General features: G+C 19.2%; 53 protein-coding genes and 6 tRNA genes (2 of these 59 only partly in view). 38 read left to right on the forward strand and 21 right to left on the reverse strand.

Going from position 1 to position 57,671, the window contains the following annotated elements; all coding sequences use genetic code 11:
• From ftsH to greA, 3 genes are all read right to left on the reverse strand, one after another.
• Positions 1-440, reverse strand: the start of a protein-coding gene (ftsH, locus tag BUCICURV3402_RS01235) for an ATP-dependent zinc metalloprotease FtsH (RefSeq protein WP_269471968.1). Its footprint begins 1,396 nt before the window's first position; 440 of the gene's 1,836 nt are visible here — the first part of the coding sequence; it begins with the start codon at positions 438-440; its stop codon lies beyond the left edge, outside the window.
• Between the two features lie 43 nt (positions 441-483).
• Positions 484-1,113, reverse strand: a complete 630-nt coding sequence (locus tag BUCICURV3402_RS01240; protein WP_154029294.1) for an SAM-dependent methyltransferase — start codon at positions 1,111-1,113, stop codon at positions 484-486.
• Between the two features lie 172 nt (positions 1,114-1,285).
• The gene (greA, locus tag BUCICURV3402_RS01245; RefSeq protein WP_154029295.1) at positions 1,286-1,765 is read right to left on the reverse strand and encodes a transcription elongation factor GreA; all 480 of its coding nucleotides are present in this window, start codon (positions 1,763-1,765) and stop codon (positions 1,286-1,288) included.
• 337 nt (positions 1,766-2,102) lie between these two features.
• On the opposite strand from greA, the gene BUCICURV3402_RS01250 reads away from it, so the two are divergent.
• The 4 genes from BUCICURV3402_RS01250 to cgtA all read left to right on the forward strand — a co-directional run bounded on the left by BUCICURV3402_RS01250 (position 2,103) and on the right by cgtA (position 4,271).
• Complete coding sequence (locus tag BUCICURV3402_RS01250; RefSeq protein WP_154029296.1) at positions 2,103-2,351, forward strand: BolA/IbaG family iron-sulfur metabolism protein; 249 nt, start codon at positions 2,103-2,105, stop codon at positions 2,349-2,351.
• A 242-nt stretch (positions 2,352-2,593) separates the two neighbouring features.
• Positions 2,594-2,908: a 50S ribosomal protein L21 gene (rplU, locus tag BUCICURV3402_RS01255; RefSeq protein ID WP_154029297.1), complete on the forward strand. Its 315-nt coding sequence runs from the start codon at positions 2,594-2,596 to the stop codon at positions 2,906-2,908.
• A gap of 19 nt (positions 2,909-2,927) precedes the next feature.
• A complete protein-coding gene (rpmA, locus tag BUCICURV3402_RS01260; RefSeq protein WP_154029298.1) occupies positions 2,928-3,188 on the forward strand; it encodes a 50S ribosomal protein L27 in 261 nt (86 codons plus the stop codon).
• A 72-nt stretch (positions 3,189-3,260) separates the two neighbouring features.
• Positions 3,261-4,271: an Obg family GTPase CgtA gene (cgtA, locus tag BUCICURV3402_RS01265; RefSeq protein ID WP_154029299.1), complete on the forward strand. Its 1,011-nt coding sequence runs from the start codon at positions 3,261-3,263 to the stop codon at positions 4,269-4,271.
• A gap of 205 nt (positions 4,272-4,476) precedes the next feature.
• On the opposite strand, the gene rpsI is transcribed toward cgtA, so the two are convergent.
• Both rpsI and rplM read right to left on the reverse strand, forming a co-directional pair.
• The gene (gene rpsI / locus BUCICURV3402_RS01270) at positions 4,477-4,869 is read right to left on the reverse strand and encodes a 30S ribosomal protein S9 (RefSeq protein WP_154029300.1); all 393 of its coding nucleotides are present in this window, start codon (positions 4,867-4,869) and stop codon (positions 4,477-4,479) included.
• Positions 4,870-4,902: 33 nt separating this feature from the next.
• Positions 4,903-5,331, reverse strand: a complete 429-nt coding sequence (rplM, locus tag BUCICURV3402_RS01275) for a 50S ribosomal protein L13 (RefSeq protein ID WP_154029301.1) — start codon at positions 5,329-5,331, stop codon at positions 4,903-4,905.
• A 147-nt stretch (positions 5,332-5,478) separates the two neighbouring features.
• On the opposite strand from rplM, the gene BUCICURV3402_RS01280 reads away from it, so the two are divergent.
• From BUCICURV3402_RS01280 to rplS, 6 genes are all read left to right on the forward strand, one after another.
• Positions 5,479-6,621: a prephenate dehydratase domain-containing protein gene (locus BUCICURV3402_RS01280; protein ID WP_154029302.1), complete on the forward strand. Its 1,143-nt coding sequence runs from the start codon at positions 5,479-5,481 to the stop codon at positions 6,619-6,621.
• 90 nt (positions 6,622-6,711) lie between these two features.
• Positions 6,712-8,058 carry a signal recognition particle protein gene (ffh, locus tag BUCICURV3402_RS01285; protein WP_154029303.1) on the forward strand — a complete coding sequence of 449 codons (1,347 nt, stop codon included), beginning with the start codon at positions 6,712-6,714 and terminating at the stop codon, positions 8,056-8,058.
• A gap of 63 nt (positions 8,059-8,121) precedes the next feature.
• The gene (rpsP, locus tag BUCICURV3402_RS01290; protein WP_154029304.1) at positions 8,122-8,379 is read left to right on the forward strand and encodes a 30S ribosomal protein S16; all 258 of its coding nucleotides are present in this window, start codon (positions 8,122-8,124) and stop codon (positions 8,377-8,379) included.
• A gap of 30 nt (positions 8,380-8,409) precedes the next feature.
• The gene (gene rimM, locus BUCICURV3402_RS01295; RefSeq protein WP_154029305.1) at positions 8,410-8,913 is read left to right on the forward strand and encodes a ribosome maturation factor RimM; all 504 of its coding nucleotides are present in this window, start codon (positions 8,410-8,412) and stop codon (positions 8,911-8,913) included.
• A gap of 30 nt (positions 8,914-8,943) precedes the next feature.
• Positions 8,944-9,630 carry a tRNA (guanosine(37)-N1)-methyltransferase TrmD gene (gene trmD, locus BUCICURV3402_RS01300; protein ID WP_154029306.1) on the forward strand — a complete coding sequence of 229 codons (687 nt, stop codon included), beginning with the start codon at positions 8,944-8,946 and terminating at the stop codon, positions 9,628-9,630.
• A gap of 77 nt (positions 9,631-9,707) precedes the next feature.
• Positions 9,708-10,055: a 50S ribosomal protein L19 gene (gene rplS / locus BUCICURV3402_RS01305; protein ID WP_154029435.1), complete on the forward strand. Its 348-nt coding sequence runs from the start codon at positions 9,708-9,710 to the stop codon at positions 10,053-10,055.
• 131 nt (positions 10,056-10,186) lie between these two features.
• On the opposite strand, the gene tldD is transcribed toward rplS, so the two are convergent.
• The gene (gene tldD, locus BUCICURV3402_RS01310; protein WP_154029307.1) at positions 10,187-11,623 is read right to left on the reverse strand and encodes a metalloprotease TldD; all 1,437 of its coding nucleotides are present in this window, start codon (positions 11,621-11,623) and stop codon (positions 10,187-10,189) included.
• Positions 11,624-11,878: 255 nt separating this feature from the next.
• Between tldD and aroQ the strand changes: the two genes are divergently transcribed.
• Positions 11,879-12,346, forward strand: a complete 468-nt coding sequence (aroQ, locus tag BUCICURV3402_RS01315; protein ID WP_154029308.1) for a type II 3-dehydroquinate dehydratase — start codon at positions 11,879-11,881, stop codon at positions 12,344-12,346.
• Here the strand turns inward: aroQ and BUCICURV3402_RS01320 are convergent.
• The 3 genes from BUCICURV3402_RS01320 to BUCICURV3402_RS01330 all read right to left on the reverse strand — a co-directional run bounded on the left by BUCICURV3402_RS01320 (position 12,336) and on the right by BUCICURV3402_RS01330 (position 13,773).
• Positions 12,336-12,647 (reverse strand): helix-turn-helix domain-containing protein, encoded by a 312-nt coding sequence (locus BUCICURV3402_RS01320; RefSeq protein WP_154029309.1) that lies wholly within the window; start codon positions 12,645-12,647, stop codon positions 12,336-12,338. The genes aroQ and BUCICURV3402_RS01320 overlap by 11 nt on opposite strands.
• Before the next feature lie 161 nt (positions 12,648-12,808).
• Entirely contained in the window at positions 12,809-13,597 is a 789-nt protein-coding gene (locus BUCICURV3402_RS01325) for an RluA family pseudouridine synthase (RefSeq protein WP_154029310.1), read from the reverse strand.
• Entirely contained in the window at positions 13,564-13,773 is a 210-nt protein-coding gene (locus BUCICURV3402_RS01330; RefSeq protein ID WP_154029311.1) for a S4 domain-containing protein, read from the reverse strand. The genes BUCICURV3402_RS01325 and BUCICURV3402_RS01330 overlap by 34 nt, the downstream gene beginning before the upstream one ends.
• Before the next feature lie 281 nt (positions 13,774-14,054).
• Here BUCICURV3402_RS01330 and alaS point away from each other — a divergent pair, with 281 nt between their 5' ends.
• From alaS to BUCICURV3402_RS01355, 5 genes are all read left to right on the forward strand, one after another.
• The gene (gene alaS / locus BUCICURV3402_RS01335) at positions 14,055-16,703 is read left to right on the forward strand and encodes an alanine--tRNA ligase (protein WP_154029312.1); all 2,649 of its coding nucleotides are present in this window, start codon (positions 14,055-14,057) and stop codon (positions 16,701-16,703) included.
• Between the two features lie 127 nt (positions 16,704-16,830).
• Positions 16,831-17,016 (forward strand): carbon storage regulator CsrA, encoded by a 186-nt coding sequence (csrA, locus tag BUCICURV3402_RS01340; protein WP_154029313.1) that lies wholly within the window; start codon positions 16,831-16,833, stop codon positions 17,014-17,016.
• 219 nt (positions 17,017-17,235) lie between these two features.
• Positions 17,236-17,322: transfer RNA gene (locus BUCICURV3402_RS01345), tRNA-Ser, on the forward strand.
• A 19-nt stretch (positions 17,323-17,341) separates the two neighbouring features.
• Positions 17,342-17,415, forward strand: a tRNA-Arg gene (locus BUCICURV3402_RS01350).
• A gap of 92 nt (positions 17,416-17,507) precedes the next feature.
• Entirely contained in the window at positions 17,508-18,236 is a 729-nt protein-coding gene (locus BUCICURV3402_RS01355; RefSeq protein ID WP_172598547.1) for a 16S rRNA (uracil(1498)-N(3))-methyltransferase, read from the forward strand.
• Between the two features lie 50 nt (positions 18,237-18,286).
• On the opposite strand, the gene zapA is transcribed toward BUCICURV3402_RS01355, so the two are convergent.
• The 5 genes from zapA to BUCICURV3402_RS01380 all read right to left on the reverse strand — a co-directional run bounded on the left by zapA (position 18,287) and on the right by BUCICURV3402_RS01380 (position 19,745).
• Positions 18,287-18,580: a cell division protein ZapA gene (gene zapA / locus BUCICURV3402_RS01360; protein ID WP_154029315.1), complete on the reverse strand. Its 294-nt coding sequence runs from the start codon at positions 18,578-18,580 to the stop codon at positions 18,287-18,289.
• Between the two features lie 92 nt (positions 18,581-18,672).
• A complete protein-coding gene (gene rpiA / locus BUCICURV3402_RS01365) occupies positions 18,673-19,326 on the reverse strand; it encodes a ribose-5-phosphate isomerase RpiA (RefSeq protein WP_154029316.1) in 654 nt (217 codons plus the stop codon).
• A gap of 114 nt (positions 19,327-19,440) precedes the next feature.
• Positions 19,441-19,512, reverse strand: a tRNA-Gln gene (locus BUCICURV3402_RS01370).
• Between the two features lie 48 nt (positions 19,513-19,560).
• A tRNA-Leu gene (locus tag BUCICURV3402_RS01375) sits at positions 19,561-19,642 on the reverse strand.
• A gap of 29 nt (positions 19,643-19,671) precedes the next feature.
• Positions 19,672-19,745: transfer RNA gene (locus BUCICURV3402_RS01380), tRNA-Met, on the reverse strand.
• A gap of 256 nt (positions 19,746-20,001) precedes the next feature.
• Here BUCICURV3402_RS01380 and BUCICURV3402_RS01385 point away from each other — a divergent pair.
• The 4 genes from BUCICURV3402_RS01385 (at position 20,002) to BUCICURV3402_RS02105 (ending at position 26,088) form a co-directional block, all read left to right on the forward strand.
• Positions 20,002-21,630, forward strand: coding sequence for a glutamine--tRNA ligase/YqeY domain fusion protein (locus BUCICURV3402_RS01385; RefSeq protein WP_154029317.1), 1,629 nt, complete (start codon positions 20,002-20,004; stop codon positions 21,628-21,630).
• Positions 21,631-21,899: 269 nt separating this feature from the next.
• The gene (eno, locus tag BUCICURV3402_RS01390; RefSeq protein ID WP_154029318.1) at positions 21,900-23,207 is read left to right on the forward strand and encodes a phosphopyruvate hydratase; all 1,308 of its coding nucleotides are present in this window, start codon (positions 21,900-21,902) and stop codon (positions 23,205-23,207) included.
• 203 nt (positions 23,208-23,410) lie between these two features.
• Positions 23,411-24,358, forward strand: a complete 948-nt coding sequence (locus BUCICURV3402_RS02100; protein ID WP_232036848.1) for a 5'-3' exonuclease — start codon at positions 23,411-23,413, stop codon at positions 24,356-24,358.
• Between the two features lie 62 nt (positions 24,359-24,420).
• Entirely contained in the window at positions 24,421-26,088 is a 1,668-nt protein-coding gene (locus tag BUCICURV3402_RS02105) for a DNA polymerase (protein ID WP_232036849.1), read from the forward strand.
• Between the two features lie 6 nt (positions 26,089-26,094).
• Here BUCICURV3402_RS02105 and yihA read toward each other — a convergent pair whose 3' ends face one another.
• Complete coding sequence (yihA, locus tag BUCICURV3402_RS01400; RefSeq protein ID WP_154029319.1) at positions 26,095-26,706, reverse strand: ribosome biogenesis GTP-binding protein YihA/YsxC; 612 nt, start codon at positions 26,704-26,706, stop codon at positions 26,095-26,097.
• Positions 26,707-27,048: 342 nt separating this feature from the next.
• Here yihA and typA point away from each other — a divergent pair, with 342 nt between their 5' ends.
• Positions 27,049-28,860, forward strand: a complete 1,812-nt coding sequence (gene typA, locus BUCICURV3402_RS01405; protein WP_154029320.1) for a translational GTPase TypA — start codon at positions 27,049-27,051, stop codon at positions 28,858-28,860.
• A 178-nt stretch (positions 28,861-29,038) separates the two neighbouring features.
• Here the strand turns inward: typA and BUCICURV3402_RS01410 are convergent, their stop codons facing one another.
• The gene (locus BUCICURV3402_RS01410; protein WP_172598548.1) at positions 29,039-30,016 is read right to left on the reverse strand and encodes a hypothetical protein; all 978 of its coding nucleotides are present in this window, start codon (positions 30,014-30,016) and stop codon (positions 29,039-29,041) included.
• Positions 30,017-30,196: 180 nt separating this feature from the next.
• Between BUCICURV3402_RS01410 and prfB the strand changes: the two genes are divergently transcribed.
• The 8 genes from prfB to BUCICURV3402_RS01450 all read left to right on the forward strand — a co-directional run bounded on the left by prfB (position 30,197) and on the right by BUCICURV3402_RS01450 (position 40,328).
• Positions 30,197-31,295, forward strand: a protein-coding gene (prfB, locus tag BUCICURV3402_RS01415; RefSeq protein ID WP_172598549.1) for a peptide chain release factor 2 whose coding sequence is annotated in 2 segments (ribosomal slippage) — positions 30,197-30,271 and positions 30,273-31,295 — 1,098 coding nt in all. Because the reading frame shifts where the segments join, the coding sequence is not laid out codon by codon here.
• 9 nt (positions 31,296-31,304) lie between these two features.
• Positions 31,305-32,816: a lysine--tRNA ligase gene (lysS, locus tag BUCICURV3402_RS01420; RefSeq protein WP_154029323.1), complete on the forward strand. Its 1,512-nt coding sequence runs from the start codon at positions 31,305-31,307 to the stop codon at positions 32,814-32,816.
• 167 nt (positions 32,817-32,983) lie between these two features.
• Complete coding sequence (gene lysA, locus BUCICURV3402_RS01425) at positions 32,984-34,237, forward strand: diaminopimelate decarboxylase (protein ID WP_154029324.1); 1,254 nt, start codon at positions 32,984-32,986, stop codon at positions 34,235-34,237.
• 142 nt (positions 34,238-34,379) lie between these two features.
• Positions 34,380-35,726, forward strand: a complete 1,347-nt coding sequence (gene miaB, locus BUCICURV3402_RS01430; protein WP_154029325.1) for a tRNA (N6-isopentenyl adenosine(37)-C2)-methylthiotransferase MiaB — start codon at positions 34,380-34,382, stop codon at positions 35,724-35,726.
• Between the two features lie 72 nt (positions 35,727-35,798).
• Positions 35,799-36,257 carry an rRNA maturation RNase YbeY gene (ybeY, locus tag BUCICURV3402_RS01435; protein WP_154029326.1) on the forward strand — a complete coding sequence of 153 codons (459 nt, stop codon included), beginning with the start codon at positions 35,799-35,801 and terminating at the stop codon, positions 36,255-36,257.
• Positions 36,258-36,469: 212 nt separating this feature from the next.
• Complete coding sequence (gene leuS / locus BUCICURV3402_RS01440; RefSeq protein ID WP_154029327.1) at positions 36,470-39,040, forward strand: leucine--tRNA ligase; 2,571 nt, start codon at positions 36,470-36,472, stop codon at positions 39,038-39,040.
• A 30-nt stretch (positions 39,041-39,070) separates the two neighbouring features.
• Positions 39,071-40,054 carry a hypothetical protein gene (locus BUCICURV3402_RS01445; protein ID WP_154029328.1) on the forward strand — a complete coding sequence of 328 codons (984 nt, stop codon included), beginning with the start codon at positions 39,071-39,073 and terminating at the stop codon, positions 40,052-40,054.
• A gap of 40 nt (positions 40,055-40,094) precedes the next feature.
• Positions 40,095-40,328, forward strand: coding sequence for a sulfurtransferase TusA family protein (locus tag BUCICURV3402_RS01450; protein WP_232036850.1), 234 nt, complete (start codon positions 40,095-40,097; stop codon positions 40,326-40,328).
• A gap of 25 nt (positions 40,329-40,353) precedes the next feature.
• On the opposite strand, the gene asd is transcribed toward BUCICURV3402_RS01450, so the two are convergent.
• Positions 40,354-41,469, reverse strand: coding sequence for an aspartate-semialdehyde dehydrogenase (gene asd / locus BUCICURV3402_RS01455; protein ID WP_154029329.1), 1,116 nt, complete (start codon positions 41,467-41,469; stop codon positions 40,354-40,356).
• A 525-nt stretch (positions 41,470-41,994) separates the two neighbouring features.
• Here asd and BUCICURV3402_RS01460 point away from each other — a divergent pair.
• The 7 genes from BUCICURV3402_RS01460 to recD all read left to right on the forward strand — a co-directional run bounded on the left by BUCICURV3402_RS01460 (position 41,995) and on the right by recD (position 54,045).
• Positions 41,995-43,155: a phosphoglycerate kinase gene (locus tag BUCICURV3402_RS01460; protein ID WP_154029330.1), complete on the forward strand. Its 1,161-nt coding sequence runs from the start codon at positions 41,995-41,997 to the stop codon at positions 43,153-43,155.
• A 59-nt stretch (positions 43,156-43,214) separates the two neighbouring features.
• A complete protein-coding gene (gene fbaA / locus BUCICURV3402_RS01465; RefSeq protein WP_154029331.1) occupies positions 43,215-44,291 on the forward strand; it encodes a class II fructose-bisphosphate aldolase in 1,077 nt (358 codons plus the stop codon).
• A 249-nt stretch (positions 44,292-44,540) separates the two neighbouring features.
• Positions 44,541-45,416 (forward strand): small-conductance mechanosensitive channel MscS, encoded by an 876-nt coding sequence (gene mscS, locus BUCICURV3402_RS01470; RefSeq protein ID WP_172598552.1) that lies wholly within the window; start codon positions 44,541-44,543, stop codon positions 45,414-45,416.
• A gap of 96 nt (positions 45,417-45,512) precedes the next feature.
• A complete protein-coding gene (locus BUCICURV3402_RS01475; RefSeq protein WP_154029333.1) occupies positions 45,513-46,406 on the forward strand; it encodes an exodeoxyribonuclease V subunit gamma in 894 nt (297 codons plus the stop codon).
• Complete coding sequence (locus tag BUCICURV3402_RS01480; RefSeq protein ID WP_154029334.1) at positions 46,304-48,637, forward strand: exodeoxyribonuclease V subunit gamma; 2,334 nt, start codon at positions 46,304-46,306, stop codon at positions 48,635-48,637. Before BUCICURV3402_RS01475 ends, BUCICURV3402_RS01480 begins: the two co-directional genes overlap by 103 nt.
• A 43-nt stretch (positions 48,638-48,680) precedes the next feature.
• Entirely contained in the window at positions 48,681-52,241 is a 3,561-nt protein-coding gene (gene recB, locus BUCICURV3402_RS01485) for an exodeoxyribonuclease V subunit beta (RefSeq protein ID WP_154029335.1), read from the forward strand.
• Complete coding sequence (gene recD, locus BUCICURV3402_RS01490; RefSeq protein ID WP_154029336.1) at positions 52,231-54,045, forward strand: exodeoxyribonuclease V subunit alpha; 1,815 nt, start codon at positions 52,231-52,233, stop codon at positions 54,043-54,045. Before recB ends, recD begins: the two co-directional genes overlap by 11 nt.
• A gap of 5 nt (positions 54,046-54,050) precedes the next feature.
• On the opposite strand, the gene BUCICURV3402_RS01495 is transcribed toward recD, so the two are convergent.
• Positions 54,051-54,127: transfer RNA gene (locus tag BUCICURV3402_RS01495), tRNA-Met, on the reverse strand.
• Positions 54,128-54,341: 214 nt separating this feature from the next.
• Between BUCICURV3402_RS01495 and nusB the strand changes: the two genes are divergently transcribed.
• Together nusB and BUCICURV3402_RS01505 are read left to right on the forward strand one after the other, a co-directional pair.
• Complete coding sequence (gene nusB / locus BUCICURV3402_RS01500; RefSeq protein WP_154029337.1) at positions 54,342-54,767, forward strand: transcription antitermination factor NusB; 426 nt, start codon at positions 54,342-54,344, stop codon at positions 54,765-54,767.
• A 100-nt stretch (positions 54,768-54,867) separates the two neighbouring features.
• Positions 54,868-55,134, forward strand: coding sequence for a TusE/DsrC/DsvC family sulfur relay protein (locus BUCICURV3402_RS01505; protein WP_154029338.1), 267 nt, complete (start codon positions 54,868-54,870; stop codon positions 55,132-55,134).
• Here BUCICURV3402_RS01505 and cyoE read toward each other — a convergent pair.
• From cyoE to cyoB, 3 genes are all read right to left on the reverse strand, one after another.
• On the reverse strand, positions 55,108-56,070 hold the full coding sequence (gene cyoE / locus BUCICURV3402_RS01510; RefSeq protein WP_154029339.1) for a heme o synthase: 963 nt from the start codon (positions 56,068-56,070) through the stop codon (positions 55,108-55,110). The genes BUCICURV3402_RS01505 and cyoE overlap by 27 nt on opposite strands.
• Positions 56,071-56,403: 333 nt before the next feature.
• Positions 56,404-56,988 (reverse strand): cytochrome c oxidase subunit 3, encoded by a 585-nt coding sequence (locus tag BUCICURV3402_RS01515; RefSeq protein ID WP_154029340.1) that lies wholly within the window; start codon positions 56,986-56,988, stop codon positions 56,404-56,406.
• A 26-nt stretch (positions 56,989-57,014) separates the two neighbouring features.
• A protein-coding gene (gene cyoB, locus BUCICURV3402_RS01520) for a cytochrome o ubiquinol oxidase subunit I (protein WP_154029341.1) crosses the window boundary here: on the reverse strand, positions 57,015-57,671 show its 3' portion. Its footprint extends 1,341 nt past the window's final position; the window shows 657 of its 1,998 coding nt (coding positions 1,342-1,998); the start codon falls outside the window, past its right edge; the stop codon is at positions 57,015-57,017.

Below are 57,671 nucleotides of genomic sequence, written 5' to 3' on the forward strand. Positions count from 1 at the left end.
AATAACATTTTAGCTTTACTTTTTCCAAACAAAAATATTCCTTTACTTCCATTAACCTGTATATAATTTATAAAAAAAATCAATATACCTACTAAAAAAAAAGAAGGAAACCAGGAAATAAAAATAGATAAAAAAATACTTCGACCTTTGTTAGGATAATCTCCTATAATATTAATCTTATGTCTTAATAATACATCTAGTAGTCTAAAATCATGAATAGGAATATACGTAATATACTGTGACATATCTTTTCTAATAACTGAAATTTTATTTCCATTAATTCGAACTTCACGAATTTTATTTCTATTAACTTCTACTAAAAAAGTAGAATAATTAACTTCATAATTATTTAAATAATAATTATTTATTTTTTGAAATAAAGACATTCCTATAATTAAAATTAAAGACCATATAATGAAATTTTTAACTGTATTAGTCAAAAGATAACCCCACTTTATGTTCATATTAAAATAAAATAAAAAATTATATTTTAAGTCCACGAGCTATAATAAAAACTTCACGAGAATTAAAACGTGAAGAACGTGGTTTATAAACTTTTACTATTATAAATTTACTAAAAATTTTTTGTATATATTTATTAAAACCATAACCTTGAAATAACTTTATTATTAGATATCCTGTATTTGATAATACATGTACAGCAATTCTTACTGCAATATTACTTAATTTAAATGTATTAACATTATCAACAATAGAACAACCACTAATATTAGGAGACATATCAGACATGACAACATTCCAGGAATGCTTTTTCAAAAAAAACAACATTTTTTTTTGTACATCTGTATTTGAGACATCTACATTAAAAAAAGTAACATTTTTTAAAGGACGCATTGGTAAAATATCATATGCAAAAATAACTCCTGAACAACCAATTTCCTGACTAGCGTATTCTGACCAACCTCCTGGATTTGATCCTAAATCTATGATATTCATGCCTTTTTTAAAAATTTTTTCAGATTCATTAATTTCTTTTAATTTAAACCATGATCTAGACCTTAAACTTCTTCTATTTCTTTCTTTAACATAAGGATCACTACAATGTTTCTTAAACCAATTTTTAGAACTTCTTGAATTTTTTCTAAAAATCATAATATATTAATACCAATAAAATATAAAAGACACGGAAATTTAATAAAAATATATTATACATAGAAATATTTATTTTTTTTAAACTACTTAGATTTTTATGTATAAAACAATTAATACATTCTAAAAAACTATTTAATTAAAAATTAATATATATAATTAATATATTTTTATTTTAAATATATTCAATTTTTTTAATTAAATATTCTACTGATCCAGAAGGGGTTTTTACTAAAATAATATCATTTTTTTTTCTTCCAATTAAAGCTCTAGACATAGGTGAATAAATAGAAATTGAATATTCTTTATAATTCGCTTCATCATCACCTACAATAGTATATACAAAGATATTATTTGTATATATTTGTAATACTGTTACAGTACATCCAAAAATAACAATACCTTTATAAGGTATTTTAGTTATGTCAATAATTTGAGCACAAAGCAATTTGTTTTCAATTTCGCATATTCTATTTTCACAAAAACTTTGCTCTTCCCTTGCCGAATGATATTCTGCATTTTCCTTTAAATCACCTAACTGCCGAGCATCTGCAATTGACTTTACAATACAAGGTCTTGTGGTATATTTTAATTTTTTTAATTCAGATTTTAATTTATTAAAACCCCGTAATGTCATTGGAACTTTATTAAACAAGCTCTTAACTCCTTTACGTTAAAATATAAAAAATAAAATTTGATTTATTAAAATTATTAATTTTATATCTCTATAAAAAAAATAATATTATATAAATAATATTGAATATTTTAATATTATGTTAAAATATATTATAAGTATATAATAATATATACATATATTAAAAATATATAATTAATAAAATTATCAAAAATATTAGAATTACTAAAAATAATATAAAATTATTAAATATATATATTTATATATAAAAATATTTTTTATATATCATATAAAATAAAAATATTTATATTAATCAATTTTAATAATTAATTAATATACCAGATTTAGAGAAATTAATATGAAATCTAGTAAAATTAGTATTTTAATTAAGGAAAAATTAAAATTAAAAAAAGTAATAATAAATAAACAATACAATAATATTATTATCACAGCTATAGGAGATTTTTTTATAGGTATGAATTCTTTAGAAAAACAAAAAAATATATATAAAATATTAATGCCTTATTTTTTAAAAAAAAAAATTCATGCAGTTACTATAAATACATATACTATATCTGAATGGAATAAAAAAAATTTTATTGAATAATAAAAATAAATAATTATATAAAATATATTTTTAAAAATATTTAAAAACTAATTATATAAATATATCATAATTATAAAAAAAACATATGATATACTATTTAATATAATAATTTTATTTTTTTTCAAAATATTTTATTTTTAAGTAAAATCAAAAATTTAATTTATAAAAAAATATTATTAAAAAAAATGAGTATTATATTAAAAATTTTTATCTTTAACTGATTAATATATAGAGAAAAAATTATGTATGTTATATTTTTAGATCGTAATAAACAATATAAAGCAAAATGCGGACAAATTATTAGATTAGACAAATTAAATATAAAAATAGGAGAAAAAATACTTTTTAAAAAAATAATACTATTATCCGATCAAGAAAAAGTATTAATTGGAAAGCCAGTATTAAAAAATATTTATATAGAAGGTTCTATATATAAACACGGAAGAGATAAAAAAATAAAAATTATAAAATTTAAACGTAGAAAACATTATAAAAAAAATCAAGGACATAGACAATATTATACAGATATTAAAATAAAAAAAATAATATATTTATAAAAGAAATTAAGGAAAAAAAATGGCACAAAAAAAAGCAGGCGGTTCTTCTCGTAATGGAAGAGATTCACACTCAAAAAGATTAGGTGTTAAAAAATATGGAGGGGAATATGTTTATTCCGGAAATATTTTAGTTCGACAAAGAGGAACAAAATTTCATCCGGGTAATAATGTTAAATGTGGTAAAGATCATACTTTATTTTCTATTGCTAAAGGAAAAGTAAAATTTGAAAAAAGAGGCTTGTTAAAAAAAACATATGTCAGTGTTATTTGTATGCCATAAAAATATTAAATTATATAAATAAATAAAAAATATTTAATTTTATAAAAATATTTTCAATAAGAGAGATACAACATGAAATTTGTTGATTCAGTTATAATTCATGTATCTGCTGGAAATGGAGGGAATGGATGTATTAGTTTTAGAAGAGAAAAATTTATACCAAAAGGAGGGCCTGATGGTGGTGATGGGGGTGATGGTGGTAATATTTGGATAATTTCTGATTTAAATATGAATTCATTAACTGACTATAGAATTAAAAAAATATTTTATGCTGAAAACGGAAAAAATGGGTTTAGTTCCAATAGATCAGGAAAAAAAGGAAAAGATATATTTATTCGTGTACCACTAGGAACAAGAGTACTAAATACTGAAAATAAATCAATAATATCTGATATAATATACAAAAATCAAAAAATACTTATAGCTAAAGGTGGTTGGCACGGATTAGGAAATTCTAGATTTAAATCATCTACAAATAGAACACCTAGAAAAAAAACAAACGGTACTCTAGGTGAGAGTAAAATTATAAAATTAGAATTGATATTAATTGCTGACGTTGGAACATTAGGTTTACCAAATTCAGGAAAGTCTACTTTAACTCAAGCTCTTTCTAATGCCAAAACAAAAATAAATAATTATCCTTTTACTACATTAAATCCTATATTAGGAACAGTAAAAATAAAAAAAAAAACTTTTATTATTGCTGATATACCTGGTATTATAAAGGGAGCATCATCTGGAGTAGGTTTAGGAATACAATTTCTAAAACATTTATCCCGTTGTCGATTATTATTACATATTATCGATATAACAACAATTAAAAAAAAAAATATTAATAAAATTAGATTAATTATTTTAAAAGAATTAAAAAATTTTAATGAATCAGTATTTAATATACCTAGATGGTTAGTTTTTAATAAAATTGATAGTTTAAAAAAAAAAAAAATCATTAAATTAATAATTTATATAAATAAAAGAATAAAAAAAAATCAAAAATATTACTTAATTTCAGCTAAAAAAAAAATTGGAATAAAAAAATTATCTAAAGATATAATTGAATATTTATATAAACCAAATATTTAAAAAGTATTTTTAATAAAAAAATAAAATACTATATTTCAATTAATAAAATATAAAAAACAGAAAATATTTTATATCTTATTAAATTCAAAAAATAATTTTATTTATTTGTGTAAAATAAAAACATACTTCTATTATTATTTTAAAAATAAAATTTTTTTATTAAAAACCCGGATTAAAATATACCGGGTTTTTTATAAAAAAAAAATTATCTTTTTGAAAACTGAGGTTTTTTTCTAGATTTACGAAAACCACATTTTTTACGTTCTACTTGTCTTGAATCACGAGTAACAAATCCTTCTTTTCTTAAAACACCTCTTAATGTACTATCATATTTTATCAATGCACGAGTAATTCCCTGACGGATTGCTCCCGCTTGACCTGAAACCCCCCCACCTTTAACAGTAATATAAAAATTAAATTTATTTAACATATTAACTATATCTAAGGGTTGTTGAACAACCATACATGAAGTTTCTCTTCCAAAATATTTTTTTAAAGAACGTTTATTTATAACAATTTTACCTTCTCCCTTATATAAAAAAACACGAGCTGAAGAACTTTTACGACGACCTGTACCATAATTTATATATTTTGACATAAATTACACCTCCTTTTCCTATTACTTAAATAATTAGATATCCAAAAAAATGGGTTTTTGAGCAATTAAATTATGTTCATTAAATGAAAATACTTTTAACTTTTTAAAAACAGTTCTACCTAAAGAACCCTTAGGTAACATTCCTTTTATCGCTTTTTCAATTACACGTTTAGGATGATGTAATAACATATATTGTAAAGTATATTTTTTTATACCTCCAACGTATCCTGTATGATGATAATAAATTTTATTAATTTCTTTTTTTCCTGTAACAATTATTTTTGATGCATTTATAACTATGATATAATCACCAGTATCTATGTGAGGAGTATATTCTGGTTTATGTTTTCCTCGTAAATATATAGATATTTTACTTGCAAGACGACCTAATATTTTATTAGTTCCATCAACATAATACCAAGATTGTATAATTTTATTTGAATTAGCTGAAAAACTTTTCATAATACATTACCTATATAGTTACTAAAATTAAAAATATATTTATTTATTTTTTTTAAAAAAAATAATTTTATTTATAGATATAAAATATATTTATAAAAATTTATATATAATAAAAAATATAAAAATAATTAAATTGGAAAATAAAAAATGAACAAAAAAACAAAATTATATTTATTAAGAAATAAAATAAATTTTATTGATAATAAAATAATAAAACTATTAAAATGTAGAGAATCTGTATCAGTAGATATTTTAAAAAATAAAATATATAATAAATTTAATATTTATGATAAAAATAGAGAAATAGAATTATTTAAAAACTTAAATAAATTAAGCAAAAAAAATGAAATTAATCCTACATTCATAAAAAAAATGTTTAAAATGATTGTAGAAAATTCTATTTTAATTCAAAGAAAATGGAAAAATAAAATATTAAATTCCAAAAAAGAATTTCGTTGTGCATATTTAGGACCTATAGGTTCATATTCATCTGCTGTTTTTAATATTATAGCTAAAAAAAATAAAAATATTTTACTAGAAGATGAACACATTGATTTTCAATCTATGATAGAATCTTTTAACAAAAAAAGATGTCAATTAGCATTATTTCCTATTGAAAACAGAATATCAGGAATTATTCCTGAAGTATATGATATATTAAGAAAACAAGAAAAAGTAAATATAGTTAAAGAAATAAATATATCTGTTCATCATCATTTATTTACTTTAAAAAATTGTTTTTTCTATAACATAAAACGTGTATATAGTCATATACAACCTTTTATACAATGTAGTCTTTTTTTAAAAAGATTTCCAGAGTGGAAAAAATACTATTTTAATAGTACATCTGCAGCTATGAATCAAATTTCTATAGAAAATAAAAAAACATCTGCCGTATTAGGAAATTCAATAGGAGGCTCTTATTATAATTTACAAAAAATAGCAACAAATATATCTAATATAAAAAATAATATAACTCGATTTATACTAATTTCAAAAAAATCAAAAAAAATATCTAATATAACTCCATCTAAAATAACTATGTTAATAACATTAAATGATAGTAAAATCAATAAGAACAAAATATTACAAATATTAAAAGAAAAAAATATATTAATTATAAAAATAATTTTAGCAAGTAAAAAAGAAAAAACATATCTTCTAGAAATAGAAGCTAATCTAAACTTAGATATTAAAAAAGATATATTATATCATATACAGAAATATACTAAATATATAAAAATATTAGGTTGTTATCCTATCTCAAACAAAATAATAAAAATATATTAATTAATTTAAAAATTTTATTCAATATAAATAAAATTATTATTATATAAATAATAATTTATATTACTAATATAAGGATATTTATTTAACGTTATGTTTAATAACTTAACAAAAAAAATAACAGATATTTTTGATAAAATTTCATATAAAAGCCAATTAAAAGAAAAAAAAATAAAAAAAACACTTAAAAAAATAAAAATAGCATTAATAGATGCTGATGTATCATTAGAAGTTATAAAAATATTTTTAAAAAATATAAAAAAAAAAATATCAGAAATTTATATAAATAAAAATTTTAGTCCTAGTCAAAATTTAATACAAATTGTATTAAAAGAATTAATCAAAATAATGGGGAATAATTGTTATCTATTTAATTTTTTATTAAATGGATTAACTACTTGTACTATTATAGGTCAGCCAGGTTCTGGTAAAACCACAAGTGTAGCCAAACTAGCTTATTTACTATCTAAACAATACAAAAAAAAAGTACTTGTAGTATCTATTGATATATATAGACCAGCTGCAATTTTACAATTAAAAAGACTAATAAAACAAACAAAAGCTAATTTTTTTCTATCTAACCTTGACCAAAAAATAAGTGAAATTATAAAATCAGCAATAAAAGAAGCAAAAAAAGAACAGTATGATGTACTATTAATCGATACAGCGGGAAGAATGCATACTGATCAAAAAAAAATAAATGAACTAAAAAAAATACAAAATTATATTCAACCTCATGAAACATTATTTGTTGTTGATTCAATGACCGGTCAAGATTCTATTTATTCAATTAATAAATTTAATAAAAATTTTAAATTATCTGGAATTATTTTAACAAAATTAGATAGTGATACAAGAGGAGGAATTGCATTATCTATTCGAACATTAACAAAAAAACCAATAAAATATATTGGTATAGGAGAAAAAATTTATGATCTACAAATTTTTCATCCTGAAAGAATTGCCAAAAGAATTTTAGGAATGGGTGATATATTATCTTTAATAGATGAAATTCAAAATAAAATAAAACATAAAGAATTAAAATTACTTAAAAAAACTACTAAAAAAGGAGATACATTTAATTTAAATGATTTCTTAATACAAATTAAACAAATAAATAAAATAGGAGGAATTAGTTCATTAATAAATAAATTACCAATTAATATATTTTCTTCAAATTCAATATTAGAAAAAATTGATGAAAAATCTCTTATAAAAATTAAAGCAATGATTAATTCAATGACACAAAAAGAAAGAAAATTTCCATCTATTATAAAATCTTCAAGAAAAAAAAGAATATCAAAAGGATCAGGAAATACAATACAAGAAATAAATATGTATTTAAAAAAATTTGATAATATTAAACGTATTATGAAAAAAATTAAAAATAGTAAAAAAAATAAAATATTTGAAAAAATTAAAAATTATCTGATAAAATAATATAAATAATAAATATTTTATATAAAAAAATAAAATAAATAAAAAAAATAAAAAGGATTTCAAATGATTAAAATAAGACTTGCTCGATATGGAGTAAAAAAAAAACCGTTTTATAAAATAGTAGTTGCAGATATCAGATCTGCTCGTAATGGGAAATTTATTGAACGCATTGGATATTTTAATCCTTTCGCTGGAAAAAATGAAGAAAAAGTATTTTTTTATATTAAAAAAGTTCAATATTGGTTACAAAAAGGAGCAAAAAAATCAAATAGAATTAAAAAATTATTAAATCAATATAATAAAAAAAACCATTCTCATTAATATTATTAATATTATTATTCTTAATTAATTATGATTATTATCGGTAAAATAGGAAAACCATATGGCATTTTAGGATGGGTGCATTTAATTTCATTTACAGAAATAAAAAAAAATATTTTTTATTATCTTCCTTGGAGATTAAATAAAAATGATTTAATTATTAATAAAAATGATATAATTATATACAAAAAATATATAAATAATTTTATTATAAAATTAAAAAAAATTAACAACAGAAATCAGGCTTTTGACATATCGCAACAAAAAATTTTAATTAAAAATAAACAATTACCTAAATTAAAAAATAAAGAATATTATTGGAATGATATTTTATCTTGTAATATTTTTAATACAAAAGGAGAAAAAATAGGACTAGTAATTAATATACTAGATAATAAAGTATATAATATGTTATTAGTTTTATGTAAAAAAAAAAATAAAACTATATATATTCCATTTATACAACCAAAAATTATTAAAAAAATAAATATTAAAAAAAAAGTTATTATTGTTGAATGGTTCAATTATAAATAAATATATTTTTTATACAAAAAGATAAATAAGATGATACAGTTTAGTATTATAACAATTTTTCCAAATATGTTTAATAATATCTTTAAATATGGAGTAATAAAAAAAGCAATTCAAAAAAAAAAGATTAATATAAACATATTAAATTTACGAGATTTCAGTATAGATAAAAGAAAAAAAATAGATGATAAAATATATGGAGGGGGTTCAGGTATGTTAATTATGTTTTTACCCCTATTTAAAGCTGTTATAGAAGCAAAAAAAAAACAAAAAAAAAAAAGTATAGTGATATATTTATCACCGCAAGGAAAAATATTAAATCATAATAATATAAAATATTTTATTAAAAAAAAAAACTTAATATTTATTTGCGGACGTTACAAAGGAATTGATGAAAGATTTATAAAAACACAAGTAGACGAAGAATGGTCAATTGGTGACTATATATTAACTGGAGGAGAATTACCAGCTATGATATTTATAGATGCTATTACACGATCTATACCTGGAGTGCTAAACAATAAAAATTCTTTAAAAGAAGAGTCCTTTAATAACAATTTATTAGATTGTCCAAATTATACTAGACCAAAAAATATAAATAATAATACAGTGCCTTCTATTTTATTATCTGGAAATCATAAAAAAATAAAAAAATGGAGATTAAAATACGCATTAAAAAATACTTTATTGAAAAGACCTGATTTATTAAAAAAAAAATAATTATTAAAATAAAAAAAAAATAAAAATCATAAAATAATAATATATATTTTAGAATTAATTATATGAGAAATAAAAATATGAATAATTGTATACAAATCATTGAAAATGAATATAAAAAAAAAAATATTCCTAAATTTAAAACAGGAGATTCTCTTATAGTAAAGATATGGATATTAGAAGGAAATAAAAAACGTATTCAATCTTTTGAAGGAATAGTAATTTCTAAAAGAAATAGAAATCTTAATTCATCATTCACTGTACGTAAAATATCAAATGGAGAAGGAGTAGAAAGAACTTTTTTAACTCATTCACCAAATATAAACGAAATAGAAATTATAAAAAATGGATTAGTTAGAAAAGCTAAATTATATTATTTACGTAAACGTAAAGGAAAATCTGCACGTATAAAAGAAAATTCAAAATAAATAATACAAAAATATATATACTTGTATTATATAAATCATAAAAAATTTAAATAATTAATAATCTAATTTATTTGTATAAATTATGCAGTCATAATACTATTAAATTGACTGCACAAAATATATTAATATTTTTAAGAAACTCCACCTATTGTTAATTTATTTATTTTAATAGTAGGTTGACCAACACTAACTGATATATCTTGTCCGTTTTTACTACAAATACCTAATCCGCTATCTATACTTAAATCATTTCCTACCATAGTTATTGATTGCATTACTTGAAGACCAGATCCAATTAAAGTAGCTTCTTTTATAGGATAAAGAATTTTACCATTTTTAATAATATACGCTTCTGAAGTAGAAAAAACAAAATTTCCTGAAGTAATATCTACTTCTCCTCCACTAAAATTTACTGCATATATACCATATTCTACACTTTCAATAATATCTATATGTTTATCTGTACCAGCTAATAAATATGTATTAGTCATACGAGGTAAGGGAAGGTATGCATATGATTCCCTTCTTCCATTACCGGTACTTTTACTATCCATAATATGTGCATTTAATTTATCTTGTAAAAAAGATTTTAAAATTCCTTTCTGAACTAATATGTTATATTGACCGGGTACTCCTTCATCATCAATATTTACTGAACCATTACAGCCTATTAAAGTAGAATCATCAACAATAGTACATAAAGAAGAAGCAACTTGTTTTCCTATTTTTTTAGAAAAAATAGATGTTTTCTTGCGAATAAAATCCCCTTCTAATCCATGACCAACTGCTTCATGAAATAAAATACCAGGCCATCCCGGACCTAAAACAACAGGAAAATATCCAGAAGGAGAAGATTTTGCGGATAAAGTAATAAGAGCGATACGGACAGCTTCTTTTGTCCAAAATTCTATTAATGTTTCATTATTATTTTTTTTTTCTAAAAAATCACTAAATCTTAATCTACCTCCTCCTCCACTATAACCTTTCTCACGATTATTATTCTGTTCAACGGTAACTTGAATAGAAATATTAATTAAAGGACGAATATCATGAGATATAACATTATTATCTGTTGAACCAATAACAATTTCTTCATATTCACATGTTAATGTTGAATAAACATCAACAACACGAAAATCTTGTTTTCTTGCTAAGAAATCAATAGATTTTAATAAATAAATCTTTTTTTTAATAGAAAAACTTTTTATTGAATTACATTGAGTATACAAACAATTCATATTTAAATATGATTTTTTTTTAAAAATATTTCTATCTACTGTAGGTAGAAACGAACAAACTGTATTAGTAGCATTAACTAAGTTATCTAATGTAACTGAATTAGTATAAGAAAAACTAGAAGAAATATTTTTTACTACCCTAATTCCTACTCCTTCATCAAAAAGATAAGTACCTTTTTTAATAATTTTTTTTTCTAAAACCCATACTTCTTTTTCCCTTAATTGAAAATAAATATCGCCAAAATCAACTTTTTTATCTAACATATCATTTAATAATGAATAAATATTATTTTTAGTAATGCTATATTTTTTTAAAAAAATATCTATCATAACTCAATATCTCTCAAAATAACCATAAATTTAAATATATTATTTAATATAAAAAATATTTATTTTATAATAAAAAAAATTACAAATAAAATTTTTTAAAAAATGTCTTTAAACATGGTATGTATTTACTATAAAATTAATTTTAATTAAATAATTATTATAAAAACTATATAATTATTTTATAAAATGTTAATATATAAAATGTATAATAAATGTTATTTTTAATTAATTTATATATAAAAATAGGAAATATTTATGAAAAATAAATTTAAAATAATGATAATTAATGGACCTAATTTAAATTTGTTAGGTACTAGAGAAACAAAAATATATGGAAAAAAAACATTATCCGATATAATTAATAAAACAAAAAAAATAGCAAATAAATTAAATGTCAAATTATATAATTTTCAATCTAATGCAGAACATAAAATAGTAGAAAAAATACATGAATGTAAAAGTATAAAAATAAAATTTATTTTAATTAATCCAGGTGCATTTGCTCATACTAGTATCTCAATAAGAGATGCTCTTTTAGCTATACAAATTCCATTTTTCGAAATTCATATCTCTAATATATTTTCTAGAGAAAATTTTCGTTCACACTCTTGGATATCTGATATATCAAATGGTATTATATCTGGATTTGGTTCTGATGGATATATTTGGGCTCTTCATACAGCTGTAAATATTTTATTAGAAAAAAAAAATACTACTTATTAAATCGTTTATTATTTTGATAATAAATGTTTAATTTTTTTCTTAATGTTCCTCTATTAATACCTAAAATTAAAGCTGCTTTTGTTTGATTACCTCTAGTATATTGCATTACTATGTCAAATAGAGGTTTTTCAATTTCAGATAAAAACATTGGATATAAATTATTTTCTTTTTTTTCAATTACTATTAAAAAGTAATTTTTTAAAGCAATTTTAATATAATGAATCAAAGGAGTATAAAAAACTTTTTTATTAACAGTATTAGATACTATAAACTTACTAGAATTTTTTCTATTATTTAACATATATTTACTTAATTGATTTTATATTATAAATTCTTAATATAAAAATATATAGAATTTTAATATTTTTAATAAAAAAATTAATTTAATGATTATTAATTATATCGTATATAAAAAATATATTTTATGCAATAAAATTGCATAAAAATAATATTTTATAAAAACTATTTCATATCTTCTAAATATAAAAAATTAATTAATTGTATCATATCTATTGGAGGAGTAACTAGCCAAATTTTTTTTTTATTAATAATAGGATGAACAAAACCTAACATTCTAGAATGCAATGCAGGTCTAGAAAATTTCAAAAAAAATTTATACATTTTTTTAGAAATACCAAAAAAATTTAACTTTACACCTTTATTATATATTTTATCACCAAATATGGGATGTAAAATAGAAGATAAATGTACTCTAATTTGATGCATTCTACCTGTTTTTAATTGTATACGAATATATGTATAATTTCTAAAAATTGTCATAACTTTATAATAAGTTAAAGCTGATTTTCCGCCAATACCTACTGTCATTATAGTTCTACGATAAATATTTCTTTTAATAGGATAGTTAATAAAACCATCTTGTTCAATTCTACCAATAACAATAGCATCATATTCTTTTATCACTTCTCTTTTTTTAAATAAAGAAATTAGATAATTATATGAAAATATTGTTTTTGCTACAACTAATAAACCAGAAGTATTTCGATCTAATCGATGTACAATACCAGCCCTGGGTAAAGTTAAATTATTTTTATAATGATAAATTAAAGCATTAAATAATGTGCCTGAAGTATTTCCATAACCTAAATGTATAACAAAATTAAATGGTTTATTAATAATTAATAATTCAGAATCTTCAAAAATAATATTTAAAAATATATTTTCTTTTTTTATTTTAATAAAATTAAATTCTTTTTTTATATTAATAGAAATTTTGTCTTTAAAAAAAATTTTTTTTTTGGAATAGTAGTAATATTATTATTTACTGTAACATATCCTGATAAAATCCATTTTTTTATACAAGAACGAGAAACTGAAGAAGTTAATTTTACTAATATTTTATCTAATCTATAGGACTGTAATTTTAGATTAGGAACTATAAAATTGAATTTTGCTTTATTATTCATAAATACTCATTAAAATTATATTTTTTTAAAAAAATTCACATATATAATATAAATTATATATTAAATAATTTTATCTATATTTTAAATATTTTAACAGATATAAAAAATTTTACATATAAAAAATATCATTTTAATTAATCAAAATAAAAAAAACAATATATTTATATATAAAATTTTTATATATAAAATAAAAAAAATATTTTTTTTTAAATATATATTTTATATATTTATATAATAATTTTTTTTATCTTATTCCAATAATATTAATGGATATTACTTTTATGAAAACAGAAAAAATTCGTTCTTTATTTTTACAATTTTTTAAAGAAAAAAAACATACTATTGTTCAAAGCAGTTCGTTGATTCCTAAAAATGATGATAGTTTATTATTTACAAATGCTGGAATGAATCAATTTAAGGATATTTACCTAGGATATAAAAAAATAAATTCATCATCTTTTGCTAGTTCTCAATATTGTATTCGAACAGGAGGAAAACATGATGATTTTAAAAAAGTTGGTTATAAACCTTATCATCACACACTATTTGAAATGTTAGGAAACTTTAGTTTTGGAGAATATTTTAAAGAAAAAGCTATTATATATGCTTGGGAATTTTTAACACATAAAAAATGGTTACAACTATCAAAAAAAAAAATATGGATTACATATTATTATCAAGACTACGAAACAAAAGATATTTGGCTGAATATTATTAAATTACCATCTGATCATTTAATTGCAATAAATGATAAAAATAACATAAAATATAATTCTGATAATTTCTGGAAAATGGGAGATTCAGGTCCGTGTGGACCATGTACTGAAATTTTTTATGATCAAAGAAAAAAAAATACTAATATTGAAAATATAAAAAACAGTAATGATCTAAAAAAAAATTGCTTAGAAATTTGGAACTTAGTATTTATGCAATTTAATCAGATTAAACCAAACAAAATGATTAAATTGCCAATTCCATCAGTAGATACAGGAATGGGTTTAGAGCGAATTTCTTCAATTTTACAAAATGTATCTTCAAGTTATAAAACAGATAATTTTACTAAACTAATTCAGTCTATAAAAAAAAAAATAAAAAATAAGAAAAAAAATAATGTTTCTTTAAGAATTATTGCAGATCATATCCGAACATCCACTTGTTTAATCTCTGAAAATATTATTCCAGGTAATGAAGGAAGAAATTATGTGTTAAGAAGAATTATTAGACGTGCGTTAAGTCATGGATATTTTATAGGTTTAAAAAAACCATTTTTTTATAAATTATCTAAATTCATTATACATAGCTTTAAAAATATTAATTCTGATTTTAATATTTATAATAAAATTAATATAATAAGAAATATTTTATTTACCGAAGAAAAACAATTTCATTTTATACTAAAGAATGGAATGAATAAGTTAAAAAAAGAAATTAAAAAACAAAAAAATAATATACTATGTGAAAAAAAAATATTTTATTTATATGATACTTTTGGACTACCTATTGAAATAACACAAGATATTTGTAAAGAAAAAAAAATAATAATTAATATAGATAAACTAAATAAAATTATTTATTTAAACAAAAGAAAACAAAAGAAAAATAAAAATAAAAAAATAAAAAAAAATTCATATTTAATGTTAATTACAAAAAAATCTATTTTTGATGGTTATAATGAACGTATAAAGACAACTAAAGTAACACAAATTATTTATAATAATAATATTACATCCTGTTTAAAAAATAAATGTATAGGAATTTTAGTATTAGAAGTAACACCATTTTATGGTGAATCTAGTGGACAAATAGGAGATTCTGGTGAAATTATTAGCAAAAATGGAATATTTATAGTAGAAAATACGAAAAAAAATGGTAATTTTATAGCCCATATAGGATTCATGAAAAACGGATTTATAAATATAAATGATATTGTATATGCTAAAATTAATATTAAAAAAAGAAAAATAATACAATCCAATCATTCCGCTACACATTTATTACATTCTGCATTAAATAAAATATTTAAATTAAAAGTAAATCAAAAAGGATCTCTTATTAATAATAAATATCTAAGATTTGATTTTCAATATAACGAAGATATTACAGAAAAAAATATTAATCAATTAGAAATTATAGTAAATAAAAAAATTCAAAAAAATATACCAATAAATGCTATTATTACTTCATTTAAAAAAGCAAAAAAAAATAAAGTTATATATTTACAGTCAAAAAAATATAAAAAAATAGTACGTATAATTGATATTGAAAACTTTTCTAGTGAATTATGTAGTGGAACACATCATCAAAATACAGGTCAGATTGGATTTTTTAAAATTATTTCATGTAAAAAAATAGGAAACCAAATAAAACGTATCAAAGCAATAACAGGAATAAAAGTAATTAAATATTTTCATAAAAAAATAAAAAAAGAAAAAAAAATAAAAAATCTATTTATAAATAACAAAAATAACATTTACCAATCAATAAAAAAAATTATTAATAATATCAATGATATAAAAAAAGAAAATCAAAAACTAATAAACCAAAACATTTTACAGATTTCTAAAAACTTAATATCAAAAGCATATTTTATTAATAAAATATTTTTTATTATAAAAATTATATCTTATAAAGAACATAGAATTATTAGAAAAATATCTGATATTATTAAGGAAAAATTAAAAAAAGCAATTATTATATTAATTAATGAAAATAATTTTATAACAACATTTTTAATTAATATAACACAAAATATAATAAAAAATATCAATGCTTTAAAAATAAAAAATATTTTATTTTCTATAATACCAGGTCAAGGAGGAGGAAAAAAAAATATTGTAGAGGGAAAGTTGATAAATAAAAAAATAAATTCTAAAAAAATAAAAAAAATAAAAATAAAAGTTATAGAATATATAAAAAAAATAATGAATTAAAAAATAAAATTTATTAATAATTTCAAATAAAATTTATAAATAATTTATATAAATATATAATTTAAATAATATAAATTTTTTAAAAAATCATAAATGTAAATCTTATTTTTTTAAAAGGAAAAAAGGAATGCTTATTTTAACTCGTCGAATTGGCGAAACATTAATAATCGGCGATGAAATAATGATAACAATTTTAGGAATAAAAGGAAATCAAATTCGCGTTGGTATTAATGCCCCTAAAGAAATACCAGTACATAGAGAAGAAATATATAAAAGAATTCAGCTAGAAAAAAAAATATTACATAAAATATAGAAAATAATACTATACTGTATTTTGTTAACATTCAAAATACAGTAAAATAAATTCATTAAAAATATTTACTAAAAAAAACATATTTTTTAAAAATTATTAAAAATTAAATTAATAATATATTATCTAATATTTATTTAAAATTAAATATAAAAATAAAATTTCATTTGACTTATTTTATAAAAAAAAGTAATATAATCATTATTATTTGTTATAAATATTGGTGAGATGGCCGAGTGGTTTAAGGCGCTCCCCTGCTAAAGGAGTATGCATTAAAATGCATCGAGGGTTCAAATCCCTCTCTCACCAAAATAATAATATTATTTATGCATCCGTAGCTTAGTTGGATAGAGCACTCGGCTACGAACCGAGAGGTTGGAGGTTCAAATCCTCCCGGATGCAAAAATAATATTATTTTTATAATATAAATATTTTATAAATCATATATTTTATATATAAATAAAATTTTTTTAAATAAAATAGGATGTAATATTTTGTATATTCCTAGAATCTATTTTAATCAAACTATAAATCTTAATTCCATAATAGAGTTAAAAAAAAATACTACACATTATTGTTTAAATGTAATAAGACTAAAAATAAAAAATATTATTCACATATTTAATAATACAAATTATATTTTTATCTCTAAAATAATAAACATAAAAAAAAATAAAATTTTTGTTGAAGTAATAAAAAAAAAAAAAGATGATAGAGAGTCACCAATAAATATTCATTTAGGTCAAATTCTTTCTAAAAAAATGAATATTACTATTGAAAAATCAGTAGAATTAGGTGTAAAAACAATTACTCCTATTATACCTAAACAAAAAAATTATAATAAAAAAATAAAAAATATTATTTCAAAAAAAAACTATCATTGGAATAAAGTAATAATTTCTGCATGCTCTCAATCAAAAAGAAATATAATACCTATTTTAAAAAAACCACATTCAATATCTGATTGGTGTAATTTAATACCTTGTAGATCTACTAAAATTATTTTTTCTTTAAATTCTGTTAATAAAATTAATGATATTCCATATAAATACAAAGATATTTATATATTAATAGGATCAGAAAAAGGATTTAGTGAACAAGAAAGAAAATATGCGCAAAAAAAAAATTTTTTAAATATTTCTTTAGGACCTAGAATTTTAAGAACAGAAACAGCAAGTATTGTTGCAATAACTGCATTACAAATATATTTTGGGGACATATAATAAAAAAATTAATTTATTTTAAAAATTCAGAAAAAATAATATTAAAAATATTATTCTTTCATTAAAGCTGTATCCATCATTTTATTTAATGCCAACATTCTAGACTTTAAATGTTTTACACAGTGAACCGATTTTTCTTTCTCTAATTCTAATTCATAACAAATATTTAAAGCAGTAATAAAAATCAGTTGTTCTATATTTGAAACACCTGTTTTTTCTCTTAAATCTTCTAATCGTTTACTTAAAATATCTGCTATATAATATAGATCAGAAGAATTACCATTAGGGCAATTAACTCGTATAAATCGTCCGCAAACTTCTATATCAATAGATTTTAATGACATAAATGGTTTCTCTATAAAAATAAATTAAAAAAAATATTAATAATTATATTATATTATAAAATTTTTAAAAATATATTTTTATATTTTTATTATCAATATATTTCTTTTATTTTATCTGCATAACTAACTAATAATAAATCAGCTTTTCTCATACAAAATAAACCTACTGAAACTACACCTGATATATTATTAATAGTTTTTTCCAAATTAATAGAATTTTTTATATATAAATTATGTATATCAATAATACAATTTCCATTATCTGTAATAAAATTTTCTCTATATTTAGGCATCCCTCCTAATTTAATAATTTCTTCAGAAACTTTTCTTAAAGCCATAGGAATAACTTCAACAGGAATAACACAACAATCAAAGTGTTTTATATATTTTGATTTGTCTATTATACATATAAATTTTTTTGCAACAGAAGATATAATTTTTTCACGAGTTAATGCTCCTCCACGACCCTTTATCATCTCCATAGATGTATTTACTTTATCAGCGCTATCAATATAAATATCTAAATTTTCTAAAGAATTTAAATCTATTATAGGTATATTACATTTTCTTATCTTTTTTTCTGAAACTAATGAGCCGGGCACTACACCGCGAATAGAAGATGAAATATTTGATAATTCTTTAATAAAGTAATTTATTGTTGAACCAGATCCAATTCCAATAATAGAATTTTTAGGAACATACTTTAAAACAAACTTTGCTACAGATTTTTTTAACGTATTAAACATATATTCTCCAAAATACATTAAAAACAATATTGTTAATAATATAAAATAAAATTATTTCTACAAATAAAGAAATAATAAAAAAATAATTAAAATAAACATATAAAAAAATATTATCTGGGGTACCTGGATTCGAACCAGGGATGCCGGTATCAAAAACCGGTGCCGTAACCTCTTGGCTATACCCCAAAAAATAATATTTTCATAAAAATATTATTTAAAAATATAAAATCATTATACGGAAGGCGAGATTTGAACTCGCAAACTTTTCAGTGCCAGAACCTAAATCTGGTGCGTCTACCATTTTCGCCACTCCCGCCTACTTAAACTTAAAATTATATAATTTAATGGCTATAACGAGAATCGAACTCGTGACCTCAGCGTTATGAGTGCTGCGCTCTAACCATCTGAGCTACATAGCCGTATTTTTATTAAAAATAATATTTAAATGATAATTTTACACAAATAAAATCATTTTTACAATCAAAATTTTCAAATAAAATATTTTTTTTATTTTAATAAAAATAATTTAAAATTTTTATATTAAAATATAATTTAGTAAGAAAAATTTTTATTATTTCTATATACTTTATAAAAGTAATAAAATTTCCTTATTTAGTAAATATAATTATATCTTATAGTATAAACTATATCAAAAAAATTTAAAATGGTTATAATATGAATAATAATTTCATTAATAAAATAATAAAAAAATCAATATTAAAAAATCCTCATGATAAAATAAAAACACGCTTTCCACCAGAACCTAACGGTTACCTACATATTGGACATGCGAAATCTATCTGTTTAAATTTTAATATTGCAAACCAATATAATGGTATCTGTAATCTTAGATTTGATGATACTAATCCAAAAAAAGAAAAAATTAAATATATTGATTCAATAAAAAAAGATATACAATGGTTAGGTTTTAAATGGTATAAAAAACCTAAATTTACTTCAAATTATTTTAATAAATTATATAAATATGCAGTTCAATTAATTGAAAATAATTTAGCATATGTAGAAGAACTAAATAAAGATGAAATAAAAAAATATAGAGGTACATTAAAAAAAATAGGAAAAGATAGTCCATTCAGAAATCGAACAATTAAAGAAAATTTAATTTTATTTGAAAATATGAAGCTCGGTATGTTTCCTGAAGGTTCTATGTGCTTAAGAGCAAAAATTAATATGAAATCTCCATATATTATTTTACGTGATCCTGTTTTATATAGGATAATATTCTCCGAACACCATCAAACAAAAAATAAATGGTGTATATATCCCATGTATGATTTTGCTCATTGTATTGCTGATGCTTTAGAAGGAATTACACACTCTTTATGTACACTTGAATTTCAAGATAACCGACAATTATATAAATGGATATTAAAAAAATTGCATTTTATAAAAAAACCTCCTAAACAATACGAATTCTCTAAATTAAATTTAGAACATACGATTTTGTCTAAAAGAAAATTAAAAAAATTAATAAATTCTAAACTTGTCAATGGGTGGGAAGATCCAAGATTACATACAATCTCTGGATTAAGAAATAAAGGATATACAAAAAACTCTATTCAAATGTTTTGTCAAAAAATAGGAATTACAAAACAACAAAATATAGTAGAATTATCTTTACTAGAAGCGTGTATAAGAAAAGATCTCAATATGTCTTCTCCTAGAAGAATGGCTGTAATTAATCCTATTAAAATTATAATTACTAATCTACCTGAAAGTCATATAGAATATTTTAATGTTTTTAATCATCCACAAGTAAAAGAAATGGGTACTAGAAAGATTTTATTCACTAAAGAGATATACATTGAACAAGAAGATTTTTCTGAAAAAGAGAAAGAAAATTATAGAGGGCTAGTATTAGGAAAAAAAGTTCGATTAAAATACGCCTATATAATAAAAGCAAAGAAAATTTTAAGAGATACAAATTATGAAATAAATTGTATTTTATGTAAATATTATCCTAAAAAAACAAAAAAAAATATAGGAATAATTCACTGGATATCTATAAAAAATTCTATTCCAGCACAATTTCAATTATTTGATATTTTATTTATTTCTAAAAATCCTGAAAAGCAAGATGATTTTATGCAATCATATAATCCTAACTCATATATTCTTAAAAAGGGATATATAGAATATATTGTCTATCATGAAAAAGTTAATCAAGCTTACCAATTTGAAAGAATTGGGTATTTTTTAAAAACAACAAAGAAAAATAAAAAAAAAATTATATCATTTAATAGAATCGTATCATTAAAAAATAGACATAGAAGTTTTATTTAATAAAATTATTTATCTTTAAAAAAATAATATTTTTTTCAAAATACAAATATATTTTACTATTTAAATAGTATAGTGATTACTATATATTCATAATACATAAAAAAGTTAAATTTATATAAATAAAAGTAATAAATTTTATTATTAATATTTATTAAAAATAGTTATTATATTTTTATATAAAAAATACTTTATTAAAATATTTAATTCAATAAAAATAAAAAACTATTTTAATATATAAAATATTGTTAAATAAAAAGGATAAGTTAAAAATGTCAAAAATAAAAAAAATATTTGCTAGAGAAATATTAGATTCACGTGGATTTCCTACTATTGAAACAGAAGTTCATTTAGAAAGTGGTCATTTCGGTTGTTCAGCAGCTCCTTCTGGAGCATCAACGGGGTCTAAAGAAGCTTTAGAATTAAGAGATTTTGATAAAAATCGATTTCTGGGAAAAGGAGTGCAAAAAGCAATAAACTATGTTAATACAGATATAAATAAAGAATTAATAAATAAACAATCAGAAAATCAAAAAGAAATCGATTATTTAATGATTGAGTTAGACGGTACAAATAATAAATCAAAATTTGGCGCTAATGCAATTTTATCTGTATCACTATCTTTAGCAAAAGCAACTGCATCTGAAAAAAAAATACCATTTTATTCTTATATATCTCAAATTAATAATACAAATAATAAATTCTCCATTCCTCTTCCAATGATTAATATTATCAATGGAGGAATGCACGCTAATAATAATATTGACATTCAAGAATTTATGATCCAACCTATAGGAGCAAGAAATATAAGACAAGCCATTCAAATGGGTTCAGAAATTTTTCATACATTAGGTATGATTCTTAAAGAAAAAGGATATTCAACCTGTGTTGGAGATGAAGGAGGATATGCACCTAATTTAAAATCTAATGAAGAAGCATTATCCATAATTAGTTTAGCTGTAGAAAAAACTAATTATAGATTAGGAGAAGATATTACTTTTGCAATAGATTGCGCTGCATCAGAACTATTTGATAAAAATACTAAAAAATATAGACTAAAAAATGAAAATAAAGAATTTACTTCACAGGAATTTACACATTACTTAGAAAAACTAACAAATAAATATCCAATTATATCTATAGAAGACGGACAAAATGAAGATGATTGGGAAGGTTTTATATACCAAACAAAAATTTTAGGAAATAAAATTCAATTAGTTGGAGATGATTTATTTGTTACAAATAAAAAAATATTGAGAAAAGGAATAAAAAACAAAGTTGCTAATGCTATTTTAATTAAATTTAATCAAATAGGAACTCTAACAGAAACATTAGAAACAATTTATTTAGCTAAAAAAAATAATTATTCTGTTATAATATCACATAGATCTGGAGAAACAGAAGATACAAGTATAGCAGATCTTTCTGTCGGGACATCCGCAGGACAAATAAAAACTGGTTCAATGTGTAGATCAGATAGAACAGCTAAATATAATAGATTAATTAAAATAGAAGAATCACTAAAAAAACAAAAAAAAACATTTAAAAAAAAATTAAATATATTTAAATTTAAAAAATAAAACTACATATACTCAAATTACATAAATAACTAAATCATATAAAAAAAAAGAAACCCCCTATATACTAGGGGTAATAGAATTATTAAGAGAATATCTATATAAATAATATATATTTAAACATATAAAATTATAAATAATAAAAATATTTATTTTATTAAAAAGTGTAATAAATTTAATAATTAAATTACTAAACGGGAATTATTATGAAAAAAAAAACTATTGTATTAATAGATGGAAATTATTGTTTATATCAAACATATTTTTCTTTTTTAAAACTTAAAAATCATTATGGACATTTTACAGGTGTTTTATATGGATATATAAAAATATTTAATAAAATAGTAAAAAAATTCTGTCCTAATAATATAATAGTTATTTTTGATACTCCAACAAAAACTCTTAGACATCAATTATATTCAAAATATAAAAAAAATAGATCTTCTATGCCTGAAAGTTTAAAAAAACAAATTAATCCTTTAAAAGAAATTATCCAAAGCTTGGGTATACCTATAATTAGTATGAATAATATAGAAGCTGATGATATTATAGGTACTTTATCTAAAAAATTTATAAAAAAAAAATATTATATTTTCATATATAGTGCTGATAAAGATATGTTACAATTAATAAATAAAAGAATTAAAGTTATTCCGGGAAAAAATATAGAAAATATTTTAAATAAAAAAGAAGTATATAAAAAATATGGAATAAAACCATATTCTATAGCAGATTTCTTAGGATTAGTAGGTGATTCTTCAGATAATATACCCGGAATACCTAGGATAGGGGAAAAAACTGCTTCAATTCTTTTAAAAAACTTTTCATCTATAGATAATATCTATAAAAATATAGAAAATATTTCCTTATTACCTATAAAAAATATTAAAAAAATAACAGATAGCTTAAAAAAAAACAAAGAATTAGCTTTTTTATCGTTGAATTTAACTAAAATTAATAAAAATATATTACTAAATTGTAGTATAAATGATCTTTTGAAAAAAAATAAACCAAATATACCTTTTTTATTAAAAAAATTTCAATATTATCAATTTAATGAATATACTAAACAAATGTATAATAATATATTTCCAATAATTGATATATATCACAAAAAAAAAGATATTAAAAAAAAAAATATATTGAAATTATAAATAATATTTTATTAATAAAACTTATAAGAAAAATAAATAAAAAAAAAATATTTTCTATAGCGGTGAATCTTTACAATAAAAAAAAAAAAAATATTTTTTCTATTTCTATTACCATAGAAAAAAATATAACATGGTGGTTTGATTCTAATCAAAATAATAAAAAAAATACAAAAATTACTGTAGAATTTATATTAAAAAATATAAAACCAATATTAGAAGATAAAAAATATAAAAAAATAGGAAAAAACTTAAAAAATATTTTTCATATTTTTAAAAAATATAATATAACATTAAATGGAATGTATTTTGATACATCAATTATATATTATTGCTGTAAACTAAGTAATTATAATAATAATTATTATAAATATCTTATTAAAAAATATTCAACAAAAAAAAATAATGTAACAAAAGAAAAAAAAATAAATAAAATTATTCAAGAATCACTAATATCTTTAAAAATATATTATAAAACTAAAATATATTTTAAAAAAAATTCTATAAAAAAAATATTCCGATCAATTGATATGCCTTTATTAAATGTTCTCTCTATTATAGAAAATAATGGTGTATTAGTAAAAAAAAGAATATTAAAAAAACAAAAAATACAAATTACTAATACAATAAGAAAATTAAAAAAAAAAATATATCATTTAACAGAAAAAAAATTTAATATTAATTCCCCAAAACAATTAATAAATATTTTATTTAAAAAATATAATTTTTCATATATAAAAAAAACAAAAAAAGGAAATATTTCAGTTAATGAAAAAGTTCTTTGTGAACTATCTAAAAATCATAAATTACCAAAAATTATTTTACAATATAGATTTCTTAAAAAAATAAAAAATACATACTTAAATAATTTAATTAATTCAATAAATAGAAAAACAAATAGAATTCATACAACATATCATCAGACATCCACATTAACAGGAAGATTATCTTCTAGTAATCCAAATTTACAAAATATTCCAATTAAAACTAAATTAGGAAGAAAAATAAGAATTGCGTTTATAGCAAAAAAAAAATGGATTTTACTAGCAGCTGATTACTCACATATTGAATTAAGAATTATAGCTCATTATTCACAGGATAAAAAATTAATACAAGATTTGTCATATAAAAATGATATATATATTAAAATAGCCGCTCGTATTTTTATGATAAACGATAAAAAAGTTAAATCTTATCAAAGAAATATTGCAAAAACTGTTATTTTTTCTATATTATATGGAATTAGTCCTTTTAGTTTATCTCAAAAATTAAATATTTCTATAAAAAAAGCTAGTGAATATATAAATATTTATTTTACAAGATATAAAAAAATAAAAAAATATATAAAAAAAATATATCATATTGCAAAAATAAATGAATATATAAAAACACTATTCAAGAGAAAATTATATATCTCTAATATAAATTCAAATAATAATATTTTGAAAAAAAAAGCAAAACGTTCCTGTATCAATACAATTATACAAAATACCGCTTCAGATATAATAAAAAAATCTATGATTAAGTTAAATTCTATATTTCAAAAAAAATTTAAAAATGAAGCAAAAATAATTATGCAAATTCATGATGAATTAATATTTGAAATTAAAGAAAATAAAAAAAATGTACTAACTAATATAATAAAAAGTTATATGGAAAATAATGTATTATTAAAAATACCATTATATGTTTCTATAAAAACTGGTAAAAATTGGAAAGAAATGAATAAGTAAATAAAATTATTTATTTTTATATAAAAAATACCATGTAGATAATTGATTTTTTATGAAAAAAATATCTGATTTATTAAATTTAGAAAAACTACATACAGTAATATTCATATTTAAACTAGATATTTCCTTTCTTAAATGTAACAATTTTTTTATTTTATTATATTTAGATACTTTATCGCTTTTTGTTAAAATAATTAAAATCGGTAATAAACTATGTTTTAAAATACTTAAAATAATTTTGTCTAATGATTTTATAGAAAATCGAATATCAGATAAAATAACAATAGCTTTTAAACATTTTCTATTTTGTAAATAAAAAAAAATATTTTTTTCAAGTAATTTTTGAGTAAAATTATCTATTTTTGAATATCCATATCCCGGAAAATCTACTAATCTAAAATCTAATAATACATTAAAAAAATTTATAGTACTAGTACACCCAGGTGATCTACTAACTCTAGCAAGTTTTTTATTATTAGATAAACAATTAATTATCGTAGATTTACCAGAATTAGAATAACCTAAAAAAGCTATCTCTATTCCTGAAAAATATTTTAATTCACAACAATTTATAATACTTTTTAAAAAAAATGTTTTATTAAAATTTATATATTTCAATAAATATTTTCCTTTTTAATTAATCAAATTAATTTTTTATAACAAATATAATTAATTTTTAAAATATTCATCTTTATAAAAAAATATTGTAAAATAAAAATATAATTATACACTAAATATATTAAATTATAACTAATAAAATAGAATTTATTTGAAAAATCAAACTTTAATAATAATAAGTTAATTAAGATTAATACAAATTTATTTATGTATAGAAGAAAAATGTAAAATATGTATAAATTTTTATATAAAAATAAAAAATTTAAATAAAAAAAGTATTTTATATAAAAATTAACTTATAAAATTATATACTATCTCACTCTTAAAAAAATTGGCATTTAAATGAATACAAAAATCAGAAATATTGCTATAATTGCACATGTTGATCATGGAAAAACAACTCTACTCGATCAATTATTAAGACAATCCGGTACATTTGAGAAACATGAAGAAAAAATTGATAGAATTATGGACTCAAATGAATTAGAAAAAGAAAGAGGAATTACTATTTTATCTAAACATACATCTATAAAATGGAATAAATATCACATAAATATTATTGATACACCTGGACATGCAGATTTTGGTGGAGAAGTAGAGAGAATATTATCTATGGTAGATTCTGTTTTATTAGTGGTAGATGCTTTTGAAGGGCCTATGCCTCAAACAAGATATGTAACAAAAAAATCATTTTTATATAATATTAAACCAATCATTGTAATTAACAAAATGGATAGATCCACCATTAGACCTGATTGGGTTATTAATCAAATATTTGATTTATTTGTAAATCTATCAGCAAATGATGAACAATTAGATTTTCCAATAATATATACGTCAGCTTTATTAGGAAAATCAGGAAATAGTCCTAATAAAATGAAAAATAATATGATTCCATTATTAAATGCTATTGTAGAATACACACCAAAACCAAAAATAACAAAAAAAAATTTTCTTCAAATGCAAATTTCACAACTAGATTTTAATAATTATTTTGGAATGATTGGAATTGGAAAAATAAAACAAGGAGAATTAAAGATTAATCAAATAGTTTCAGTTTTAAGAAATAAAAAAAAAATTTATACAGGAAAAATCAATAACATATTAAAATTTTATGGTTTAAAACAAAAAAAAATAAAAAAAGCAGTTGCTGGAGATATAATTTCAATTACTGGTTTAAATAATCTTGAAATATCAGATACTATTTGCAATCCAGAATCTTTAAATCCATTACCTAATTTAAAAATAGATAATCCTACAGTAAATATGTTATTTTGTGTAAATCAATCACCGTTTTGTGGTCAGGAAGGTAAATATATAACGTCTAGACAAATTCTTGAGCGCTTAAAAAAGGAAACAGTTCGTAATATATCTTTAAAAGTTAATGAAACACAAGATTCAAATGTTTTTTCTGTTTCTGGAAGAGGGGAATTACATTTATCAATCTTATTAGAACAATTACGTAGAGAAAATTTTGAATTAGAGGTTTCAAGACCTAAGGTAATTTTAAAAAAGAAAAATAATATTTTAACCGAACCTTACGAACTTGTATTATTAGATATTAATAAAAAAAATCAAGGACAATTAATAAAAAAATTAGGTGAATTAAGAGGGGATATACAAAATCTTACAAACAGCGAGCAAGATAGAATACAAATTGAATGTTTACTATCTAGTAGATCATTAATTGGATTTAGATCTGAATTTATGAATCTAACCTCCGGAGAAGGCACTTTCTTTTCTTCTATTAGTCATTATGGACCTATACAAAAATATCAATTTGGGCAAAGAAAAAATGGGGTTCTTATTTCTAAGAATACAGGAACAGCTGTTTCATTTTCAATTTCTAATCTTCAAAATAGAGGAAAAATGTTTATTAAACACGGAGAAAAAGTGTATGAAGGACAAATTGTGGGGATACATAATAGATCGAATGATCTAACAGTTAATTGTTTAACAGGAAAAAAATTAACAAATATGAGAGCATCAGGAACAGATGAAGCTATAAATTTAATTACTCCCATAAAAATTACATTAGAGTATGCTCTTAACTTTGTAAATGATGATGAATTAGTAGAAATCACTCCAAAATCAATAAGATTTAGAAAAATACATTTAAAAGAAAGTGATAGAAAAAAAGCTAAAAAAAAATAATATCTTTACAAAAATATTTATTTTTATTTATATAAAAATAATATTTTTTGTAATTAATAAAGAGAATCTTTCTTTTATTAAAAGATTCTTTTTATAATATAGAAAGTATAAATATTAAAAATTTTTATTAAAAAAAATAATATTTATTTTTATCAATAAAATATTTTTTTAAAAAAAATTACATATTATATATTTTAAAATCAATATCTTGATGAGATAATAAAAAAAAATTATTTTCTCTTTTAAAAAAATTTATTTTCATGCGAACTTGTAATAATATTTTTTTTTTATGAATATGTACCCATGATAGTACCATACCTGCATTATATCTATTTCCAAAAACATCTTTGTACTCAACAGGTTCAAATATATATGTAATATTATTTTTATTACTTTTACCTATTATAGAACAAATAATAAATTTATTTATTTTTTTATTTTCATATTTACATAATATTTCTTGTCCATAATAACAACCCTTATTAAAATTAATAGCACCCCATTTTTTTAAATCTAATGATTGTAATATAAAACGACCCATTATTTCTTTATTCATAATAGGAAAACAAGATTCAATATCTAATTCTAACCACTGCATTTCATTACTATATTTCGCTTTACAATTTATAAATTTTAAAAAATCAACTAAATATTTTTTATATGCAATAATTAAAAATCTTTCAATTGGTTTATTAATTTTTAAAATAATTATGTTGTGAATAACCAAAATAGATTTTTTTTTACTTAATTTTATAGAAAAAAAATTTTCTAATAATTTAGATGAATTTAAACCGCATAATCCAAATAAACAAAATTTTTTTTCTTCAAAAATATTAACTTTAGAAAATAAAGAATATTTTTTTAATTCATGTATATGTTTTTTACATACTGATGATCTAACAATATATATATAAAAATGTTTATATTGAAATATTAAAAAAGAAGTCCATACTTTTCCATTAATATTGCAATGAGCTCCAAATTTATAGTTATCATAATTAATCATATTTATATCAATAGTAAATTGATTATTTAAATATTTTTTTTTATCTAAACCAGTTACACATATTATAGACCATCCGTTTAAATTCATATACGTTGTAGGTAAATCTTTACTTAAATAAATAGTTTTATTGCTAAAAATATAATTTTTCATAAAAAACCTTTTTTCTGATATTTTAAAAAATATAAATATAACATTATTATATAATATAACAAAAATCATTGATGTTTATAAAAAAAATAACTATATTATATAGAAACTTATATAACTTATTATTTATAATATAATTTTTTAAAAAGTATATTTAAAAAATATTTTCAAAAAGAGAAAAAAATGTTTGATCAAACTACTTTATTAAAAAAGATAAAAAAAATAAAAAATAAAATTAATTTATTAAAGAGGAATCTTTGACTATTTTTATATAAATAAAAAAATAAAAAATATTAATAAAAAAATAAAAAAATTAATATTAAATAAAAATTATGAAATAATATCAAAATTATATAAAAAAAAAAATATTTTATCTAAAAAAATATATAAAATTAAAAAATTAATTAAAATATTAAAAGAAATAGAATATTGGGTAAAAATATTTAATAAAGAAAAAGATTTATATATTATAGAAGAAATAAATATACAATATTTAAAATTAAAAAAAAAAATAAATAAATTAGAAATATATACTATGTTTAAAAACAAAAATGATAAAAATAATTGTTATATGGATATACAATCAGGATCAGGAGGAGTGGAATCACAAGACTGGACAAAAATGTTGTTAAAAATGTATTTAAAATACTCATTTAGTAAAAATTTTAAAACAAAAATTATCACAGAATCAATAGGAGAAAATAAAGGAATAAAATCTGTTACATTAAAAATTAAGGGTAATTTCGCATTTGGGTGGTTTCGTACAGAAACTGGTATTCATAGATTAGTCCGAAAAAGTCCTTTTGATTCAGGAAATAAAAGACATACTTCCTTTAGTTCAATATTTGTATACCCTGAAGTAAAAAAAAATATTAAAATAAATATTAAAACAGAAAATTTAAGAATCGACGTATATAGAGCATCAGGAGCTGGTGGACAGCATGTAAATCGAACTGAATCAGCTGTAAGAATTACTCATATTCCTACAGGAATTGTTACACAATGCCAAAATGATCGATCACAACATAAAAATAAAAATACTGCAATAAAACAATTAAAAGCAAAATTATATAATCTAGAAATTAAAAAAAAAAATATAGAAAAAGAAAATATTAATAAAAATAAACTAGATATAAGATGGGGAAACCAAATTCGTTCATATATATTAGATGATTCTAGAATAAAAGATCTTCGAACAAATATTGAAAGAAATGATATATATAATGTTTTAAATGGTGATTTAAATCAATTTATTGAAACAAATTTAAAAATGGGATTTTAAAAATAAAAAATGTTTAAAAAAATTAAATCAAAAGAAGAAAAAATTTTATCAAATAAAGAAATTTTTATAAGAAAAAATAAATTAATTCAATTACGTCAAAAAGGTTTTAATTTTCCTAATACATTTAAATACACAAAAACAATCAAAGCAATATATTTTTCATATAAAAATTATACTAAAAGTGACTTAAAAAAAATAAATTACCAAATTAGTATCGCTGGACGTATAATTAAAAAAAGAATTTTAGGCAAAGCTTCTTTTTTTGTTATACAACATGATAATTATAAAATTCAAATATATATAAAAAGTAATTTATTTCCAAATAATTACTATAAAAATTATATTATTGAATTAGACTTAGGAGATATAATTGGAGTTAAAGGAATATTATTTAAAACAAATACATTAGAATTATCAATTCATTGTAAGAAAATATATTTATTAACTAAATCATTAAGACCTTTACCGGATAAATATTCTGGATTACAAAATAAAGAAATAAAATATAGAAAAAGATACTTGGATTTATTATCTAATCCTAATGTAACAAAAATATTTAAAAAAAGATCATATATTATTTCTAATATTCGTTCTTTTATGAAAAAAAAAGATTTTCTAGAAGTTGAAACACCAATGATGCATCCCATTCCAGGAGGAGCTAATGCAAAACCTTTTATTACTTATCATAATGCATTAAATGAAAAAATGTACTTACGAGTTGCACCAGAATTATATTTAAAGAGATTAATTATTGGTGGTTTTGATAAAATTTTTGAAATAAATAGAAATTTTAGAAATGAAGGACTATCAACTCGACATAACCCTGAATTTACTATGATGGAAATTTATATGTCCTACAGTCATTATACTGATATGATGACTCTTTTAGAAAAGCTATGTAAATTTTTAGTAAAAAAGATATTTAATTCTTTAATTATTAAATATGATAAAAATGAATTAAATTTTGAAAAACCTATTAGAAAAATGACAATGATTGAATCAATATTAAAATTTAACAAAAATATCTGTATATCTGATTTAAAAAATATACAAAAAACAAAAAAAATAGCAAAAAAACTTAATTTAAATACAGAATTATGTAACTCCCTTGGAGAATTAATTCATTTAATTTTTGAAAAAACTACAGAAAAAAAAATTATTTCTCCTACATTTATTACTGAATATCCAATAGAAATTTCTCCATTAGCTAAAAAAAATGATAACTTTGCGGAAAGATTTGAGTTTTTTATATCAGGATATGAAATTGCTAACGGTTTTTCCGAATTAAATGACCCAGAAGAACAAAAAAAAAGATTTAAACTACAAGAACTGCAAAAAGAAAATATAAATATATCAAAGAATTTTTATTATGATAAAGAATATATAACAGCATTAGAACACGGATTACCACCTACTTCTGGTTTAGGTATAGGAATTGATAGATTAATTATGATTCTGACTAATCAGAAAAATATTAGAGATGTTATACTTTTTCCTATTTTAAAAAAAAATATTATATAAATGATAAACATAATTTATTTTTTATAAAAAAATATAAAAAAGAATTAAATATAAAAAAATCATAAAATAAATATATAATTAAATTATCTATATTAAACATAATATTTTTATTTAAAAAATAAAATATATTCAAACAATTCATTAAAAAAAATAATATGAAAAAAAATATGTGTTTTACAACTAAAATAAAAAAAAAAACATTACAAAGAAGCAAAATACTCTATTTAATAAAAAAATATAAAACTCCAATGTGGATATATGATGCAGATATTATTGTAAAACAAATAAAAAAACTAAAAAAATTTGATATTATTCGTTTTGCACAAAAATCTTGTTCAAATATACATATTTTAAAATTAATGAAAAGTTATAATATAAAAGTTGATGCAGTTTCATTAGGAGAAATACAAAGAGCTTTTATTGCTGGGTTTAAATCAAAAAATCATGATATTGTTTTTACATCTGATATTATAGAAAATAAAGTTTTAAAAGTAGTTATAAAAAATAATATCCCTGTTAATGCAGGATCAATTGATATGTTAAAAAAAATTGGAAAAAAATCTCCAAAACATCCAGTTTGGATTAGAATTAATCCTAAATTTGGAGATGGACATCATATTAAAACAAATACAGGGGGGGAAAACAGTAAACATGGAATTTGGAATACTGATGAAGCATTATCAGTTATTAAAAAATATGATCTAAATCTAATTGGTCTACATATCCATATTGGATCAGGAATAAATGAAAAAAATTTATATCATATTTGTAATTCTATGAAAAAATATGCAATTAAAATAAATAAAAAAATAAAATTTATATCTGCTGGAGGAGGTCTGAATATACCTTATAGATCTAAAGATAAAGAAATCAATATTAATAATTATTTTAAAAAATGGAATGAAACTAAAAAAATAATTTCTTCTGCATTAAACTGTTCAGTTAAATTAGAAATTGAACCAGGTCGTTTTCTTGTTGGACAATCTGGTATTTTAGTTACTAAAGTATATTCAGTAAAAAAAATGGGAAAAAATATTTTTGTAATCTTAAATTCAGGATTTAATGATTTAATGCGACCTATTTTATATGGTAGTTACCATAAAATTTCAGTATTACATAGAAATAAAAAAAATACAAAAAACCATACTATAATTAAAAGTATTATTGCAGGACCCTTATGTGAATCAGGGGATGTATTTACTTTAAAAAAAACAGGATTAATTTTTCATAGAAAAATTCCTAAAGTCTATCCTGGAGATTATATCATAATACATGATACTGGAGCATATGGTGCATCTATGTCATCTAATTATAATAGTAGACCATTAATTCCTGAAATATTATATAGAAAAAATAAGTTTAAATTAATTAGAAGACGACAAAAAATAGAAGAAATGTTAGAGTTAGAAACTTCAATATAATTAATGTATTGATAAAAAATAAATATATATTGTATATATATTATTTATACAATATGTATTGTAAAATAAAATTATTTATTTTCATTTAAACTAAAAATATATTTTTTAAATAAATATATTTTAAAAAATAAAAATATTACTTATGAATAAAAAAAAAGATAAAAAAAAAATATATATTAAAACATGGGGGTGTCAAATGAATGAACATGATTCTTCCATAATAAAAAATATATTAAGTAAAGAAAAAAAATATACTTTTGTAAGTCAACCAGAAATATCTGATATTTTAATTCTAAATACATGTTCAATTAGAGAAAAAGCACAAGAAAAATTATTTCATCAATTAGGAAGATGGAAAAAATTAAAACAAAAAAATTCTAATATTATAATTGCTATAGGTGGATGTGTAGCTACTCAAGAAGGTGAGAATATCTATAAACGAGCAAAATTTATTAATGTAATTTTTGGAACTCAAAGTTTACATAAATTACCTCAATTAATACATCAAGCTTATTCTAATAAGAATTTGATTATTGATATAAAAGGAAAATCATTAAAAAAATTTGATTATTCACCTTTAAAACAAACAAAAAAAAAATTTACTTCATTTGTTACTATCATGGAAGGATGCAATAAATATTGCTCTTTTTGTATTGTTCCATATACTAGAGGAAAAGAAATTAGTAGAAATAATAAAGAGATTATATTAGAAATAAAGAAACTTACTGAAATAGGTGTGAAAGAAATAATCTTATTAGGACAAAATGTTAATTCATATTATATAAATAATAAATTTAATAAAAAAAAATATAATTTTTCAGATTTATTATATTCTATATCAGAAATTCCTGAAATTAATAGAATTAGATATATTACAAGTCATCCAATGGATTTTAGTGATGATATTATTGAATCATATAAATATATACCTCAATTAACAAATTTTCTGCATTTACCTGTACAAAGCGGCTCAAATAAAATTTTGCGATTAATGAAAAGAGGTTATACTGTAGAAATATATGAAAATATAATAAATAAATTAAAATATATACGACCTAAAATAAGTATTAGTTCTGATTTTATTATTGGATTTCCGGGGGAAACTCAAAAAGATTTTGAAAAAACACTAAATTTTATTTCAAAAATTAACTTTGATACCAGTTATAGTTTTATTTATTCTAAAAGACCAGGAACTAGAGCTGCTAAATTAGCGGATAATACTTCAATAGAAGAAAAAAAAAATCGACTTTATATCTTGCAAAAAAAAATCAATCAACAATCATTTCAATGGAGAAGAAGAATGTTGGGTACTATTCAGGAAGTATTAGTAGAAGGAATTGCGAAAAATAATATCCAAGAATTATATGGTAGAACGGAAAATAATAGAATTATTAATTTTGAAGGAAACCCTAAGTGTATTGGAACTTTTGTAAAATTAAAAGTAATAGATATTAACTATAATACATATTTAAAAGGGATAATTAAATAAAAAAAATATTTATTATTAAAGAAACTTTCATTGTTTATAAATAAAACAATAAGCATTAAAAAAAATAATTATATGAAAATATATATCCAAAAAGCATGTAAAAAAAATATTTTTTTTCCAAAAAAAAAATATTTTTTATTATGGTTAAAAGAAATTTTTAAAAACAAAAAAATAGAAATTACTATTAGGTTAGTAAATATAAAAGAAATAAAATTTCTTAATAAAAAATATAGAAATGAAAATATACCTACTAATGTTTTATCTTTTAAGTCAACTATATATCTAAGTATAAAAAAAAATTTTTTATTTTATATAGGAGATATAATTTTATGCGCTCCATATATTAACAAAGAAGCTAGAACTTTAAAAAAAAATGTATTAGAACATTGGGCTCATATGTCTATTCATTCAGCATTACATTTAATAAATTATAAACATGATACTCAACAGAATAGAAAAAAAATGGAAAAAATTGAAAAAAAAATAATGATGAAATTAGGTTTTAATAATCCATATCACATTCATAATTAATTAAAATTAAAATAAAAAATACTTTATATATAAAATATAAAAATTCTAAAAAAAAATATAAAATATATAATAAATATCTTAATTATATTTATTAAAAAAAAATAATTTAATAATTTTATTATTAAAATATATAAAATATTTTATATAAAAAATCTATATAAATTTTTTTTTATAAAAAATATATACAAAGAGAATTATTAATAGGAAAAATTATGAAAAGTAATGAATATAATCCTAAAAAAATTGAATTATTTGTTCAAGATTATTGGTATAAAAAAAAAATATTTTCTGTTAAAGAAAATAAAGACAAAGAAAAATTCTATTGTTTACCTATGATCCCCTATCCTTCTGGGAAATTACATATGGGCCATGTAAGAAACTATACAATTAGTGATGTTATTGCTCGTTATCAAAGAATGCTAGGAAAAAATGTATTACATCCTATTGGATGGGATGCTTTTGGATTACCTGCTGAAGAAACTGCAATAAAAAACAAAATTTCTCCTAAAAAATGGACATTTCATAATATTTCTATAATGAAAAAACAATTACAATCATTGGGATTTAGTTATGATTGGAATAGAGAAATTACAACATGTAAACCAGAATACTACAAATGGGAACAATCTTTTTTTATAAAACTATTTAAAAAAAATCTAGTATATAAAAAAAAAACTTTAGTTAATTGGTGTGAATTTGATAAAACAGTACTAGCAAATGAACAAGCTCAAAATGGAGTATGTTGGAGATGCGGTTCAAAAATTAAATTAAAAAAAATATCACAATGGTTTATTAAAATTAAAAAATATGCAAATATTTTATTAAAAGATTTAAAATTATTAGATAAATGGCCTAAAGAAGTAATTTCAATGCAAAAAAACTGGATAGGAAAATCAAAAGGTATTCAAATAAAATGTAAAGTGTATAATATAAATTATTTTTTAAAAATATATACTACAAAACCCGAAACTATAATGGGTATAACATTTTTTGCAATATCAATACATCATCCATTAATTAATATATTTCTTAAAAATAATGTCAAAATAAATCAATTTTTAAGAAATAACCCAGATATCATAAATACTAATTTTCAAAATGAAAATAATTTAATTGGTATTAATACAAATTTATTTATATTACATCCTTTAACTCAAGAAAAAATACCCTTATGGATAACTAATTATGTAAAACATGATTATGCTTCCGGAGCAATTATGGCTGTTCCTTGTAACAGTAAAATAGATCATTTGTTTGCTAAATTAAATAATATACCTATTAAATTAATATTTTCTAATTCTACTAATAATAATAAAGAAAAATATTTAATTAATAGTTTAGAATTTAATGGATTAACTATATTACAAGCACGTAACGCTATTTTCAATTTTCTAATATCTAGAAAAATAGCAAAATCATGTACATATTACAAAATAAAAGATTGGTGTATTTCTAGACAAAGATATTGGGGTGCGCCAATACCCATGATAACTAATCATAAAAATAAAATAGTTCCAGTAGAAGAAAAAAAATTACCGGTTATTTTACCTAATTATATATATCAAGATAATAAATCAACATCATTACTATCCTATAAAAATTGGTTAAAAATTAAAATATCTGGAAAAAATGCAACTAGAGAAACTGATACTTTTGATACATTCATGGAATCTTCATGGTATTATGCAAGATATACTAATCCTAAATTTAAAAAAGATATTTTAGATTCAAAAGCAACAAAATATTGGTTACCGGTAGATCAATATGTTGGTGGAATTGAACATGCTGTTATGCACTTAATATATTTTCGTTTTTTTCATAAATTATTATATGATTTTGGATATGTAAATTCGAAAGAACCAGTAAAACAATTAATTTGCCAGGGAATGGTAATAATTGATTCATTTTATACCTATAATAAAGACGGAAGTAAAAAATGGTTATCACACTCTAAATTAAATATTACTCGTGATATTTATGGAAAAATCATTAAAGTTTCAAAAAAAAATTGTTTAAATAAAGTTATCTATGCTGGAAAAATAAAGATGTCAAAATCAAAAAATAATGGTATAGATCCGGACAAAATTATAAAAAAATATGGTTCTGATACATTGCGTTTATTTTTGATGTTTGCTGCTCCAATAAATACATCATTAGAATGGAATTCTACTAGTATTATCGGAATGTATAGATTTTTAAAGAAAATATGGAATTTTGTTCATACAGTTAATTTAAACAAAACAAAAAATATATCTAAAAAATATAGTTATAATCAGGAAAAAATAAAATACAATTTAAACAAAACAATTATTAATGTTACTAATGATATTGATAAAAAAACTTCATACAATACTGCTATAGCTCATATAATAAAATTCCTTAACTATATTATAAAGATGTATAGCAAAAAGAAAATAGATGAAAAAAACCTAAAAATATCTTTAGAAGCTATTATAAAAATGTTATATCCTTTTACACCACATATTTGTTTTATATTATGGAGAAAAATAAAAAATAAAAAAAATAATATTGATACAGAGAGCTGGCCAAAACCTACTAATAAATTAATTATACAAGATACTTATACTCTAATAATTCAAATTAATGGAAAAAAAAGAAATTTCATAAAAATAAAAAATAATTTATCAAAAAAAGAAATTATTGAATTAATTTTAATTAAAAAAGAAATAAAAAAATATTTTCATAATATGGTTATTAAAAAAACAATTTTTATACCATATAAAATTATTAATTTTGTTGTATTAAAAAAAAATTCAATATAATTTAATTACTTTTTACTAAAAAGATAATCTATGTTTACAGATACTATAAATTTAAAAAATTATATTAATAAAAAAAAAATATTTACATACATTATTTTAGAATCTGAATATATTTTCATAAAAAAAAATAAAAATATTATTTTAAATAATATAAAAAAAAAATATAACATTATAAAAAAAGAGTTAATTATAAATAATAATAATGATTGGAATCATATTTTTGAAAGATTTAAAAAACAAGATTTATTTAAAAAAAAAAAAATTTTTAGTATAACTATTTATGATTCAATTATGTCTGTTAATCTACAAAATAAAATGAAGAAAATAGAATTTTACTCTCAAAATAATATTATAAAAATATTTTGTTTTCCAAACTTATATTATAATTTTCTATGTAAAAAATTTTTTTATAGTTATTTAAAAAATATTGGTGTAATAATAAACAACTCTTTATCTTATATAAATAATATAAAATATTGGATTAATGATACTATAAAAAAAAGAAACAATTCTATGAATTTAGAAGCAAAAAATTTTTTTTTAAAAAATATCTATATAAATAAACAATATTTTATAAATTTATTAAAAAATATAATTTTATTATACCCTAATATTCTTATTACAAAAAAAATGATATATAAATATTATAAAAAAAATCAAATATTAAATTATAATGATTGGATTAAATCAATTATTTATAATAAAAAAGAAAAATCAATTCAAATATTAAAAATTCTAAAAAAACAAAAATATGATTTTGTAATATTAATCCATGCATATAAAGAATTAATATACATGATTTTATATAAACAAAATTTAGAAAATAAATTTATTAATGTTAATAAAAAAAATAAAATAAATTCAATTTTATTAAATTATTTAATAAAAAAAAATTCTATTAATATAATTCAATTAGCATTAAAAATACTAAAGAAAATAGAAGCATGTATTCAAAAAAATCAAATAAAAGATATCTGGATGCACTTAAAAACACTATCAATTATTTTTAATTAAAATTAAATATTTAATAAAAATACTTATATAAGAGAAAAATATGATGATATATATCCTAAATTTATCAGGATTAAGATGTCCTGATGTAGTACTAACATTAAGAAAAAAAATCAGAAAAACAAAAAAAAGAGGGAAAATTCTAATCATAACCAATGACAAATTTAGTAATAAAGATATCATTTTCTTTTGTCGATTTATGAAACATAAATTATTATCTAGTTCACTAAAATATATTCCATATCAACATCTTATAAAAATTAAAAAAAAATATTAAAATTATTTAATAAAAATAAATTTCATTAAATATTTATTAATATATTTAAAATACGACGTAATGGTTCTGCGGCACCCCATAATAATTGATCTCCTATAGAAAAAGCAGATAAATATTTTTTTCCTATATTCATTTTTTTTATTCTTCCTATTGGAATATTTAAAGTACTTGAAACTTTTAAAGGATTTAATTGATTTATTGTAGAATCAAAATCATTTTTAATAACTTTAACCCATTTATTATGAGAAATAATTAATGATTCAATTTCTTTTATCGAAATATCACAATTTAATTTAATAGTAAAAGCTTGGCTGTGACACCGTAAAGAAGGAACTCGAACGCATACTCCATCAATAGGAATATTTTTTTTAGAATCTAAAATTTTATTTGTTTCTACTGAACCTTTCCATTCTTCTTTTGTTTGTCCGTTATCCATTAATTTATCAATCCAAGGAATTAAATTTCCTAGTAATGGAGATTTTATTTTTTTTTCAGAAAAATTTATTCTATTTAAAGAATAGGTAAATATTTTTTCTATTTCTAGAATAGATTTTTTTGAAGAAACTAAATAACTAGATATATTTTTATAAACAAATCCTATCTGTTCCAACAACTCTAACATTGATTTAGATCCACTACCTGAAACAGATTGATACGTAGAAACAGAAATCCAATCAACAAGTTTATGAGAAAATAAACCACCTAAAGCCATTAACATTAGACTAACAGTACAATTTCCACCTACAAAAGTCTTAATTCCTTTATTGATACCTGATTGTATAGAACTTAAATTAACAGGATCTAATACAATAATTGATTTTTTATTCATCCTTAAAAAAGAAGATGCATCAATCCAATAACCTTGCCAACCAAAATTCTTTAATTTTGAATAAATATATCGTGTATATTTTTCTCCTTGACATGAAACAATAATATCTAATGTAACTAAATAATCAATATTATATGCATCTTCTAAGTTAGAGGAAACACAATTTAATACTTTTGGAGACTTACCATTAATCTGAGATGTAGTAAAAAAAACTGATCGAAAATTAAAAAAATCATTTTTTTTCTTTAAACGATCTAATAAAACTGATCCAACCATACCTCTCCAACCAATAAAGCCAACTAACTTTTTCATAAATCCTCTTTATATGTTAAAAATTATACTTTATTTATTATAAATATAATTTTTTATATAAAAATATAATTTTTATATTTTTAATAAAAATTAATATAACTATTAATTATCTATAAAAGATATTTATTGTAAATTTTTATTTAAAATTATTAAAATAATACTTATTATACTATATAAGTAATTTATTTGTTATAAAATTAAAAAAAACTAATATTTTTTATTAAAAATAAATATATGATAATAAAATCATATTTCATATAATTTTAATATCGTATATTAATATATATATTTAAATTTATTTATTAATATACATTAATAATATTATAAATATAATTAATACAAAATATTATATTTAAAATTTATATTGTAGTAAAATATTGAATATATAATATAATTATTATTATAATTAAAAAATTCTATTATAAATAAAATATGTTTTTATACAAAGTATAAAATTAACTGTTAACATAAAAATACTAGTATAATATTAAATATATTTTTAAATACTAATTTAAGGAAAAAAAAATGATACATATGAAAGATATTGATTTAGAAAATAAAAGAGTATTTATTAGATTAGATTTAAATGTTCCAATAAATAATAAAAAAATAATATCTAGTGAACGTATTGATCGTTCTATTCCAACTATTAAATTAGCATTAAAAAAAAACGCAAAAATTATACTAGCCTCCCATTTAGGAAGACCTAAAGAAGGTGAATATAAAAAAAAGTTTTCTTTATTTCCAGTATTTGAATATTTAAAGAAAAAATTACCAGAAACAAAAATAATATTTTCTAAAAACTATTTACAAGGTATTAAAATAAAATCTAATGAAATTGTTATGTTAGAAAATGTAAGATTTAACTATGGAGAAACTAAGAATAATATAAATCTATCTAAAAAATATTCTAGTTTATGTGATATTTTTGTTATGGATGCTTTCGCAACAGCACATCGAATAGAATCTTCAACATATGGTATTTGTGACTTTGTAAAAAAAGCATGTATTGGTCCATTATTATATTCAGAAATAAAAATATTAAAAAGTATATTTAATAAACCATTACATCCTATAGTTACAATAGTAGGTGGAGCGAAAGTATCAACAAAGTTTAAATTATTAAATACATTACTAAAAATTACAGATACTATGTTAGTAGGAGGAGGAATTGCAAATACATTTATCTCTACGCATTACTCTATAGGTAAATCTCTCTATGAAAAAAGTTTTCAAGAAAAAGCAAAAAAATTATGTGAAACTAATAAAATAGTATTACCTGTTGATTCTCGTGTTGGTACATCATATTCTATAAAATCAAAATCAAAAATAAAATTATTATCAAATATATTATCAAATGAAGAAATATTAGATATAGGAGATAAAACAATAGAACATTATAAAAAAATAATAAAAAAAGCAAAAATGATAATTTGGAATGGACCTATGGGTGTTTTTGAATTTCCAAATTTCAGAAAAGGAACAGAAGAAATAGCTAAATCTATTGCAAATAGTTCTTCTTTTTCTATCGCCGGGGGAGGTGATACTATAGCTGTAATTGAGTTATTTAATTTAAAAAATAAAATTTCTTATATTTCTACAGGAGGAGGGTCTTTCCTAAAATTTATAGAAAATAAAACATTACCAATTCTTGATAAATTAAAAAATTTTAAAATTACTACATAAAAATAATTTACAAATATTTAATGAAATATTTATATATTTATCAAATAGGAAAAAATACCATGTATAAGATTTTAGATATTATTAAACCTGGTGTATTAAATTCTGACGAAACAAAAATTATATTTTCTTTAGCTAAAAAAAATAAATTTGCTATACCTGCTATAAATTGTATTAGTACAGATTCAATAAATAGTGCTTTAGAAGCAGCTTCAAAAGAAAGATCTCCGATAATTATACAATTTTCTTACGGAGGATCAGAATTTATGAGCGGTTTAGGTTTACAAAAAAAAGGACATAGAAATGCAATAATAGGATCAATATCAGGAGCAAAACATGTTCATTTAATATCAAAATATTATAATGTTCCAGTTATATTACACACTGATCATTGTGATTTTAATCATTTACCATGGATTAATGGATTATTGAAAGAAGGAGGGAAATTTTTTAAACGATATGGTCGTCCTTTATTCTCATCTCATATGATAGATTTATCAAAAGAAAATATTCAAAAAAATATCCATATTTCATCTGAATACTTAAAAAAATTAACTTATTTAAATATGATTCTAGAAATGGAATTAGGTTGTACAGGAGGAGAAGAAGACGGAATAGATAATACAAATATCAACAAAAAATTATTATATACTGATACAAAAGATATTCATTTTGCTTTTAATAAATTGAATAAAATTAGTGATAATTTTATTATTGCTGCATCATTTGGAAATATTCATGGAGTATATAAACCAGGAAAAATACAATTAAAACCTTCAATATTAAAAAAAGCGCAAAAATATATAAGTTTAGTTAATAAACTACCCAAAAATCCTTTAAATTTTGTTTTCCATGGCGGATCAGGAACAGATATATCAGATATTAAAAAATCTATTAATTATGGAGTTGTTAAATTCAATATTGATACAGACATACAATGGAATTATTGGAAAGGTGTATTAGATTTTTACTTAAATAACAAAAAACACTTAAAAAGTCAGCTAGGAACTAAAGTTGGTGAGAGCGAACCAAATAAAAAATATTATGATCCTAGAGTGTGGTTAAGAAATGCACAAAAATATTCTATAAAATATTTAAAAAAAATTTTTACTATACTAAATTCACATAATAAATTATAAGTATTCTAAATATATATTTTTATTATAAAAAAATTATGATTATTATACATCGTTTTTATAATTTAAAATAATAAATATTAATATTACTTATATTGGTTAAATATATATATATTTAACTATATAAATAATTTTAAAATTAATTAAATTAATAAATTATTTTTTATTACTATCATTAAATAAAAATATTTATTTTCAATAATCTATAAAAAATAGAAAATGTGCAAAAAAATTTTTGTCATAAAAAAAATAATAGAAAAATTACATATAATAGATTATGTTAATAATATAGGTTTTTGTTTTTTATGGGGTAAACAAACACTTCTATCTTATCTAATTAATTTGTTTTTTGCTATTATTGTAATAACTATTGGTTTTTTTATTAGTCAGTTATTTGCAAGTATAGCTAAAAAATTATTATCTTTACGTCATATAGATAATACAATTTCTGGTTTTTTATCTACTTTAGCTCGATATATTGTAATCACATTTACATTTATTATAGCTTTGGGGCAAATAGGAGTACAAACAAATTCAATAATTACTATTCTGGGAACTGCTGGAATGGCAGTAGGATTAGCACTACAAGGATCATTATCTAATTTTGCAGCCGGTGTACTGTTAGTTTTATTAAGACCTTTAAGAACAAATGAATATGTTAATTTAGGTAATGCTGCTGGAACTGTATTAAACATACATATATTTTATACAACATTGAAAACATTAGATGGAAAAATTATTGTTATTCCTAATGGAAAAATTGTTGCTGGTAATATTATAAATTATTCGCGTGAACCAATACGTAGAAATCAATTTGTTATTAATGTCGCATATGATTCTGATGTAGATTTAGTAATTTCAGTATTACAAAATGTTCTTGATAATGAAGAACGTGTTTTAAAACATCCAGGTAATTTCATTGGATTAAATGAATTTTCACCTTCATCATTAAAATTTGTTGTAAAATGCTGGTGTCATACTAAAGAACTAAATGTAGTCTACTCAGACTTAATGTTAAAATTTAAAAAAGCATTAGATGAACATAATATTACTATACCTTACCCAAAAATGGATATTTATTTATACAAAAAAATATATAAAATATTAAAAAGAAATAAAAAAAAATAGAAAGAAAGAAAAAATAATATATAATCAAAAAACATTAGGCGTAGAATTAAATTTTTCTACGCCAAAAAAATAAAATCTATTATATCCTGGAACTATATGTTAAAAATATATCAATCAAACCAAATAAATTTTCTTTTAAAAAAAATTTGTACAAAAATTATGACAAATAAAAATAAAAACATTTTTCTTGAAGAAATATTTTTAATTGATAATTTAAATATAAAAAAATGGATAGAAATATATATTTCTAAAAATAAAAATATTAGTATGAATATAAAATATTTCATTATTTCAAAATTTTTTATTAATTTAATTAGAAATATAAATCATAAAAAAAAATATCAAATTCCTATTTTATTTAAAAAAAAAAGTTTACAATGGATTTTAATGTCAATTATAAGAGACCAAAAAAAATGTTTATTTTTAAAAAAATACGGTATTTTTTATAAAAATTTTGAATTTTGTTCATATATGGCAGATATTTTTATTAAATATATTTTTTTTAAACCTGAATTAATATACATGTGGGAAACAGAAAAAAAAAATAATTCATCTAAAACATTGTACTTATGGCAAAAAAAATTATGGAAATTAATAATAAAAAAAATAAAAGATTTAAAAGAAAATAACTTTACTGAAATAATTAATAATTTTTTAAAAAATAAAAAATATATTTCTCAAATAATACCTAAAAAAATATTTATATTATCTTTTTCTCCAATAAATCCATTTGTAAATTTTATTATACATATAATTAAAAATATTACTTCAATATATTTATTTCAATACCAAATATATGATAAAAAAAACAAAAATATGAATTCTACTCTTGTTTTTTTTAAAAAAATAAATATATTACCTAAAAAAAAAATAATAAAAAATCATTATTGTGTAAAAAAAAATTTTTTTTTAATAAATCTCATACAAAAAAAATTTTATCTATTTTACAATATAATTTATTTAACAAATCACTTTACAAAAAAAATATAAAAAAAAAATTTTATATAAATGATAAATCTATTTTTATACATAAATGTTACTCACGCTTACAAGAAATTCAAATATTATATGCACATATAATTAATATACTAAACTCTGATAAAAAAATAAAACCACATAATATTCTAATTACAACAAATAATATAAATCCATATTTGTATTATATAAATCAAATATTTTCTTCCTTTTTACCTAATAATTCTTCTATTCATAATTCTAATATAAATATTTTAAAAAAAAATATTTTACTAATAATAAAAAAAATATTACAAATTAAAAAAAATCGTTTTGAATATTCCTGGGTATTATCTTTATTAGATGAAAAATTATTAAGAAAGAAATTTTTCATAAAATCTGATGACATTAAAATTATTTACAAATATATATCAGATTTAAATGTTCGATTTGGTTTTGATAAAGATCATTTTAAACAAATGTCTATTACTGATATTAATACATATTCATGGAGTTATGCAATAAAAAGAATTACAGCTGGATTTCTATTACAAGGAAAATATTCTATATGGAATAATATATCTATATATAATATTTCTTCTAACAAAAATAATATACTTTTAGGAAATTTTATTGATTTAATTACTAAATTACAAAAATTAAGAAAAAAAATATTAAACAAAAAATTATTAAAAAGTTGGTTAAATATTATTCCACAAATAATAAAAGAATTTTTTTATATACCTATAAAATATAAAATGTTTTTTTTTGAATTAGAAAATATATGGAAAAAAATTATATCGACTGGAATCACTATGAATTATTTAAACAAAATATCAATTGATATTTTGTTACAACAATTCTTTGAATATAATTTTTCATTATGTGAAAAAAATAAGTTTATGTCTGGATATATTAACATTATGAACTTAAATAAAATAAGAATGATACCATTCAAAATGATCTGTATAATAGGTTGTAATCAAGAAAATATCTCTATACCTAAAAAGACAGATATATTAAATTTCATTAATAGTGAAATCTATCAGAATAATAAAAATATTTTTTTTGAAACAATTATATCAACTCAAAAATATTTACTTTTAAGTTATACAAAAAATACAATAACAGAAAATAAGCATTATCCATCAAAATATATTACTGATATTATTCATTATATAAAAAAAAATTTTTATATTAAAAATAAAAAAAAATGTAAAAAAAGTACAATAAATATTGTAGATAAAGTATACATAAATAACAAGAATAAATTAAATAATTTTTGTTTAATAAATACAACATTAGAAAAATTTTCTCAAAAAAAAAATAATATAAAAAAATATAAAAAAATTAATTTTACTATTAAAAATAGTATCAAAATAAAAGAATTAGTAAATTTCTGGAAAAATCCAATTCAGTATTTTTTTAAAAAAAATTTAAACGTACATATTTTAAATAACATAAAAAATAAGTTATCAAAAGATGAATCATTCTATATACAACCATTAGATAAATATAAAATAAGAAATAAAATATTAAAATATTTTTTATTAAAAAAACAAACCAAAAATTTGTTTAAAAAATTTCAATTAAAAAATAAACTACCTCCTAACAATGTAGGAAAAATATTATGGAAAAAAGAAGAAAAAAAAATGTATATTTTATCTAATCAAATTAACCAAATTACAAATTCTCCTAAAGAAATTAATTTTAATTTAAAAATAAAAAAATATAAATTATCAGGAAAAATCAAAAAAATCAATAAAACAAATTTAGTTCATTGGTGTACAAATAAAATTAATTACAAAGAAATAATCTCCTTATGGATAGAACATATAATTTGCTGTATTTTAAAAAAAAATAATAAAAGTATTTTATTAGGAATTAATAACTCTAATTTAGAATTTTCTTTTTTAACAAAAAAAAAAGCTGAAAAATATTTAGAAAAATATATTCAAGGATATATAGATGGATTAAAAAAACCATTATTAATATTAAAATCTGGGATTATTTGGTTACAATCAATATATTTCAAAAAATTTAATATTATAAAAAACGATAAATATACTCTAAACATTGCGAAAAAAAAATTTCTGCAAGAATGGAATGGGAGTTTATTCCGTGAGGGTGAAAAAAATAATGTCTATATAAAAAAATTAATTTCAAAAATAAACCCTATAATTATAAAAAAAATATGCCGTACTTGCAAATATTGGTTATTACCTATTTTTAAAAATACTAACATCAAGAAATATCATATAATTTAATTACTAATTAAATTATTAATTTATATGATTACTGAGAAATAATATGAAATATATACCTTTTAATATAAAAAAAATACCAAATCATGGTATTACTTTAATAGAATCATCAGCAGGAACCGGAAAAACATCTTCTATTATTTGTTTATATTTGCGATTTATTTTAAATTTAGAATTAAAAAAAAAATATTCACATCCTCTATCAATAAATGAAATACTAATAGTTACATTTACTGAATCATCAAAAAACGAATTAAAAAAAAGATTATATAAAAAAATTTGTCAATTATATGACATATGCACTAAAAAAAAAGAACAAAATAATGAATTATTAGACGTTATAAAAGACATTAAAAATTTCAAAAAAACAATTAAATCATTAGAAAAAATAAAAAAAAATATTGATTCAATTATGATATATACACTACATGGATTTTTTAGACACATATTATTAGAACAAAAAATTTTATGTCAACAAATAATACATAAAAAAATATTATCTAATATACAAAAAATACAAATTGAATCTACAAAAGATTTTTGGAGAAAATATGTATATTTTACTAACAAAAAAATAGTTAAAATAATTATAAAAAAATGGAAAACACCACAACAATTTTTTAAATATATACATATATGGTTAAATCAAAAAAATATAAAATTTAAACATAATTTTCCAAAAAATACTAATTTAATTAAACAATTTAATAATATTAATGTAATTATAAAAAAAACAAAAAAAATATGGAAAACACAAAAAAGAAAAATAAAAAATTTAGTAAAAAATATTAATCTTAATAAAAGAATATATAATAAGAAAAATTTAAATATATGGTACGAAAAAATAAATAAATGGTCTCAAAACAAAAAAGAAGACTGCTCGATTCCTAAAGTATTTCAATATTTTCAATATAAAAGAATACAGACAAATAAACTATTAAAATATTCTACTAAATATATTTTTTTTAGGTATGTAGAAAAAATGTTTATTCAATATAATTTATTTTTTGAATATTTTATTTATTTTGCATTAAAAACTATTCCAAAAATAATTAAAAGAAAAAAAAATGAAAAAAATGGATTAGAATTTAACGACTTAAATAAAATAATGTGGAAAGAAATAAAATTAAAAGATTCTATTATAAAAAAAAATATTCTAAAAAAATATACTGTTACTATAATTGATGAATGTCAAGATATTGATGATACTCAATTTAATATATTTTATTCGTTATATAATAATAAGAAAAATAAATCACTTATTTTAATTGGAGATCCTAAACAGTCTATATATAGTTTTAGAGGAGCTAATATATTTTTATACCTAAAATTTAAAAAGAAAATAAAAAAACATTTTTTTTTAAAAGAAAATTTTCGTTCATCTAAAAATATTGTCAAAGGAACTAATATATTATTTTCTCAAATTAAAAAACCATTTATTTTTAAAGAAATTAATTTTCAACCATCAATTACACATATAGAAAATAAAAATATTCAATTTACTATTAATAATATCCAACAACCAGCATTCCAATTTATTTTTGAAAATAAAAAAATAATAACCAAAAAAGAATATTATTCATGGATTTCTAAAGAATGTGCATATTCAATATTTAAATGGTTATCTAATAAATATAAAAAAAAATCTTTTATTACATTAAAAAATAAAAAAAAACGTTTAATTCAACCTAATGATATAGCAATTTTAGTAAAAAATAAGTATGAAGCATCAATTATTCAAAAAGAATTAGAAAAAAAAAAAATTAAAGTAATTTATACATCTCAAAAAAATAATATTTTTCATACTACAGAAACAAAAGAAATAATATGTATTCTTGATTCTATAATTGATCTATCAAATGAATTAAAATTTCAAAGATTATTAATAACAGAAATATTTAAAAAAAATATTTACGATATTTATTTAATAAACCAAAAAAAAGAACTTTATTTTTCTTTATTAAATAAATTAAAAAAATACTATATAATTTGGAATACATTAGGTATTTCAAAAATGATAATAAAAATAATAATTGATTTCAACATACAAGATTCTTCTACTTCTTTAAAAAAAAATACTATTAATGCACAAAATATTATTGATTTAGCAGAAATATTAGAAAAAAAAAACCAAGAGATAAAAAACAAATTCTTATTAATAATATGGTTAAAAAAAAAATTTTTACAAGATAATCTAGAAAATAGTAATAAACTACATATAAAAAAATATAACAATATTTCAGATCAAAAATGTGTAAAAATAATTACTGTATATAAATCAAAAGGATTAGAATATCCAATAATATGGATTCCCTTTTTTAGCGCTTCTCAAATAAAAAATAATAATACGTTTTTTTGTAAAAAAAAAATGAAAAATATAATTAACTTAAAAAATAGAAAAAAAAGTTATAAATTATCTTTTCAAGAAAAGTTATCAGAAGACATTCGTTTACTTTATGTTGCATTAACAAGAAGTATATTACATTGCAGTATAGGAATGGCAATAATTAAAGAAAAAAAAAATAAAAAAATTTATACCAATTTTCATACAAATAGTCTTGGTTTTTTAATACAAAAAGGTAAAAAGCTAAGCTTTGATAATCTAAAAAAAGAACTAAATAATAAAAAAAAAAATATAGAAATTTTTTCAATAAAAAAGCCAACAAAAAAATTAACAAAAAAAAATATAATAATATTTAAAAAAAAATCTTTAAAAAAAAATAAAATATTTATCCCTAAATTATTAAAAAAAATAAAAAATCCCTGGACTAAAATAAATTTTTCTAAAATTATAAAATATAATTTATTAAAAAAAAAAAATAATACTGAAATAGATATTGAAAATAATAAAATTATATTTAATAAAAACAAAAACACACTTTCTAAAATAAATATTTATAAATTACCATCAGGAAAAGAATATGGAACATATTTGCATCATATCTTAAAAAAAATAAAATTTTCAAAAAAAAAAAATATAAAAAAAATTATCAGAAAACTAAACTTCATATCATTATCTAAAATATGGATAAAAAAATTATATAACTGGATATGTATTTTTATATCTTCATCATTAAATGATGATAAATTAAAATTAAATCAATTAAAAGAAAACGAATATAAAAAAGAAATAAGTTTTATAATTCCAATAAAAAAAAACATTAATATAAAAAAATTAAATAAAATTATAAAAAAATTTGATCCTTTATCTAAAAAATGTAAAAATATTAAATTTAAAAATATTTCTGGAATACTAACAGGAACTATAGATATGGTATTTTTATGGAAAAAAAAATATTATATTATAGATTATAAATCTAATTATTTAGGACCTAATAATCATTATTATAGTCAGAGCAAAATAAAACAAGAAATAATTAAATATCGTTATGATATTCAATATCAATTATATAGTTTAGCCATTCATCGTTTTCTTAAAGTAAAAATAAAAAAATATAATTATAAAATACATTTTGGAGGAGTATTTTATTTGTTTCTCAGAGCATTTGATGATCAAAAAAATTCTGGTATATATTTTATTAAACCTTCTTTTTTATTAATTAATAATTTAGATAAACTTTTCGCTGGAGAATTTTATGACACCTAAAAATAAAAAAAAATTTTTTAATATAATACTTAAAGCAAAAGAAAAAAACATTATTCATTGTGCAGATTTTTATTCTTGTTATAATAAAAATTTTTTCAATTACTCTGAAGAAATAATACTAGTAATCTTATTTTTAAGATATTCAGCATACTATGGTCATAGTTGTTTACCAATAAAAATGTTTAAAAATAAAAAATGTTTAAAAATAAAAAACAAATTTTTATTTAAATTACTAATATTAGTTAGTAAAAATAATAAAAAATGGTTTGAACAAGTAATTAATAATATATCATGCAGCAATGGAGCACAAAAAACTCCATTAGTTCTAGACAGGGAATATATTTATATATATAAATATTGGTATTCTGAAAATAAAATAATTGAATTTATTTATAATCAAAAATTAAAATTTAATAAAAATTATTTTAAAAAATATGAAAAATTAATTAATAAATATTATCCAAAAAAAATTGATTATATTCAAAAAATAACTATACAAAAAGCTTTATCAAGTTATATATTTTTTATAACAGGAGGGCCTGGAACAGGAAAAACATATATATTAGCATATTTTATATTAATTTTAATAAACTCTACAAAGAAAAAAATTAATATTCAATTATCAGCTACAACAGGAAAAGCAGCAACAAAATTAACTCAATCTATATTTAACATTTTAAATAAAGAAAATATAAATAAAAAAAATAAAATTTCTTTTCCAAAAATTGGAATTACTCTTCATAACTTATTTAACATTCAAAAAGAAACAAATCAATGTAATAAAAAAAATAAAAAAAAAAACAAAATAATAGACGTCTTAATAATAGATGAATCATCTATGATTGATTTAAATATAATGGATATTATTGTTACTAATATAGATAGAAAAACAAAAATAATTTTTGTAGGAGATGTAAATCAATTACCTTCAATAGAAGTTGGATCAGTATTACAAGAACTATGTAATAATAAAAAAAAAAATATTTCTAGTAAAAACATAAAAAAAAATTATATATCTATTTTAAAAAAAAAATACAGATTTAAAAAAAAATCTGGCATTAATTTACTTGTAAAAACAATAGAAAATAATCAATATAATAATATATATAAAATTTACAGGAAAAAATTTTCTGATATTATCTGGAAAAGATTAAAAACAAAAGAAAACTATTTTAATATGTTAAAAAATATAAAAAAATATTATACTAAATATTTAGAATATATTAATAAAAAAAATAAACCTAAAAAAATAATAAAAAAATTTAATAAATATAGAATTTTATGTACAGTAAATGAAGGTTTGTTTGGAACAAACAAAATAAATGAATATTTAGATACATGGTTTATAAAAAAAATAAATAAAAATAGTAGTAATGAAATAAAAAAACCATTTTATCATGGTAAACCAATTTTAATTAAAAAAAATAATAAATCATTACAATTAATGAATGGGGATGTTGGAATTTGTTTACTTGTTAATAAAAAAATAAAAATACATTTTTTATCACCAAATAATAAACTAAAAATAGTTGATCCTAGAATATTGTTTCATTATGAATCAGCTTGGTCTATGACCATACATAAATCACAAGGATCAGAATTTTCATCAGTTCAAATAGTTATTCCGGATTATTTTTTAAAAATATTATGTAAAGAATTATTTTATACCGCTATTACAAGAGCAAAAAACAGAATAACGATATACGGTTGTGTTAACAGAATACATAATATTATTAAAAATAAACAAAAAAGATTTTCTGGTTTAAATAAAAAAATTATTTCATTAAATAAAAATTATTATTAAAATTATGGTTGCGGGAGTTGGATTTGAACCAACGACCTTCGGGTTATGAGCCCGACGAGCTACCTGACTGCTCCACCCCGCTATCAATTTTAAACATTATAACATATTTATAAATATAAACAACTGTTTTTAGAAATAAATATTTATATATATTTTGTACATTGTAAATACATAAATATTTTTTAAAAAATATATATTTTATTATATAATAAAAATTATAATTATAATAAAGTTTATAAATAAAATTTATATTAATTAAAGTTATTAATATATTTTTCAAAATAGGAAATAAAATTATGAACCCGTCAAAAAGAAGAAAATCAAGAGAAATGGCTATACAAGCAATATACTCTTGGCAAATATCAAAACAAATAATTATATCAGAAATTAAAAATTATGTAATAAAAGAAAATAAAGATTTTTTATTAGATAAACAATATTTTAATGAAATCGTTACAGGAGTAATTCAAAATGTTCATTATTTAGATAATATAATTAATCCAATTTTATCAAAAAAAAATAAAAAAATAGATCAAATCGAAAAAGCAATACTTAGATTATCTTCTTATGAAATTATGAGACGTTTAGATATTCCAGATAAAGTAGTTATAAATGAAGGAATAGAATTAGCTAAAAAATTTGGATCAAAAACTAGTCATAAATTTATTAATGGTGTATTAGATACATTAATGTCAAAAAAAAATTTAAATTTACTTAAATAAAAATAAATATAAAAAACTATTCTTTTTATACAAAAATAAAATATATAATAGATTTATTATTAATCTTTATTTTCTACTATAATTTACTATATCTAAAAAAATGAAAAATTGGAATATAAAATTTGCAAAATCTATTGCAAAAAAATTAAATATAAATATGAGTCAAAAACATTGGAAAATTATTTTTTGTATGAGAAAATTTTATAAAAAATATAATTTAACACCAACAATAAGAATGTTGCTAACATATATGAAAAAAAAAAAAATATTCTTGACTAGTCAAGATTTATTTATCCTTTTTCCAAAAGGATTCATGAAAAATGCTAGTCAAATATCAGGATTACCAAAAAATCAAAATTGTTTTTAAAAAAAAATATTCATCACTTCTATTATTAATAGATAGTAAAAAACTAATTAAAAAAATAATAAAAATAGAAAAAAAGAACATAATACGTGACCATTTTTTAAAAGAAAATAAAAAAATATTTCCAACAATAGAAAAAATAAACCATAAAAAAATAAAAAAGTTCATATAAAAACAATAAAAAAAATTTACATAGCTAAAATAGTATAATAAAAAATTTAAAAAAAATACATTAATAATACAAAAAGAAATACAGTTTTGAGTATATAAAAAACCATATAATATTGGAACTGTTGGAATTTCTGCAGATTTATAATCTTGATATCTAAATATTGTTATAGAATAAAAATGTGCAATTTGCCAAAAAATAAAAATTAAAAATAAAATTAAACAACATCCATTTAATTTATTATTTACAGATAAATAACCAATTATAGGCGGTAAAGATCCAGAAATACCACCAATTAAAATTGAATATAATGATCTTCTTTTCAAAAAAAATGAATACAAAATAACATATAAAAAAACACCTATAAAAGCAATTATAGTACATATTAAATTTACATACATATAAAATACATATATACCAAAAAAAAACAAAAAACAGGCTATTAAAAATATTATAACTAGTAATTCCTTACTAGTATTAATACATAATATCCGGTTTTTTGTACGATTCATTATTTTATCTACATCTCTATCAATAATATTATTTAATATACAAGATGAAGAAATTATACTTATAATTCCAAGTATTATTTTAAAAAACAAATTTTTTAATAAATTTCCACGAGAAGCTAAAAAAAAACCTCCCGATAAACTAATTAAATTACCTAAAATAATACCTGGTTTAACTAATTCTAATTTATTTATTATCTTAAAGTTTTTTAAAAAATAAAGTAAATTTAATTTTAATGGTTTAAATGATCGAAAATCCATAAAGATCCTATACTAATTATACCAATAATAATACTAGTAAAAATTATTAATAATATAATAAAAAAATTTTTTTGAGAAAAATTAACACCTATAAAATATTTAAAATAAAAAAAAATTTGTAAAATTACCAAAAATAAAAAATAATATTTATAATTACTTACAATTAATAACTGATCATTTAAAACAAAAAAATAAAAAATAATAAAAAATAAAGAAATAATAAAACCAATAAAAAATTTTTTTTTTATAAAAAATATAAAAATATTGATTAATATATTTTTTTTTCTTGATAACATTATTAAAAACTCCAAATATATAATATTATTTTTTTAATTATATAAAATAAACACACATAATTAATACTATCCAAATAATATCTAAAAAATGCCAAAATAAACAAAAACAAACTAAAGAAGAGCGAACTGAATCAATTAAATCAAAAATAAAAATCTGAAAAAATAAAATTAATATCCATAATAAACCACAAAAAACATGTAGTCCGTGTGTTCCTAATAAAACAAAAAAAGAAGAAAGATATCCATTAGAAAACGGATAAAATCCTTTATTAAAAAGATTTAAAAATTCAAAAAACTCCAATCCTACAAAACAACTTCCTAATAAAAATGTAATAAATAAAAAAATCAAAATACAAAATTTATAAGAATATTTAGAAAAATATTTAACAAAACTACATGACAATGAACTAAATAATAAAAATAATGTTTCAGTCCAGACAATAGAAGGAGAAAATAAATTATTTTCTTTCAAAAAATTACTATATCCATGTCGTAGCATAATTATATATACAATAAATAATATAGAAAAAATAATACAATCACTCATTAAATAAAACCACATACCAAAAACATTTTTATTTTCTAATGAAGAATATGAAATATGTTTTTTCTTATCGTTCATCACAAATCCTTATATAAAAAAATATATTATTTAATATTATTTATAATTTTTTTATTAATAGATATATATTCATTTTCTATTTTTTTTATTATTTTTTGAGAAATAAAATATCCTTTATCCGTTACAAACGATATATATAAAATATTAAAAAATATTCCAATTACTGAAAAATAAACTAACCACCAAATATGCCACACCATAGAAAAACCAAAAATAGTAGTAAATATACCAATTAATATACCCACAGAAGAATTATTAGGCATATGAATATATTTAGGAATATCTTTTTTTATATCCTCTTTTTTATTTGTTTTTTTATACCAAAAATCATCTATTTTTTTTACAGTAGGTATAACTGAAAAATTGTATATAGGAGGTGGAGATGAAATAGACCATTCTAATGTTCTTCCATTCCAAGGATCTCCGTTATAATCTCTATATTCATTAGTATGACGATTATTAATAGAAACAAAAAATTGAATTAATTGAGAAACAATACCTAAAAAAATAAAAAAAATACCAATAGTAGCTACTGTCAATAAAAAATGATATTCACAATCAATATTTTGACTTAATCTACGAGTCATACCCATAAAACCTAATATATATAAAGGAATAAAAGCTATAAAAAAACCAATCATCCAAAATATAAATGCACATTTTCCCCAATATTCATTTAATTT

Origin of the sequence: Buchnera aphidicola (Cinara curvipes) (assembly GCF_900698915.1) — a bacterium.
Taxonomy (GTDB): Bacteria; Pseudomonadota; Gammaproteobacteria; order Enterobacterales; family Enterobacteriaceae; genus Buchnera_F; species Buchnera_F aphidicola_AY.

What these genes read in the sequence shown, in the direction of transcription:
- BUCICURV3402_RS01240 (WP_154029294.1), bottom strand. Translation starts at nt 1,113, where the DNA reads ATGATTTTTAGAAAAAATTCAAGAAGTTCTAAAAATTGGTTTAAGAAA.
- BUCICURV3402_RS01250 (WP_154029296.1), top strand. Translation starts at nt 2,103, where the DNA reads ATGAAATCTAGTAAAATTAGTATTTTAATTAAGGAAAAATTAAAATTA.
- rplU (WP_154029297.1), top strand. Translation starts at nt 2,594, where the DNA reads ATGTATGTTATATTTTTAGATCGTAATAAACAATATAAAGCAAAATGC.
- rpmA (WP_154029298.1), top strand. Translation starts at nt 2,928, where the DNA reads ATGGCACAAAAAAAAGCAGGCGGTTCTTCTCGTAATGGAAGAGATTCA.
- cgtA (WP_154029299.1), top strand. Translation starts at nt 3,261, where the DNA reads ATGAAATTTGTTGATTCAGTTATAATTCATGTATCTGCTGGAAATGGA.
- rpsI (WP_154029300.1), bottom strand. Translation starts at nt 4,869, where the DNA reads ATGTCAAAATATATAAATTATGGTACAGGTCGTCGTAAAAGTTCTTCA.
- rplM (WP_154029301.1), bottom strand. Translation starts at nt 5,331, where the DNA reads ATGAAAAGTTTTTCAGCTAATTCAAATAAAATTATACAATCTTGGTAT.
- BUCICURV3402_RS01280 (WP_154029302.1), top strand. Translation starts at nt 5,479, where the DNA reads ATGAACAAAAAAACAAAATTATATTTATTAAGAAATAAAATAAATTTT.
- ffh (WP_154029303.1), top strand. Translation starts at nt 6,712, where the DNA reads ATGTTTAATAACTTAACAAAAAAAATAACAGATATTTTTGATAAAATT.
- rpsP (WP_154029304.1), top strand. Translation starts at nt 8,122, where the DNA reads ATGATTAAAATAAGACTTGCTCGATATGGAGTAAAAAAAAAACCGTTT.
- rimM (WP_154029305.1), top strand. Translation starts at nt 8,410, where the DNA reads ATGATTATTATCGGTAAAATAGGAAAACCATATGGCATTTTAGGATGG.
- trmD (WP_154029306.1), top strand. Translation starts at nt 8,944, where the DNA reads ATGATACAGTTTAGTATTATAACAATTTTTCCAAATATGTTTAATAAT.
- rplS (WP_154029435.1), top strand. Translation starts at nt 9,708, where the DNA reads ATGAATAATTGTATACAAATCATTGAAAATGAATATAAAAAAAAAAAT.
- tldD (WP_154029307.1), bottom strand. Translation starts at nt 11,623, where the DNA reads ATGATAGATATTTTTTTAAAAAAATATAGCATTACTAAAAATAATATT.
- aroQ (WP_154029308.1), top strand. Translation starts at nt 11,879, where the DNA reads ATGAAAAATAAATTTAAAATAATGATAATTAATGGACCTAATTTAAAT.
- BUCICURV3402_RS01320 (WP_154029309.1), bottom strand. Translation starts at nt 12,647, where the DNA reads ATGTTAAATAATAGAAAAAATTCTAGTAAGTTTATAGTATCTAATACT.
- BUCICURV3402_RS01330 (WP_154029311.1), bottom strand. Translation starts at nt 13,773, where the DNA reads ATGAATAATAAAGCAAAATTCAATTTTATAGTTCCTAATCTAAAATTA.
- alaS (WP_154029312.1), top strand. Translation starts at nt 14,055, where the DNA reads ATGAAAACAGAAAAAATTCGTTCTTTATTTTTACAATTTTTTAAAGAA.
- csrA (WP_154029313.1), top strand. Translation starts at nt 16,831, where the DNA reads ATGCTTATTTTAACTCGTCGAATTGGCGAAACATTAATAATCGGCGAT.
- zapA (WP_154029315.1), bottom strand. Translation starts at nt 18,580, where the DNA reads ATGTCATTAAAATCTATTGATATAGAAGTTTGCGGACGATTTATACGA.
- rpiA (WP_154029316.1), bottom strand. Translation starts at nt 19,326, where the DNA reads ATGTTTAATACGTTAAAAAAATCTGTAGCAAAGTTTGTTTTAAAGTAT.
- BUCICURV3402_RS01385 (WP_154029317.1), top strand. Translation starts at nt 20,002, where the DNA reads ATGAATAATAATTTCATTAATAAAATAATAAAAAAATCAATATTAAAA.
- eno (WP_154029318.1), top strand. Translation starts at nt 21,900, where the DNA reads ATGTCAAAAATAAAAAAAATATTTGCTAGAGAAATATTAGATTCACGT.
- BUCICURV3402_RS02100 (WP_232036848.1), top strand. Translation starts at nt 23,411, where the DNA reads ATGAAAAAAAAAACTATTGTATTAATAGATGGAAATTATTGTTTATAT.
- typA (WP_154029320.1), top strand. Translation starts at nt 27,049, where the DNA reads ATGAATACAAAAATCAGAAATATTGCTATAATTGCACATGTTGATCAT.
- BUCICURV3402_RS01410 (WP_172598548.1), bottom strand. Translation starts at nt 30,016, where the DNA reads ATGAAAAATTATATTTTTAGCAATAAAACTATTTATTTAAGTAAAGAT.
- lysS (WP_154029323.1), top strand. Translation starts at nt 31,305, where the DNA reads ATGTTTAAAAAAATTAAATCAAAAGAAGAAAAAATTTTATCAAATAAA.
- lysA (WP_154029324.1), top strand. Translation starts at nt 32,984, where the DNA reads ATGTGTTTTACAACTAAAATAAAAAAAAAAACATTACAAAGAAGCAAA.
- miaB (WP_154029325.1), top strand. Translation starts at nt 34,380, where the DNA reads ATGAATAAAAAAAAAGATAAAAAAAAAATATATATTAAAACATGGGGG.
- ybeY (WP_154029326.1), top strand. Translation starts at nt 35,799, where the DNA reads ATGAAAATATATATCCAAAAAGCATGTAAAAAAAATATTTTTTTTCCA.
- leuS (WP_154029327.1), top strand. Translation starts at nt 36,470, where the DNA reads ATGAAAAGTAATGAATATAATCCTAAAAAAATTGAATTATTTGTTCAA.
- BUCICURV3402_RS01445 (WP_154029328.1), top strand. Translation starts at nt 39,071, where the DNA reads ATGTTTACAGATACTATAAATTTAAAAAATTATATTAATAAAAAAAAA.
- BUCICURV3402_RS01450 (WP_232036850.1), top strand. Translation starts at nt 40,095, where the DNA reads ATGATGATATATATCCTAAATTTATCAGGATTAAGATGTCCTGATGTA.
- asd (WP_154029329.1), bottom strand. Translation starts at nt 41,469, where the DNA reads ATGAAAAAGTTAGTTGGCTTTATTGGTTGGAGAGGTATGGTTGGATCA.
- BUCICURV3402_RS01460 (WP_154029330.1), top strand. Translation starts at nt 41,995, where the DNA reads ATGATACATATGAAAGATATTGATTTAGAAAATAAAAGAGTATTTATT.
- fbaA (WP_154029331.1), top strand. Translation starts at nt 43,215, where the DNA reads ATGTATAAGATTTTAGATATTATTAAACCTGGTGTATTAAATTCTGAC.
- BUCICURV3402_RS01475 (WP_154029333.1), top strand. Translation starts at nt 45,513, where the DNA reads ATGTTAAAAATATATCAATCAAACCAAATAAATTTTCTTTTAAAAAAA.
- recB (WP_154029335.1), top strand. Translation starts at nt 48,681, where the DNA reads ATGAAATATATACCTTTTAATATAAAAAAAATACCAAATCATGGTATT.
- recD (WP_154029336.1), top strand. Translation starts at nt 52,231, where the DNA reads ATGACACCTAAAAATAAAAAAAAATTTTTTAATATAATACTTAAAGCA.
- nusB (WP_154029337.1), top strand. Translation starts at nt 54,342, where the DNA reads ATGAACCCGTCAAAAAGAAGAAAATCAAGAGAAATGGCTATACAAGCA.
- BUCICURV3402_RS01505 (WP_154029338.1), top strand. Translation starts at nt 54,868, where the DNA reads ATGAAAAATTGGAATATAAAATTTGCAAAATCTATTGCAAAAAAATTA.
- cyoE (WP_154029339.1), bottom strand. Translation starts at nt 56,070, where the DNA reads ATGGATTTTCGATCATTTAAACCATTAAAATTAAATTTACTTTATTTT.
- BUCICURV3402_RS01515 (WP_154029340.1), bottom strand. Translation starts at nt 56,988, where the DNA reads ATGAACGATAAGAAAAAACATATTTCATATTCTTCATTAGAAAATAAA.